This is a genomic window from Methylocystis sp. NC52PC, assembly GCF_055698645.1.
Genome location: NZ_CP170127.1, coordinates 2,114,828 through 2,172,498, shown reverse-complemented (window position 1 = coordinate 2,172,498; position 57,671 = coordinate 2,114,828). Strand labels below are relative to the sequence as shown.

Genomic DNA, 57,671 nt, shown 5'->3' with positions numbered 1-57,671 from the left:
ACGCCATTTTGGCCTACCACGTTGGGGGCTGGCGTAAGGGCGAGTCGCCGCTTGACGCCCTTGCCAGAGCGCTCGGCGTAGAATCGGAAAAAACTCTGTTGGAAGACGGCGTCGCTGAGCGGGACGAACTTGATCAGCTTTCAGCCTGTCTGGACGCAGACTGGTTTGACCGGCCCGGGCTGAACATAGAGGAAAGCGTCGCGCTCGCCATTTCGCTGCTCAGCGAAAAACTCGCGGAAGTGCCGCCAGAAGTTCGCGCTTTCTTTGACGCGCCGCGCAAGCTGGAAATTCTGCGTAGCGCCCGCTCCGCCGAGGCGCAGAACGATCCTCGCCACTTCAATTAGCGAGCGCGCCTTCGTCGCAGGCTTCGCGCCAAAGAATATTGCTCTGGTTGGATGGTTGGCTCGACGGGGCCGTAGTTGGCAGGCGGCTCGTCCACGCGTAAAAACGGGCCGCCCCGTTGATTTGGCGAATAAGCGGCTCCCCTATCCTCCAACTCCTAACGCCGCGCGTCTCAGGTCTAGGATCTGGATCGGATGGACGCTTCCTTGCCGGCCTCAGTAGTAACCGCGGCGGATGGCGCGGCGTTCGGCGCGATGAGCGTAACGCTCCGAGCGGCGCTCATAGCGGTGGACTTGCCTCTCAGCTCGACGCGCCGCACGACGTTCCATTCCGACCGTAGCGTGAACAGTGGCGGCGGAAAGTCCAACAGTTGGCGGCATCGCGGCAATAGGGGCTGCGTTTGCCTCTAAGCCCAAGATCATCACCGCTCCCAGGGCCAAGCCCAAAAATCCAGATTGGGTCATCGCAGTCTCTCCGGTTTGAGGAAGCCAGCTAACTAATTTTGCGCCTTCGTTTCGCAACCCTTCCGAGATCTGTTTCCGCCTATTCTGTCCACCGCGGCCATCGCTTCACCCAATTGATTCAATCGGGCGCGGAAGGTTGCCGCTGGTCGTTCGACAAGCCGGCGTTCGGCTTTCTGGATCGCTAGCTTCTTGTCGCTCGATCTGAGCCCGCAGCGCCTCTGCTTTCGCTCACACGACAGTCAAATCTGTAGCGACTTGACAACTTCGTAGTAGCGCTCCCTTCTGCCTCGCGCACTTGAGGCCACGAGTTTCCCGGAACGGATACGAGGCCGGCGCATTGTCTAAGCGCCAGCCCGAGAGGCGGATGCAAGGGGGCGTCAGGGAAAAGGAGGAAATGGTGCTGTTCGTGCTTGCGCTGTTGTGCATCGGCGCGATCTCGACTTTGTTGCCCATCTGAAGAGAAGCTGAACGTCCATAAGGCGAAGCTGATATTCAGGGCTGAGCGTGCTGGAGACGCGCTCGCCCCTTACCAGATGGGCGTAGTTGTGAAGGAGGGCGTGATGGTTAAGTTCGGAATTTTGGCGACGCTGGAAGCAAAGGTCGGCAAGGAGCATGAAGTCGCTGCATTTTTGAAATCTGCGCTGCCGCTCGTCGAAGCGGAGCCGGAAACGATGGCGTGGTTCGCGATCAGGCTATCGCCAACCACCTTCGGTATTTTCGACGTCTTCCGCGACGAAGCAGGCAGAGACGCCCATCTTGCCGGCGAAGTGGCGAAGGCTCTCATGGCGAAGGCTCCGGACCTTTTCTCTCTGCCGCCCAAGATTGAGAAGGTTGAGGTCCTGGCGTCCAAGTTCAGCTGACTTGCTGGAACAACCGTCTACTCGGGCGTCGGGGCCTTCTGCTACAGCGAAGGTAATGCCGCTTTTGCTGCGCCCGCCGCCGCGGCCTTGGTTTCCCAAGGGTCGAAATAGCGGAATGGAGGCATAGTTACTACCCTCTCTACTTTTGGAGGGGGCCATGAAACGCAAAGCTGCGGTTGTGATCATTGGCGTTGCTATCGCCACCGGTAGTTCGCTTGGCTCGATCGCTCGCTCAGAGACAGACACCCGAGCGATTATCTCGCCCAAGGATGTTAAATGGGCGCCAGCTCCAGCCTCACTCCCTGCAGGCGCCGAGGCGGCGCTCTTATATGGAGACCCCACGAAGGAGGGCTTGTTCGCGCTTCGGGTGAAGGTTCCAAAAGACTATTACATCCCGCCGCACACGCACCCGAAGGCTGAAGTCGTAACTGTTCTAACCGGCAAATTCAGCCTGGGAATGGGTCCGAAGGCGGATCGGGCCTCCGCTAAGCCCATTGACGCGGGCGGCTTCATGGCCATGCCGCCTCAGGCCGCGCATTATGTCTTTGCAGACGAAGAGACCGTCCTGCAAATAACCTCAGTCGGGCCCTGGAGCATTGATTATATCGACCCGAGGGACGATCCTCGTCTCAACATAGCGCCGGATGGAAGACGCGGCGCGGCGCAACGGGAAGATTAACTTCTCACAGGACAGCAAGTAGCGGTCTGCAGCGAGGCTGGCGGCCATCTCGAAGCTTGAGGGGCTGAAATGGCCGCCAGGCCCGCGCCTGTCGGCAGAGGCGCGCACGAGGAGCCCCGCCGGTCTCTCTCGCCATCAGAGCTTACCTCGCACAGCATCAGCGGATAGCTGTGGAAAATACTGGAGAGCCCCCTTCAGTATACGCCGCGACCCCGACCGCCGCGCCGAAGACTGATAAGTCTCCAACGCGAGGCCATCTTGTTTCGCTGCTTGTGCCTAGCGCGCTCAGTTAGCGAGACGCGCCCGAAGTCTGATCGGCAATTTCTGCCGGCGGCTGCCAAATCAAATCTGACAAGGCGCTCGGGCTCAATCCTTTAACCACCTTGCCCGTCTTACGATAAGCGTTAACAGCCGCGGTCGCGAGCCGCCATTCTTCTTCCGTCCAGTTCTTCGCTTCAGTCGGACCTGTCTTATCCGCCTGTTTCAGCGAAGGCGACACCGCGCTCGCGCCGCTCTGAGTGTTTCGCTGAATCGGCTCAGGCTGCGCGGATCCGTAGGCGTTCGGAGGCACTCGGCGCAACTCAGCCAGGAAGTTAGTATTGGAATCGGGGTTGGCTGCCTGTTGATCGGCAGGATTGACCCACGATTGTGTAGTCCGGGCGCTGTCGATCTCGGACAGGTTCCGCGCGGTACGCTCGAACCAAATATTTCCGGCAACCGCGACCCCAACGATCGCTAGCGCCAGAGACGGAATAGCAATCATGTGGCGGTTGAGTTCGGGGAACTTAAACATGCGCATACTCCTGGCTTGCACAGGTGGTAGCCTTTGACTTTTCCGAGGAAGTGGCGCGGGACACCGGGACGACTTACGCTTTGGGAAGAAGCCGCCCCGGATTGGCATGAGGCGACCACCCTCGGGCCGTATCCCATAATTCCCTGAGCGGACGTATGTTTCTGTAACGCACCGAAAATTCACATGGTGGAGACAAGGGCATATGCGCCCAGACTACCTTGAAGGCCTAAACGACCATACGAAAGCGAAGCTTTTCATCGCCAGATAGATCGCCTTCCGCGGACCTAACCCGTGGAATTGCGAGCGCCCATGAAGAGCCCAGATCAGTCGGCGACGGCGGCCCCCGAGAAAAAGGCCGGCTGATGTGACATCGCCATGATGAGAGGATCGCCCGGAAGGGGTGTTTCCAACGGATAAAAAATAAGCTTGAAATGCGATGACCGTTGTCTTCATCGAAGACAAGTCGTCTGCGCGGCGAAAGCGCTCTTTCGCGGATTGGCCACCGCTCGTTGCGAGGTCTAATGGGTTTGGTCTCAGGAATTGCGAACTTCTCGTTGCTTGGCGGCCCGCTGCACCGACTGAGCGCGCGGTGCGCTCTTGTGCGCGGCGACACGAATACGATCCCGCTGGGATTGACGCTGGGCTGGGTTTCCTGGCTCATTCTTGTCGCTCTCGCCTTGGCTCAGGGTACGACGAAAATTTTTGCTCTGCCCGTCATAGCGGTTCATGCGCGGCTCCTTCTGGCTCTGCCGCTGCTCTTTGTCGCGGAAACGGCGCTAGACGCCCAGTTCCGGAAGTTCATCGTGCTATTGGTGCGCTCGGGAGTTGTCGGCGAGCGCGCTTTGCCAGAACTGGAGACGGCCGCCGGCCGGCTCTTGCGTTGGACGAACTCATGGGCGCCGGACGCGACGAGCCTCGTCGCAGCCGCCGCTCTGTCCCTGCTTTGGGTGCGGATGCGGCTGACAGAGGAGAGCGCGCATGAATTCATCCAGGCGCTCGGCGCCACTCCTCTCGCCGCGGCCTGGTATTGGTTCGTCTGTCTACCGCTCTTTCGTTTCTTGATGTTCCGCTGGGCCTGGCGGCTCGCTTTCTGGTATGTGCTCCTGTGGCGGCTGAGCAGGATGGACCTCCAATTGGCGCCCGACCATCCTGATCGCGCCGGGGGGCTCGGCTATCTCGAGATCGTGCACACGCATTTCGCGACTCTCGTTCTCGTGATTTCAATCATCGTTTCAGCGACCTTCGCCGGGGACATTGCTTCCGGCACAACCAGTCTGAACGCTATCTTTCCCGCGTTGTTCATGACGCTGCTTATCGACGTGGCGTTATTCATCGCCCCTCTCTCCGTCTTCGCCTTCAAGCTGCGGGCGTGTCTGGAAAAAGGACTGCTCGACTATACTGCGCTTTCGTCTCGCTATGTCGGCGCGTTCGAACGGAAATGGATCAGGGGCGAGGGCCCGCAGGAGGAGCTGCTCGGAACGCCCGATCTTCAATCCCTTGCAGATCTTTCGAACAGCGTCACAGTGGTGCGCAACATGCGCCTTGCCCCAATGAGCCTGCGCCTTTTCGTGATTATTGGAGCGGCAGCTCTAGCGCCAATGGCGCCGCTTCTTCTTTTCGACTATCCTTTCGCGCAGTTGGTTCAGATGCTTCTGCGCAAGCTCGCCGGCATATAACCGACTAACTGAAATAGCCAATCCGCGACGGGAAGATCATTTTTCGGCTTGTTTTCACGGGCCTGCAAGAAAGGCGTGGCCGCGGCGAAGATCGAAACTATTGGAGTCCGGACGAGCTCGCGGCGGGCGCGAGGTCCACGCAACTGGCGCGGGCGTAACCTCGGGCGCCACCGTACGACGCGTGAACGGCGAGGGGGCGGCGGCAGAAGACGCTGAGGGCGAGCATTGGCAAGGTCGTAGATTCCGCAAGTAGAATTTATCGCCCGTCCTCGTATAGTGCTTCGTCGCCGCGCATGCATCGCCGGCCTTTCTTCCTAAGACCCACGAGCAACCTGGGAGAAAATCATGGATTTTCATCCTTCGCCCCATCGTGTCCTCGGTTTTTGCCGCGCTGGAGAAGGATCCTTGCGGCCTAGAGCGGCGCTTGTCGTGAGCGCCGATAGTTTCGCCTCTCAGCCACGGGTGCGCCGGTTGATAAACCTCGAGCGGCGAGCGTCGTTTGGGACGCTAGAGGCCTCTGTTGGCGACGTCCGCGCGCAGCGCCTCCCCGAGCTGCGCAAGTAACCTTCCTGCGAGCCAGCGCCGGTCGCAAATCCGTCTCCAGCATCTCCGGATAACAACGACGCCGTCGGAGCGGTTTCCGCAACGCGCGGCTTCTTTGGCGCCCCCTTAGACCAGCAAGATCCCGGCGGCGAAAATGACGCAGATAGCGGTGAGCGCTAAGCCGATCAGCGCCGCCGGCCAATCCCTGTCCTTCGCCGCCTTGTAAGTCGAAACGGCCAGGATGAGGCCTGATACCGAAAACGCCGCTACGCCCAGGATTGGCAATGCGGAGATCACGCGCGCCGAGACAGGGCGAGCGACTGGAGTAAGCGCTACGAAGGACATGGATTGGACTCACAGGAACGTGTGCACCCCTTTCACCGAAGCTGTCGCTGTCGGCTCCAGCGGTTGATCGCAGCAAAAAAGCGGAAGGGCCTGTCCGGGTCCGTATGGCGGCGCATCGCATAGGTCGCTCGGGCGCGGTAGAGTCCCGGGGGCGGTCCGTCCCCCTCTTCTGGCGCATGGAAACATCGCCGATAGCCGCCTGCATCCGCACGGCCCACACAGGTTTCCGCAACGCGCGGCCGAATAGCCCTCTTTCGCCGAGGGAACAACCCGACGGGCCTCGCGTTGCATGGGCTGGCCGAGGGGCTTTGTCAGGCAAGGACCCGGAGACGCGGCAATGAGAAACTCACACAAACTGCTCACGACGGCGCTCGCCGCAGTTACGCTGGTCGGAGCGTTCTCGATTTCCACTCCCGCTTCCGCATGGGGTCGATACGGTTGGGGCGGCGGATGGGGCCGCCACATTGGATATGGCGGCGGATGGGGCCGTCATTGGGGATATGGCGGCGGATGGGGGCGCCATTGGGGCTATGCGAGACCTGGCTGGGGTTACGCCCGCTGGGGGTATGCGAGGCCTGGCTGGGGCCGCTGGGGATACGGCGGTTTGGGGTTAGGAGCCGGCCTGGCGACCGGCTTGGCTCTCGGCGCCGCGCCGTTTGGTTACTGGGGCGCCGCAAGTCCGGGTTATTGGGGCTCGGCGGGCTGTGGCGCTTACGGCGCCGCTTACCCGGTCACCTACGGCTACGGCGGCGGTTGCACCTGCTTCTAGCCCACTTTGCTCGGCTCAGTTCCACATCTCCGCTGAGTTGAGTCAAAGGCATGCAACCGCTCCAAGGCGGTTGCATGCCGAGCTCTTGCAATCAGAAGCCGGGCCTTCGGGGTGGGAAAGCTGGGCCGCCTGGCCAGCCCAAACGCCCTTCTTCCTCGCCTCCGAGCTTCAGGGCTTGCGCGAGGGCTAGCTGTATAAGCAAGTTGGCAATCCGCTCCGGGAGCGGCTCCTCAACCACTGCCTCGAACGAGCGGCGAAGTTCCTGCCCAAGCCTCTCATGAATAGCGAATTCCTCTTGCGACGGCTTGGCCGCGCCCGCTTTGTCGTCTACCGCCATTGCGCGGCGCCCCCTCCCGCTTGGTCTCCGCTCCTATTTAGTTTTGCTCGCGGGATTTCCGGTCTTTGCCAGGCCAAGTCGTCTAATCGCGACGGCGACGGCCGCGGGCGCGCCGGAAGCGTCGATCGACCCGGACTCGGCGGGGAAGAGGCACGTTGTATTGCGGGGAGCCGGCTTAAACCCTAAGTGTAACGTCGCACGTTGCGAAACGCCTCGCATCGCAGCGGCTGTCCGCAGCCCAAACGCCACGCGAAAACCGGCGCAACGTGGGGCCCGCCTGAGGGCGCCCTCGGCGGGCCTTCTTACTGCCATCTCTGTTTACCACCGACCCGCGTACGTTCCGTAGCCTTGCAGGGTGATTGGCGCGCGACGGCCCCCCGTGGCTGAGGTCGTCGCCCTGATCAAGCAGATCGCGGCGGAAAAATAGAGCGTCGAAGTCGTGCGGAGCGCGTCAGCGGGGCGGACTCGTTGATCCGATAAAATCTCCTCGCGACCGCCTTGTGCACACGGGGAGCTATTGAAACGGCGGGAGTACGGCGCGGGGACCCCGACAAGCCTATCTGATCGCCATCTGTCAGGATCTTCGACGCCACCGGCTACGCCGTTTCGTGGACGACGTGGGTTGCGGCTTTCAGGGTTTTCTCGCGGCCGCTCAATCAAAAACGCCGGCCTCGCGACGAGGCCGGCTCTGCAAGCGACGATGGAAATTAACGGGCGCGCAATTGCCTCAATGAGGCGACGGACATTTTCTGCTGTGATCGCATCCTGGAGGCGGCGGAGGATGGTTGGGATGTTCAGGATGGACGGGATGCGATGGAGGTTTAGGCGGTTGAGCCGCTTGGGCGAGCGCCGGCGTCATCATCGATGCAACCAAAAAAGCTAACGTCAATTTTCTCATTCGTTACTCCAAGTATGTCCGCCGCTGTGCAGGTTTCATCTCGGCGGGGCAACCCTTAGAGCAAAAGCTGCGCAACTTCCAGCGCAGGGACGAGCGGCGAACGGCGCGGCATTTTTTACCTTTCCTAGGCGCTAAAGGCGGCGCGCGAGTCTGGCGCAGTCCAATGAACTTGTCGGAGGTTCTTTCTTCCTCATCAATGTTTGAAAGCCGGCGCCAGCGACACTGTTTTGCGATCAGTTCGAAGTGATGATGGCGACCACAGTTCGTCAATTGGCGCCGCAAGTTTTGAAAAGCGCGTGATGTCCAAAGGGCCCTGACAATTTTGTCGCCTGACCTCCCGCGGGTGTGTTTTATTAACAACGACCCAACGCCACCCTTTATTTATTCATAAGTAAGAGTGCGGTAAAGCGCCGAAACCGGCAAGGCTCCTGCGATGGATCGGCCGTTACAGGGAGAATACAGACGCGGCTTTCTGAATCGCCTCGCAATCGGCATCCAATAGCCGGCATGTCAATTCGTCGGCGCCATCGTGACGCCCTTGCGCCTTCTCGGCCTTCGTGGGGCTTGCTATCCCGACCGCACCCGTCCGATCGGACGATCCGGGCGACTTTCCTCGCTCGTCTAGGGTCATCAACCAGGCGCTCCCGTTCTAAGGAGCCAAGCAGTCATACTCGCGCGCGAGTAATCCAAGGTTAAGTGTCGGAGCAGGAAGACTTCGCACGGATTTTCCGCGGATAGAAAGCACACGTTCGTGGGCCGTTCTGCGCCGAGGCGCCCAAGTCCTGAAATCAGGATTTTTCAAGCCTGATGGTTTTCAAGAAGCTTAATGGTGGGCGGCACAGGGATTGAACCTGTGACCCCTCCCGTGTGAAGGGAGTGCTCTCCCGCTGAGCTAGCCGCCCGTCGCGATCGACGCGGAACGCTTCCCTGTAAGAGACGCGCCGCCCTCCCGTCAAGTGCGCCGGAAACAAGAGGGGTCGAGCAGGGCCGTCGCGGCCGTCCACAGATCGTCGAAATGCGAGATGACCCGGTCGGGCGCAAACGCCGCCACCGGCGTGTCCGTATAGCCGAAATCCACCGCCACGACCGGGGCGCCGGCGGCCCTGGCGGTGTCGATGTCGGTTTTCGAATCCCCCACCATCACCACGCGGCGAGGGTCGCCCTGCGCCGCCTCGATCGTCAGCGTCAGGGTGCGAGGGTCCGGCTTGTGCATGGGGAAGGTTCCCCGCCCGCAGATCGCCGCGAAACAGTCGGCGGCGTCGAGCTTTTCGAGCAGCAGCCGCGCCAGACGCTCCGGTTTGTTGGTGCAGACGGCCAGGCGGAAGCCGGCCTGCGAAAATCGCTCGAGCGCGGGGCGCGCGCCGGGAAAAAGCGCGCTTTCGTCCGCGATGTGCGCTTCATAATGGACCAGAAACTCCTCGACCAGCGGGTCGATTCGCTCTGGCGGAAGCGGGGCGCCGGTCAGGGCGAAGCCGCGCTCGATCAAGGCCCGCGCGCCGGCGCCGACGAGGCTGCGGGCCGCCGAAGGCGCAACCGTCGGCAGGCCCTCGCGGGCCAGCAGGACGTTGAGGGTCGCGATGAGGTCTTGGGCGGTGTCCGCCAAAGTGCCGTCGAGATCGAAAACAAGGATGGGCGGGCGCTGAATCATGTGACATCGGCGTAAAGGCCCGGGCCTTCGAGATCAAGCATGCGCGGCTGTATGTTTGGCGCGGCGCGCAGGCGCCGCGTATAAACGACGCAACCGATTCGCGGACGAGGAGGGACCAATGCGTCTTTCGCAGTATTGCCATGGCTGGCGACGCCTTGCGCTGGCGACGCCCCTGCTGGGGGCGGGCGTCGCCGCCACGGCCTCGGCGGCGGGCAACTACGAATTTCTGGCCGCGCCGCAGACCGACCTCAACCGCGTCTTCCGCCTGGATAAAGCGACGGGCGAGGTCGGCGCCTGCCAATATGGGCTGAAGGAGGGCTCGTCCATCGGCGTCACTCTGTGCTATCCGCCGGGCGAAGGCGCCAAGGCCGGGACCTTCAGCGAATACGCGCTCGTCGCCTCGCGCCACACGGGAGAGGGCGGCGTCTTCCGCGTCGATCTGCGCTCGGGCATGATGTCGATCTGCTTCGTTCTCAACGAAAGCTCCGTCGTCTGCACCCCCCAGGCCAAATAGGAATTCGCTCCGCCTTGACCGCAACTCTTTCCGCCGACGCCATGAAGCGGGCCGCCGCACAGGCCGCGCTCGAGTCTGTCGCCCCTGGCATGCGCCTCGGCCTCGGGACCGGCTCGACCGCAGCGCATTTCGTCGATCTTCTCGGGGCGCGGGTGCGGGACGGGCTGGACGTCGTCGGCGTGCCGACATCGGAGCGCACGCGGGTTCAGGCCGAAGGGCTCGGCATCCCGCTGTCGACCCTCGACGAGACGCCGGAGCTGGACCTGACCGTCGACGGGGCCGACGAGTTCGACGCCTCTTTGCGGCTCATCAAGGGCGGCGGCGGCGCGCTGTTGCGCGAGAAAATCGTCGCTGCGGCGTCCAAGCGCATGTTCGTGATCGCCGACGCGACCAAGGAAGTCGGCACGCTCGGGGCCTTTCCCCTGCCCGTTGAAGTCGACCGATTCGGCGCGCGCTCGACGCGGCTACATATCGAGCGCGCAGCGCGCGGGCTGGGGCTCATCGGCGCCATCTCTCAAAGAATGAGCGCGCCGGACGCACCCTATCTCACAGACGGCGGACATTATATCTTTGACTGCGCCTTCGGCGCCATCGACGCTCCGGAGGCGCTTGCCGAGCGCCTCTCGACGATACCGGGCGTTGTCGATCACGGTCTCTTCATCGGCCTCGCCACTGCGATCTTCATCGCCGGCGCGACGGGCGTGCGCATTCTCGGCGACGTAGCAGGCGGCGCGGCATGAGCGATTACGACTACGACCTCATCGTCATCGGCGCAGGCTCCGGCGGCGTCCGGGCCGCCCGCGTCGCGGCGAGCCATGGGGCCAAGGTCGCCGTCGCCGAGGGGTTTCGCGTCGGCGGCACCTGCGTGATCCGCGGCTGCGTGCCGAAGAAGCTTTACGTGCTGGCCAGCCGCTTCAAAGACGACTTCGAAGACGCGAAAGGCTTCGGCTGGCGCGTCGGCGAGACCGCCTTCGACTGGTCGGCGCTGGTTTCCGCCAAGGAGAAGGAGATCACCCGCCTCTCCGGGCTTTATGAGCAGACGCTCGGCAACGCCAATGTCGAACTGATCCGCGCCCGCGCCACGATCGCCGGCCCCAACGCCGTGCATTTCTCGGACGGCCGCACGGCGCGCGCCCGTTACATTCTCGTCGCGACCGGCGGCGCCCCGGTGCTCGCGCCGCATATTCCGGGCCTCGAATGGGGCGTCTCGTCCAATGAGATCTTCGACCTGCCGTCCTTCCCGCGGCGGCTCCTCGTCGTCGGCGCCGGCTATATCGCCGTCGAATTCGCGAGCATTTTCACGCGCCTGGGCGCAGAGGTCGCGCTCGCCTATCGCGCCGATCTGCCGCTGCGCGGCTTCGACGCGGACCTGCGCCAACGCGTCTCCGAGGCCCTGACGGCCGCGGGCGTCGTTCACCGCGCCGGCGCCCTGCCGACCCGCGTCGACAAGAGCGCTCACGGCTATAAAGTCGCCATGAGCGACGGCGAAACCCGCGAGGTGGACGCCGTGCTGGTGGCGACCGGCCGTCGCCCGCTCACCCAGAATCTCGGCTTGGAGCGCGCCGGCGTCGCCACCCGCGAGAATGGCGCGATCGTCGTCGACTCCCAGTCCCGGACCAATGTGCCGTCGATCTACGCGGTCGGCGACGTAACCGACCGGATCAATCTGACCCCGGTCGCGATACGGGAAGGCCACGCTTTCGCCGACACGGTCTTCGGCGGCGCGCCTACGACGGTCGACTACGATTGCGTGGCGAGCGCCGTCTTCACCACGCCGGAAGTCGGCACGGTGGGGCTCACCGAAGAAGCCGCGCAACAGAAGTTTGCGTCGGTCGACGTCTACGAAACTTCCTTCCGGCCGATGCGCGCGACTTTGTCTGGCCGCGCCGAGCGAATTTATATGAAGCTTCTGGTCGACGGCGACAGCCAGCGCGTGCTCGGCGCCCATATTTTCGGACCCGAAGCCGGCGAGATGGCGCAGCTCATCGCCATCCCGATGCGCATGGGGGCGACAAAACACGATTTCGACGCCACCATGGCCGTGCATCCGACGGCGGCTGAGGAGCTGGTGACGATGCGCACGCCGGCGCGCAGGCTCAGGCGCGAGGGCTAGCGCCTCCGGGCTGCGCCCGTCGCGCCCGGGCTCGTCGCGGGCGTCCCCGACGCGGCCTGGAGCAGCCAGGCGAAGGGGTCGCGCCCGCAGCAATTTTCCTCTATAAGCGCCTCTCGCGCCGAGCTGCGGCGTCGGGGCCCGTCCATCTGGGCTGCATTTTCGCGGAGTTTGAGAAGTGGAACGCTGGACGCCAGGCAGTTGGAGAACCTTGCCGATCGAGCAGACGCCGGTCTATCGCGACCAGAAGGCGCTCGCCGATGTGGAGGCCCAGCTCGCCGGCTTTCCGCCGCTGGTTTTCGCCGGCGAGGCGCGCAACCTGAAACGCCAGCTCGCCGATGTGGCCGCCGGCAAGGCTTTCCTGCTCCAGGGGGGCGACTGCGCGGAGAGCTTCAGCGAGCACTCGGCCGACAACATCCGCGATTTTTTCCGGGTATTCCTGCAAATGGCGGTGGTGCTGACCTATGCGGCGGGTTCGCCCGTGGTCAAGGTCGGCCGCATCGCCGGCCAGTTCGCCAAACCGCGCTCCTCGCCGGTCGAGAAGAAGGGCGACCAGGAGCTGCCGAGCTATCGCGGCGACATCATCAATGACATCGACTTCACCGAGAAGTCGCGCGAGCCGGACCCGCAGCGCCAGCTCCTGGCCTATCGGCAGTCGGCGGCGACGCTGAACCTGATCCGCGCCTTCGCGGCCGGCGGCTTCGCCAATCTCGAAAACGCGCATCGCTGGATGCTCGGCTTCGTCAAGAGCAGCCCGCAGTCGGAGCGCTATCAAAAGCTCGCCGACCAGATCACCCAGACGCTTTCCTTCATGCGCGCCATCGGGCTCGACCCCGAGCACCATCCCGAGCTGCGCCAGACGGATTTCTATACGTCGCACGAGGCGCTGCTCTTGTGCTACGAGCAGGCGCTCACCCGCGTCGACTCGACGACGGGCGACTATTACGCGACCTCCGGCCATATGTTGTGGATCGGCGACCGCACCCGCCAGGAGAACGGCGCGCATGTCGAGTTCATGCGCGGCATCCGCAACCCGATCGGCCTGAAATGCGGCCCGAGCCTGACGCCCGACGGGCTCATGCGCTTGATCGACGCGCTCGATCCCGAGAACGAGCCGGGCCGGCTCACGCTCATCTGCCGCTTCGGCGCCGACAAGATCGGCGATTCGCTGCCCGCGCTCGTGCGCGCCGTGGCGCGCGAGGGCCGCAATGTCGTCTGGTCCTGCGATCCGATGCATGGCAACACGATCAGCGCGGCGGGCTACAAGACCCGGCCCTTCGACCGCATCATGTCGGAGATTCGCGGCTTCTTCGGCGTGCATCAGGCGGAGGGGACCTATGCGGGCGGCATCCATCTCGAGATGACCGGCAAGGACGTCACCGAATGCACGGGCGGCGCCCGCGCCATCTCGGAAGACAATCTGCGCGACCGCTACCACACCTATTGCGATCCGCGCCTCAACGCCGAGCAGGCGATCGAAGTGGCCTTTTTGGTCGCGGAGCTGCTCAAGGCGGAACGCGTCGCTCGCGGCCTGCCGGAGCAGCACGCGGCGGAGTGAGCGGCTGAGGTCATGAGTTTCGAGAAGCGCGGCGCCGGAAATCGCCGCGCTTCTTGTTTGTTGGGGACCGAAGATGGGCGACGCTTGTGACCCGTTCAACCTCCAACGCTTCGTCGAGGCGCAGACGGCCAGCTACGCGCGAGCGCTCGCCGAACTGCGCGCCGGTCGCAAGACCAGCCATTGGATCTGGTATGTCTTTCCGCAACTGAAGGGGCTGGGCTTCAGTGAGGCCAGCCGGTTCTATGGCCTCTCCGGGCTCGACGAAGCCCGCGCCTATCTCGCGCATCCGGTTCTCGGCCCGCGCCTGCGCGAATGTGTCGAGGCGTTTCTGGACAGCGGCGCGGCTTCGGCGAGAGAGGGGCTGGGCGCCACCGACGCCTTGAAATTTCGCTCGTCGCTGACGCTCTTCTCCTGCGCGGCGCCCGACGATCCGCTGTTCGCGCGCGCGCTCGCACTTTACTTTCCGGAAGGAGCGGATGCGGACACGCTCGCGCGGCTGAGAAATGATTAGAGGTCGCGGGCGCCCCGCTGTTGCAGAAAGCGATCACGCCCCTCGTGCTTCGAGACGCCTGCTGCGCAGGCTCCTCAGCATGAGGGGCTTCTGCATTTCGCGTCGCTCACTGATGGCTTACGCCCGGCCTCAGCCCGCCGTATCCTCGACTTCGCGCACCGTCATGGCGTTGCCGTGCCAGACGAAGTCGTCGAAGAGCAGCGCGTCGACGAACATCACCGGCAGCAGCAGGTCGCGCATCAGCAGCGCCAAGGGCTTGCGCCAGTCGAGCGGAAAGCCGCAGACTTTCGCGAGCCACAATTCGCCGCCATGCAGCGCGCCGACGATTGCCGCCGCCGTCAGGCCCGCGATCGTTGGGTCGCCGCCGAATTCCAGCGCGGCATAGGCGCCGAGCACGACGGCGACGAAGCTGCCGTTCATGAATTCCGGCGCATAATGGGCGGGGAAAGTCACGCGACGCAGCCGCGCCCAGCGCACATGACGCGAATAGACCTCATGCGCCGTGCGTTTGCCGAGCGGCTGCTCGAAGGGCATGTCGACGAGCCGAACCTTCATGTTCTGGGCGCGGATGATTTTGGTCGAGGCGGCGTCCTCCGCGATCTCCGCGCCGAGCGCGCGAATGCCGCCGGCGCGATCGAGCACCTCGCGCCGCCACATCATATTCTTGCCCTGCGCGAAGCCGACGCCGATCGCCTCGGCGCCATACTGCCAGCGCGCCTGGAACGTATTGAGGATGGCGCATTCGACCATCGCCCAGAAGCCGGTGGGGCGCGATCCGATCGGCATGGAGACGGTCATCGCCGTATCGGGCCCGAAGGCGGCGAGCATGGTCTGCACGTAATCGCGCGGCGGCAGGGCGTTGGAGTCGGCGAGAATGACGTAGTCGTAACGCGCCGCCTCCCAGCCCTTGACGCAATTATTGAGCTTGGGATTGGCGCTGACGTAATCGTCGCCGACCAGCAGCCGCGCCTCGCGCGCCGGATGTGTCGCGATCAGCCGCTCGACGAGCGGAATGATCGGATCGCTCGGGGACTGGACGCAGAAGATGATCTCGTAATGCGGATAGTCGAGATCGAAAGTGGCGCCGAGGGTTTCTTCCGAGAAAGGTTCGAGACCGCGCAGCGGTCGGACGATGCTCACGGGCGGCGTGTCCGCCGGCGCCGGCAGGGTCCGCGGCCGGGCGCGGCATTTGCGTCCCATCAGCCACATGCTGGCGAAGTTCATGACGAGGATGAAGGCGCACCAGCCGGCGCAGATATAGGCAAGGATCATGGAAGCCTTTAGGTCAGGCGCCGTGGGAGAGCGAGTCGCGGCGCAGCCGGAGGCTCGCCGCGACGTGCCGGTCGCGGCGGCGCGCGAGGCCCGGACGCGGCCAATTCGATATTCCACCTGACAAGCACGCCGACACTTGGCAAAAGGGCTGCGGCGCGAGAATCTTTTCGCGACGTTCGTTTTGCGAAAACTCCTGACGAAGCTTCCTCATGACCTCTCCGATCGTTCGTTTCGCGCCATCGCCCACGGGCCGCATCCATATCGGCAACGCGCGCGTGGCGCTCTTCAACTATCTCTTCGCCGCAACGCACCATGGACGATTCATACTGCGGTTCGATGACACTGATTTCGCCCGCTCCAGCGAGGAGTTTGCGGCTGCGATCGAGGTGGACCTCGCCTGGCTCGGGATCACGCCGGACGCGACCTTCCGGCAATCCCAGCGCGTGGCGCTCTATGAGGCGGCGGCGGCGAAACTGCGCGGCGCCGAACGCCTCTACCCCTGCTACGAGACGCCCGAAGAGCTCGAAAAGCGCCGCAAGATGCAGCAGGCGCGGGGGCTCCCGCCCGTCTACGACCGCGCCGCGTTGCGCCTGACCGAGGCCGACCGCTCGAGGTTCGAAGCCGAAGGCCGGCGCCCGCACTGGCGTTTCAGGCTCGACCCTGGCGTTGTGGAATGGAACGACCTCATTCGCGGCCCGGCGCATATCGATTGCGCCGCCCTGTCCGATCCGGTGCTCATCCGCGAGGACGGGAGCTTCCTCTACACCTTGCCCTCCGTCGCCGACGACATCGACATGAGCGTCACCCATGTGATTCGGGGCGAGGATCATGTGACGAATACGGCGGTGCAACTGCAGCTCTACGCTGCGCTCGCGCCACAGGCCGCGCCGCCGCTCTTTGCGCACCACAATCTGCTGATCGGCGCGGGCGGCGAAGGCCTCTCCAAGCGCACCGGCTCGCTCTCCATCGCCTCCTTGCGCGAGGAAGGTTACGAAGCCATGGCCGTCGCCGCGCTGGCGACGCTCACCGGCTCCTCCGACAACGTCCACGCCGTTCGCTCGCTCGCCGAATTGGCGCAAAGCTTTGACATTGCGCATGTGTCCCGCAATCCGGCGCGTTTCGATCCGGACGATCTCGAGACGCTTACGCATCGCACTCTGGCGCTCTTCGACTTCGAGGACGTGCGCGACCGGCTCGCGGCCCTCGACGTCGTCGGCCACAAGGCCGAACCGCTGTGGCGCGCGGCGCGCGGCAATCTCGCGCGCTTCGACGATATTCTGGAGTGGTGGCGCGTCGTCGAAGCCGAGATCGAGCCGACCCGCGAAGATCCGGCCTTCCTGAAGGAAGCCGCCGAGCTTCTCCCCGCCGAACCCTGGGACGAAGCGAGCTGGGCCGCCTGGACAGCCGACGTGAAGACTGCGACCGGGCGCAAGGGCAAGGCGCTGTTTCACCCGCTCCGTTTGGCGCTGACCGCGAAGGAAAGCGGGCCGGAGCTCGCGGCGCTGCTGCCGCTCATCGGGCGCTTCAGGGCCTTGTCTCGGTTGACCGGCGAGAGCCGGATCGCTTGACGCGCCTGCGCGATGGCGGCGCCAAGCCTTGCGCGCGGAGGACGCATCGTGTCGTCTGTCTCCATGCCTGATGAGTTTCAGACGACGCCGACGATGACGCTCGCGGCGGCGAGCCGGGTCTGGGCGCGCGTCGCGCTATTGAGCTTCGGCGGACCCGCCGGGCAGATCGCGCTGATGCACCGTGTGCTCGTCGACGAGGAGAAGTGGATTTCTGAGCGCCGCTTTCTGCATGCGCTCAATTTCTGCATGCTGCTGCCCGGCCCCGAGGCGCAGCAACTCGCGACCTATATCGGCTGGTTGATGCATGGCGTTCCCGGCGGCTTGATCGCGGGCGGGCTCTTCATCCTGCCCGGCGTCGTCGCCATCATGGCGTTGAGCGTCATCTACGCCGCCTATGGCGAGACGCCGGCGCTCGACGGGGCCTTCTTCGGACTGAAGGCCGCCGTTCTGGCGCTTGTGTTTTCGGCAGTCTGGCGGCTCGGCAAGAGAGCCCTGCAGACTCGCGCGCAAAAAATCATCGCCGCAGGCGCCTTCCTTGCGCTCTTCTTCCTCGACGCCCCCTTCCCGCTCATTGTCCTTGGCGCTGGGATCGTCGGCTTCCTTGGGAGACGCTTAGGCCTCCCCACGGCCGCCGCTGCGATGTCGACGTCCGAAGGCGAAGCGCGCGCAGAGCCGGACTCGCGCTCGGCGTTCTTCGCCGCAGCAGTCCTTGCGGCGCTCTGGCTCGTGCCGGTCGCCGGGCTCGTGGCGGCCTTTGGACGCGATGACGTCTATGCGCGGATCGCGGTGTTTTTTTCCAAAATGTCGGTTGTCACCTTCGGCGGCGCCTATGCGGCGCTCTCCTATGTCGCGCAAGAGGCGGAGCGTTTTCACTGGCTGACGCCGCCGGAAATGCTCGATGGCCTCGGCATGGCGGAGACGACGCCGGGCCCGCTGATCATGGTGCTGCAATTCGTGGGCTTCATGGCCGCCTTCCGCGAACCCGGCGCAACGGCGCCGCTGGCGGCCGGCGCGCTCGGCGGCTTGTTGGCCACCTATGTGACCTTCGTTCCCTGCTTCTTATGGATTTTCGCCGGCGCGCCTTTCGTCGAGCGGCTGCGCGGCGACAGGGCGCTGGCCGAGGCCCTGGCCGCCATCGCCGCGGCGGTGGTCGGCGTCATCGCCAATCTGGCGCTGTGGTTTGCAACGCACTTTCTGTTCCGGGGGCAATGGACGCTCGCGCCCCTGCCCGCGCAATTGCCGGATATCGCCACGCTCGACGCGACGTCGCTGGCGCTCTCCCTTGCCGCCGGCGGGCTTCTCCGCTTTGGCCTCGCGCCGGCGCTCGGCGCGAGCGTCGGCGCCGGACTGCTGCTCAAACTGCTGTAAATTACCCGCCGAGCGCCGGCACGCCGAAGAGATAAGGGTGCAGCACGAGGAAGAGCGCATAGAGCGCCGTGCCGGCGCCAAGCGCAATGGCGTCGCCCCTGGTGAAGGCGCCGAGCCGGGGCGCGCCGAGATCGCCCCGCCGCTTGACCGCGATACGGTCATAAACTCCAAAACCCAGCAAGGAGCCGAAGAGCAGCATCCCGCCGAGGTCGCCATTGACCAGGAGATGCCCGAGGGCCCAGCTCTTGAGCGCGACGAGCGTCGGATGGCGCAGCCATCCCCTGATGCGCGACGCGGGCGCGCGGCGGCTCGCCAGCGCGACGAAGGCGACCCAAACGAGCGGCATGGTGAGATGGCGCGTCCAATGCGGCGGCTCCCAGACCGGGATCAGGCCCTCCGCCCGATAGCGGGAAAAGCCCCAGATGATGAAAACCAGCCCCAGCAGCGCCACTGCTGAATAGGCGCCCTTATAGGCGTTGGCGCCATATTTCTCGACGAGCGCGGCGCGCGGGCCGCGCAGGGTCGAAAAGACATGGACGCCGACGAAAAGCACAATCCCAAGAATAAGAATAAGCATGCCTGCCTCGCCGCCGGTCGAATCGTCCTCGAAGGGACGCTTGCTGACCTATAGCACAGGCATGACGCGAGGCCGCGCTCGCCAAGCAAGGCTAGAAGCAGCGGACCTGCGCTTCCGCCTGGGCGCGGCGAAGCGTCTCCAGCATGTCGCGCGCGGCGCCGGTGTTGCGCATCAGCGAGCCGACCTGCCCCGCCTGCTGATTGAGGCTCGCCACCGTCTCCGCGGAAACGTAGCTTTCATAGGGCAGGATGCTCGCGATCACGTCGACGGAGCAGGAACATTGCTCGAGCGACAAACGCGTGTCGCCGTTGGCCTTCATGCAACCGAAGACATAATCGGCGCGGGCCGAGGTCGGATAGTCGTTGACGTCGGCCGCGGCCGCGGGCGCAGCGGCCAGCAGCAGGGCGACGAGCATGAGGCGCATGGCGCTCCCCTTGTTGAAAAATCGGCGACTTGAGCCACTCTACCCTCTCGCGGCGCAGGCGTGAACCATCCCTCCCGCCCCGCTTGATCTTTGACGAGCAGGCCGCAATTTCAATCGGGACGCCGCGCGACGGCGGTCCGCTCGGCGTCCACCGGAGAGTTGAGCGTGCGCCCTCTGTTCGTCGCCCTGTCCGCATTTCTCATCGTCATGGCGACCGTGGTCGGCGCCCCGGCGGCGCGGGCCCACGGCGCGATGCAGCGAACCCAGAGCGCGTGCATTTTGAAGATCGGCCCCGACCTTATGTATTTTTCCGGCTACCAGCCGGCCGCCTCGCATCGCAAATTCTGCGAAGACGCGCCGGTGACCGGCAAGACGATCTTCGTGCTGGACTACGCCCAACCAGAAATGCGCGAGATGACGGCGGATTTCCGCATCGTTCGCGACACGGGGCGCGAAGAGGACCCGGCGCAGCTCGCGGATATCACGGTCGCCTATCTGCCGCCGAAGGTCTATCCGCACGGCACGCTGAGTTTCGAGCATAATTTTCGCGAAGCCGGCTATTTCGTCGGCATTATCACCCTCGACGGTCCGCGCGGCGAGCGCTGGGTGTCGCGCTTTCCTTTTGGCGTGGGGCGACTCTTTCCGGCGCGGGCCCCCTATTACCTCCTTGCCGCGGCCGCGGCGCTCGCCCTGCTCGTGCTTCTGTGGGGCAAGGAAGAAAATGTCACGACGCCGCGCTGACCGAGCGCGACGCCGCCCGAAATGGGCGACGCACAACCAACCTGGGCGGCGAGATTCTCGCGTGGCGCGAAGTCCAAAAGATTTGTCATTCTAAGGGCTTGCGCAGGGGAAAAGGAAACATCATTGTGCGCTCATGAACGATCTCGGCTGGCGCTTTGCAGGATTCGAATACTCGCCTCATACCGGGTTGCGGCGCGGTGGAGTCCAAATCCCAGTTGGCCCTCAGGCCCGACAACTCTTGGAGCTGCTGCTCGAGGCCAAGGGCGGCGTCGTTTCGAAAGCTGAGATCGGCGCGAGACTTTGGCCCGGTCGTCCGCCTTCGGATGATTCGATCGACCGCTGCGCCTATCTGCTGCGCAAGCCCCTCAGAGAAGCCGGTTACGGCGATCTCATCGCCACGGCTTACGGACGCGGCCTCTCCCTGCGGGCCAAAGTCGAGGTCGTCGATTCCGACCTCGAGACGGCGCGACCGCCGGAAGAATGCCTCAGCAGCCGCACGCTGGATCTGTGGCAAGCAACCTATGAGCTCGCCGGCAACTGCACGCGGGACGGTTTCGAACGCGCGCAGGAAGCCGTGGCCGCCGCTGCGCAGCGCGACGAAACCTCGCCGGCGGTCTGGTCGCTGTCCGCCATCATCGCCGCGAGCCGCGTCTCCGCCGGCTATCTGAGGCCGGCCGAGGCCGCGGAGATCATCGAGAAGGACGCGGGCCGCGCGCTCGTCCTGGCGCCGGGCTTCCCGGCGGCCCTGGCGGTTCTCGGCTGGGCGCGGGCGACATTGCTGGCTCGGCCCGCGGACGGTCTCGCGATGCTGGACCGGGCGGTGGCGCGGGACCCTCGCTATGGCAGGGCGCGCGCCTTTCGCAGTTGGGCCTTCGTCAGCCTCGACCGTCTCACCGACGCCATCGACGAAATCGAGGCGGGTCTTCACGTCTCCCCGCACGACCGCGCCCATCTGAACATGCGCGCTTGGCTCGAGCTTTGTAATGGCAATCTCGACGGCAGCGCGACGCTCGCGGACCAGGGGCTTCGGACGCGGCCCGACGCAACCTATCTGACGAGCGTGCTGGCGATTGTGGCGAGCCTTTCCGGTCGTCACCAAGAGGCCGAGAGAACGGCGCGCGACGCCCTCATGCTTTCTCCAGGCCACCCCATCTTGATGGCGGTTCTCGCCTATGTCCTGGCCGTGGCGGGAGATAGGAGCGCCGCCGAGGCGACGCTCGCCGCCGCGCATGACGGCGAGCAGGTGGCCCCGCCGCATCTCTTCACGGCGGCAGCGCAGTTGGCGCTCGGCAAGCCTGACGACGCGGCGCAGACGTTGCGCCGCGGCCGCGACGAGGGCTGTCCCTGGTTCGCCTTCGCTCCTTACGATCCGCGCCTCGCCGCCCTGCAGGAGGACATCGGTCGGCTGCGGGCGGAGCGGAACAGCTTTGCCGGTTGAAATTGCCGGCGGCATGGCCTTAATGCCCCATTGAATCGCGGATCGCCGCATGCACATGGGGAAAGCCTAAAATGATCGGTCGTCTCAACCACGTCGCCATCGCCGTCGACAGCGTCGAAAAAGCGTCGCAGGTCTATCGCGGCGCCTTGGGCGCGAAGGTGTCCGCCCCCGAGACCGTCGCCGAGCATGGGGTCACCGTGGTTTTTGTCGAGCTGCCGAACACCAAGATCGAGCTTCTCGAGCCCTATGGCGAGAATTCGCCGATCGCCGCCTTCGTCGCGAAAAATCCGTCGGGCGGCATCCACCATGTCTGCTACGAGGTGGACGACATCCTTGCCGCCCGCGACAGGCTGAAAGCCTCCGGCGCGCGCGTGCTGGGCGACGGCGAGCCCAAGATCGGCGCACATGGCAAGCCCGTGCTCTTCCTGCACCCAAAGGATTTCTGCGGGACCCTCGTCGAACTCGAGCAGGCCTGAGCCGATGCCCTTCCCCCTCCCCCTCGCCCTGGCGATCTATGTGACGATCTGGTGGATTGTCCTGTTCGCGGTCCTGCCGCTCGGGGTCCGCTCGGCGGAGGAGGCGGGCGAGGAGCGTCCGGAGGGAACCGATCCCGGCGCCCCGGTCGCCCCGCAGCTGGGCAAGAAGGCGGCGCTCACGACGGTGATCGCGGCGATTGTCTTCGCCCTCGTGGCGGTCGCCGCCAAATACCTCATCCCATAGGAAAGCGGCTCCGCTCCGCGATCGGGGTTGACCAGGGGGACGAGGGCCGGTAGTTGATCGAAGCCCGCGCGAGCGAAGAAGCGAGCGGACCGACCCGCCCGATTCTTCGCCTCGCCAAGCGGCGGGCATGGAACGAGCGCGTAGCTCAGTCGGTAGAGCATCTGACTTTTAATCAGGGGGTCCTGGGTTCGAGTCCCAGCGCGCTCACCAACAAAATCAAAGGCTTGTGTAATCCAAGCGCAGCCTTCGCTCTCTTCCACGTAACCATTCACGTAACGGGCGGCGTTGCCTATGCCCCTCAAGGTTCGCGGCGGACCCAGTGGCTTCCCGTCAAGCGTAATGGGCATCGCGCAGGGACGTCGGCGATCAAGTAGCCAGCCGGACGGGCGATACTCTCTATAGGCCTCCGTAGGCCCCCTAGAAGCGATACATCCCTTGTGCTCGCTTGGACCCAACCGACGGACCTCCATTGGGGGGTGCCGCATTGAAGATAATCTGACGGCCAGCGTGGACGAATCGGGCAGGGGGAGCAAGACTGATGCGACCCCGCGACTAATGCGGCTGGATGAACAAAATGATTTCACTGACGTGGGACTTAATGTGACGGGACAGAAAGACTTACCGGAGATGTTGGCAGGACGGTACGTTCTGACCAACGACGTACGGAAAGGGGCGCAGGCTACGGTCACCCGGGCTTACGACACACACACAGCGCGAATTGTAGCGGTCAAACGGGTTAAGTTTGGTCCTGACGACCAGAGAGCGCGTGAAGGGTTTCAGCGCGAGGCCGGGATATTGCAAACGCTGACCCACGAAAACATCGTGGAGCTGATCGAGGTCGAGCGAGACGGCGACGGTAACTGGTTCCTAGTTCTGGAATGGATCCCCGATAATCTTGAAGACATCATTGCTCGCGATGGTCCAATGCCGTGGGCGATCTTCTGGGATAGGTTCGGGAGTCCGCTTCTGAACGGCATTGCTTTTGCCCAGAAGAAACGCATTGCACACCGGGACATCAAGCCAAAGAACGTGCTCGTTACCGAGGCTGGAGTCGCCAAGCTTGCTGACTACGGCATTGCTAAGCTGCTGGATAACGGGGGGGCCTGGAAGGCAGTGTCAGGCGTGACATTCCGCTTCGACTATACCCCAGGCTATACGCCCGCGAAGCCGGAGGATGAGCAGTTTGTCTTCAGCCGCGATTGCTTCGCTTTCGCTGCCTTAGCCATCTCCTGCGTCGCCGGTAGGGCGATTGAAAACGAGGTTGACCAGAAGGTTGCCTTCCAAGAGGCCCCACTACCCCCACCCATAAGGGCCATACTAGAGCGGTGCCTAAGCGATGATCCCAGTGCTCGGCCCCAGCTGGCCTCGCTTCTTAGGGAACAACTCGGACAGGCAGAGGCGGAAGCCCAACAAGGTCTTGTCGCTTCGATTTTAATTCATCTTCAACTCAGTGGTGGCGTGTGCGGCGTACTGGAACGGCGCCTGGAGGTCGATGGGCAGGTTGCGGTCGAGCGGTTCATCATTGCTGAGCTTACGGAAATCTGCGGCGTGTTAGCCAGAGCGGGCCAGTCGGAGAGCGATCCTGATCACCTTGAACTTGTAGGAGCAACTTGGAAGTTCGAGTGCATCATCACTGGTCGTTGGCAAGAAACATTGCACATGATGCGTGCCAGCGAGATTGGAGCTGGACTAGCGGCCAGCCTGCGGGAGACGGGAGCTTCACACCCAATCAAGTTCGCGTTCGTCAGGCCGAAGGATCCCGAGAGGGCCGGCCGCGAACTTCAGCTTCTATTCAGCGAGGCGCTAGCGGCCCAACATGAATATAACGCGGAGCGCCTGGCGCGAGCTACGCAACGTATCTTCCGTATCTGGCGAGGCTACCTTCGTGATCGCGCCGATCTAGAAGCGAAGCGAGGCAGCGCGATTCGCTACCTAAATCGGAGTGTCATCGGCGAGCGTGTGGTCTTCACTACTGAGATCGCAGAAAGCGACGAGATCATAGGTCAGGAGCGAGTTATCCAGTTCAAAGGGGGACGAGTAGGCGGCAAAATCACGCTTGTCTCGTTCAACAAGCTAATGATGGAAATCAACTTCGGAGACCCCCGTTCGCTGCCGCTCCGAGGCGAGATCGCGATAAATACCATTGCCGCACAGAAGGCGCTTACGCATCAAACACAAGCGCTCGATGCGATTTTATTCGACCGCGCCGTGAGCCCGCGACTCAAACAAATTGTGTTGGATCCCTGTAGCGCTACACCGCCTGTGCCAGTCTATGGACTGACGCCAACAGATCGTGACTTTGACGATGAAAAAGCGGAGATCCTAGCGCGGGCAATGGGGGTACAAGACATCTTAGCGATCGAGGGGCCGCCGGGTACAGGCAAGACCAAGCTCATTACTGAAATTGTCGTCCAGTGGTTGAGGAGCAACCCTGAAGACCGCATCCTCTTGTCCTCCCAAACGCACATCGCATTAGACAATGTCCTCGAGGGGGTCGCAGAGCTCGATCCTTCGATTGAGTTGGTCCGGATCGGCCGCTCGGACGAGCCAAAGATATCTGAGCAAAGCAAAAGGCTGCTGTTGGAACGTCGTGTCGAGGCATGGATCGCTGAGGTTCGGAAAGCCTCAGAAGCGGAGATGGTTCGGTGGGCCGCGGCAAACGGCGTCGATCGCGAGACTGTTGCCACTGGAATGAAGGTCGAGCAACTGCTTCAAGTCCTCAAGCGCCAGTTAGATGTGCGCGAGGCCATCGCCCAAATGAGAAGTGAACGAAGAGAGGTGGAGAATGCATCGCAGTCGAGCTCTCAGGATATCATCGACGAGGAGGAGCTTGACGAGGAAACGACTCAGCTGGATAGCGAGATAGGTTCGCTGCAGCACGAGTTGCATACGCTCCGGGACATGGAGAAAAAGATACGGGATGCGATGAGTGCAATGGGGGGCTACGCTGCCGAGTTAGCCAGTTCGGAAGACACGAGAGACCTCGCAGACTGGGCCGCCCATTTCCTCAAATCAGACCCGGGCGCCGAGGCCTGCCGTGAACGTCTTGCTCTGCTAGAAGACTGGCAGCTGCGGGTCGGAAGGTCGCCGGACTTTAACGCAGCCCTGCTCTCATCCGCACAGGTCATTGCCGGCACCTGCGTGGGCATTGCGAGTGTGAGGGGGATGGAGGAGGTAAGTTACGACCTTTGCATAGTTGATGAGGCGTCTAAGGCGACGCCAACGGAAATATTGATCCCAATGGTTCGTAGCCGACGCTGGATCATCGTGGGGGACCCTAAGCAGCTTCCGCCCTTCTTCGAGGAACTCGGGGACGCGCTTTTGTCAGAGTTTGACGACAAGGAGGTTAAGGCAACTATACTTGACCGCCTCCTTAACCAACATGACGGCCTACCGCCAGGATGCCGCGCGGAGCTGCGTAATCAGTACCGTATGATTAGGCCAATCGGGGACCTGGTGAGCGAGTGTTTTTACGATAAACGACTGGAAAGCCCCATCGCCACGCATGGTCTAAAATTGGGGATGGTATTCTCAAAGCCAGTCACTTGGTTCTCGACTCATGCACTTACCAATCGAACTGAGCGGAGCGAGGGTCAAACTTTCCATAACCCGGCCGAGGTCCGCATTGTGCGGCAACTGCTACAACGACTTCAGTTTGTTGCTAAAGCGCAGAAGCGGCGCATCACTGTCGCGGTGATTGCTGGTTATACAGCCCAGGTCGCACTTCTTCGTGAAATGGCCTCACAAGGTGTAGCCGAGTGGCCGGATCTCGAAGTGGTTTGCAACAGCGTAGACGCGTTTCAGGGTAGGCAGGCTGACGTATGCATCTACTCAGTAGTACGATCTAACTCGCGCGGACAGCTCGGCTTTCTCCGAGAGCAGCCTAGGCTGAATGTGGCCCTCTCGCGAGGCAAGAGCGCACTCGCTATCGTCGGGGACCAGATGTTCTGTCGCATGGCAGGTGGACGCAATCCATTCAAGCCAGTAATTGATTACATAGACCGCAACCCAGACTCTTGCGGACTGGAGACGGTAGAATGACGCCAGAAGAGGTAGCAAGGGCCAACCAGTTCCGTGAAGGCTTTAGCCTGGTTGACTACGCCGAGGTCGGCTTGCCAATTTTTAGGCTAACGATTGAGGCCGTTACCACTTCTAGCCGATCGCTTCCCACAATCCACGAGTTCGTGATGCGATGTCTTTCACTGGGTGAGGCCCGAGAAGACAAAATTGCGTGCATGCTCGGATTGAAATGCGACATTGTCGTAGCCGCGGTCAACATCCTTGTATCCGATGGCTACGTCGCTCGCCAGTCGGAAAATGGAGACCTTCAGTCGTTCCGACTGACGGAGGCTGGAGAAGCACGCCTTAAATTAGAGCGACTTGAGGTGCCGCAAGAGGAGATGTTGGTTATTGACTATGATGGAATCAGGCGTACCCCAATCCGAATAGCTGGAACGAGCGTAATGCGGGCAGCGGACCTCAGGGCCGCAGGCGCCATCGAGGTAAGACCCTACCCAGCTGAGCCTCCCCGCGTCTCCGAGTTACAGATTCCAGACGTAACCCGTGTTATTAGGCGGCAGGGCGGCGAAGACTTCCGCCGCACAGTGCTGGCGCTCAAGCGCATCGTTCGCCGCAGCAACGTTTTTAGAGAAGCCGTGGCTCTTGTCTTTGCTGCAGATCGAGGGAACGAAATTCAAGTTGCCTTCGCTATTGACGGAAAGATTTCCGAGACCCACGAGCGCGCCTTCGCGGAAAACGGTGGCCCAAGGAAGATGGGCTTTGTGAAGTCACTCAGCGAGAATGACGCCCGAAGGCGGCTCGAGAGAATAGCCGGCAGCGAGATGCTGCGCGCGCTACCGCAGAGCAAGGATCTCACCTCTCTACGCCAAGAAGAAGCGCAGGCAGAAGCAGAAGTGCGCTCGCTTCGCCCAGCGGCCGATGGCGCGGCCAGGGGCAGCCCAGTGATTTTGGCGCTTTCCACGGCCAAAGAGCGACTCAAACTAGCCCAGCACGCCTTGGAGTCACTACCGATACGCCAGCTCGCGTGCTACGAGCAGGCGGACCTGCTCCATGAGGCGCTTGAAAATACTCGGACGCAATTGCTGATAACAAGCGCCGGCTTGCAAGCCAGCATCGTCAATGCACATATTATTCGACAGCTAGATCAGATCGCTGCAAACCGCGTCCAGGTGACCATCGAAACGCTGCTGAAGCCCCAGCTCAAGCCACGGGGTGGCGATTTTTTCGATCCTCTCTCGGAACTTACGCAGCGAAGTGAAAAGGGAATCTTGAAGTTAATAAAAGGAGCACCGCGCGAGCTGTATTTCCTCGTACAAGATGATGATTTGGCTGTTATTTCTAGCCGGCCTTTCCTAGGCGAAGTCACGCGACGTAGCGGCTTCATTAGGCTCTCAGGATTAGTGACCCGTCGCGCCGAGCAAGTGAGGCGCATTCGCGAAAAATTATTCACGGCGGGAAGAGAGGCAAAGCGCATTGGCTAATTCACGGCAAGTCTGGGCGGCGACACACGTGGGTCATGTAAGGCCAGTGAATGAGGACCGCTGCTGCGTTGGAGACTGGATCAGTAATGGCCACAACACTTCCTGGCGAGGGATAGTGGATGGCTCCTCTGGCTCGGCGGTTATTGCGGACGGTATGGGTGGCCATGATGCCGGCGAACTGGCGAGTGAATCGACAGTACGGACAATCATGAGTCTTGTGAAAAGCACGCAATCGGAACTTGATATTTTGCAGATGCTTGAGGTAGCGAATGAACGCATTTACGAGGAAATGTTTGGCGGCAGGGGTCGCCCTGGCATGGGCAGCACAGTAGTTGGCGTCGTGTTTCGCGGCGTAGATACGTTCATATATAACGTCGGCGACAGCCGCCTTTATGTGACTCGAGGCAAAAGTTTGAGCCAAGAAAGCGTAGATGACACGCTGCCACGAGTGTTTCCAAACCGGGCAGTCCGTAGCCACGCTCTAACCCAGTCCCTTGGCGGAAGCTACAGCCGTATGCCTCTCATCCCGCATATCAAGCACAGGGTCTTATCGAGGTGCGAAGGGCTGCTCCTGTGCTCCGACGGACTAACCGACATGCTTTCGGACGATGAGATCGCGAGCATCCTATCACGTAAATTGAGCCACCCCGCACAGGCGCTAGTCTCGGCGGCGCTCGATGCTGGAGGTTCTGACAACGTCACCGTTGTCGTCGTAGGAAATCAAGCCTAGTCGGCGCGAAGCTGTTCGTCCCCTAGCTTTTCCCGGACCTCGGCCCATTCCGGTTCGCGCCTGTTGGACTCGAACAACCCAGTTGCCAAGAGCTGATCCTCGAAGGCAAGTTGGCGCTCACGCTCCGTCTCGTCCAGCGCCATAAACCGTGACTTGAAGTAAATTGGCGTAGATTCCGGCTCGCGGCGGTCCGTAGAAACCTTCAATCTCCCGAGGTCAACAAACGTCCTTTCCACAACGAAAGGCACACGCCTTTTGATGTCATCGCAAGTGATCATGATGAGGCGTGGACCCTCCAGATCGATATCCACAAAATCACACGACTCGACGCCACCCTGGAGTACCTCCGCCGATCCAACAAGCACCCTGAGTCGGGGCGGCAATCTCGAGAGAACGGCAGAACGAAATCGGAAATAATGCGTTCCACGTAATCCCCCGAGACCTTCGAGGACCGCCTCCCCCACATCAGCGCGGACGCCCTCTCGATCGCCGGCGTCAAAGAGAAGCCGCCTGCCTTCATCCATCGCCGCCGAGTGGCTTCTGAAAAACGCCCTTAAGTCCGACTGGATTGACTTCGGCAAATTCCGGTGTTTGAGCGCGCCTGGGAATTGCATGAGCGCGAGATGCACAAGAAGATCCTCCCGCCGAAACCGTTCGGCGGCCGCGAACACCTCATCCGCGGCGAGATCCTCACGCAACATATTGAGCGCCCGCTGCCATGAAACCCTATTGTCCGAGATGCACAGCAACGCCTCTGCTGGCGCTTCCTCCTGAGTCGGAAAGCGCCCTAGGTGTATGGCGCGACCCCGGAGCGCTTCGATTGCCGCGCTAATGCGTTCTCTGAGTGCGGGTTGTACATCGACTCCGCGCTCGCGCAGCGGCGGCTTTGGGAGGGCACCTTCAACAAAGGATCTCGAACGGCGCCGAAACAAGACCTCCTGCTCAAGGTCCTTGTCGCGGTAGACAGTGACGATGCCCGGCGCGAAGGCGAGTGGCTTCTCCCCAGTCACATCTGTAATGAAGGACTGTAGTTCCTGCTGCTCATAATACTTTTGGAAGGTACCGCGCGAAGTGAGGTAGCCATCGCCATAGGGCCTGTGTCCGGCCGTAGACGTCTTGCCGTGCAGCATCACTGAGACGCAGAGAGCCCGTCGCGTGAAGGACCAAGCAGCCTTCAGTGTTTCGACCCTCTCATGCGGGTCTTCGATTACGTTAATTACAAATCCTAGATTGACGATGTCCGCAGCTGCACGTGGCCCCTCTGGGGCGTGGTGGGGATCCCAGCCAAAGGCGCTGAAGCCCTGCGACGCTAGGGCTGCCACATCCTCGCCCTGCCCGCAGCCATAATCGAAGATCGATCGATCCTTCTGGACGACCCCGAACCGCATCATCAATTGCATTGGTTGTGAAAGGTCGCGACGCACGATTGCTGTCCTATGCCGAACAACATTCACATGTTCCTCGCCACTCTCGAGAAGACGGTGGCCACGAAGGACCAGGCCAGCTTCCGCGATCCGGGACTCCCATGCTTTACGCGTTCCAATCCTGTTCGACTCCCGGAACAGACCGCGCTTCTCTGCCGCAGCGGTAAGCGCGTGAAAAGTGGGCAATCGTGGGTCATCTGGTGGGAGGAGTAATTCCTTACGATGTAGAATCGGCGGATTGGCGCGTTTTCGATAGTCCGTCGCGGTTACCTTGCCTGATACAAGGTCGATTTTGGTTGATCTAAGAAGAGCAGGAAATGGAGCCTCATCGAAGGACTCGTAAAGCAGGAGGGAAACCGACTTCCTCTCGATCTTGGCGACGTTCCATTCCAAGTCACCAACAACGGATAGGACGTGAGAAATGGAGTTCGCATCGCTTTCGTCCAGCAGCGCGACGGCGACCCGATGCACATAAAGCGCCTTGCCTATTCGTTTACCCATCGCCCGCATGACTGCTACTTCAAGGGAACCGCCCAAGTGAGATAGGATGTTAAGGCCGATCCAAACTCCAAGCCAAGCAGCAAATCAATAGAGTACTTTCCCCGTCCGAAATACCTCCGTCTTGGCTTCCCGGCGATAACGGTCTGGAAAGAAGTACATCAGCCAAGCTCTAAGAATTTCCCACATCTCGGAGACAGCGTAGGGCATCGTGGCGGCGTCTCCTTTAGCCTCTAGCATCGCGATAGCCGCATCGTCTGATAATCCGAGAGACGCGCCTAGTTCAATGTCTTTGATTAGCGGCATTGCCTCCAGAATACCGCCTATCCTGCTTCTGAACTGATCCAATGTTAGCCCAGGTTCCAACGAAAGGGCCTTGAGGTCACTTTCAGCTGCCTCGAAGGCTGATTGGATAATACGGCTCCTCATGCCTTCTCCTTTTGAATATACCTGCCAAACTCTATCAGGCTCTCGGCAGGAAGGGAGCCAGCTGCTTGGCAAAGCACCCACGTCTTCATCAAAAATGAGCTCATCTCCAAGGCTTGGCGTAGCCTCCTTTAGTTTATTCACGTGATTGCGGATCGCGTCTCGGAAGGCTTCGTCTGGCGAAAATGAGGTTTTCAGTACTTTTTGCTCGAAAGCTATAAGCATTTCATCGAGCCCGGGCACACTTGGAAGCAGTTCAATGTTTGAAGGGAACGCCCAGCCCAATGCACGTGAGGTGAGGTTTGCCGAGCCGAAAAGAAACCTGTCATCAAACCTGTAAAGCTTCGAGTGATTCAACTGATTGAGATACAACCTCGAATTCTTTCGCTTTTGAAGTAAGTCATATATTTCTAAATCACACACACCGGCGGCTACTTCTTTAGGGATCCATCTAGCGACGACCCGCACGATTACCGTGGGGGGCGTCTCTTCCAACACTCTTGCCAAGACCGCACATTTTATGAAGGGCGCTATAAGGGTCATCTCCCGCTGGCATGCCTTGGCTGCCGTTAGAATGTTTTCGCCGGGCGTGCTCATTAGGCATCCTCGTCATCGTCCGTCAGAAAATCCCTCGCCATTCGACCCCAGTCCTGTCTCATACGACGGAGCCTCTCGCGATTCGGGACATCCTCTATCTCCAGTCGCGCCCATGCAGCGAGGAGCATTTCAAGTGTTTCGGCGGCGTTTTCAATTCGCACGACCAGCTCACGTTCCGTCGCCCCTGTCGTTTCAGCATTCAGAGTATCTATAAGATGCTTAAAGGTCGGATGAGTCCTATTGAAGATGATTTCCGTAAGTCCACCGGCCTTTCCGAGCTCTACTCCAAAGAAGGCTTCCATTTCGCTATCAGCCTCAATGAAAATAACTTTTCTCTTTCTCTTTAATGTTGCATTTGCGATCTCGGTCGCTGCCGGCTCAGTGTAATTCTTGTTTTTGACGAGATCCTCAACGAGGCTATCCTTCGCCTTCTCGTCGAAAACTTCTTCATCTGATGGAGCCCCCTTTCCGGCTTTTGCGCGCTCTTTAAATTTAGTCGTAGCCCGGTCTTCAGCGGACGTATCCTCGTGTCGCTTGCCTCCTCCCGAACGCCGTCCTTTTGTCTGGTTGCCCAAAGATTCACGGAGACGCGGGAGGATTGTTCTTATGTGATTGACGATATCGATCAGCTGCGCGCGATGATCGCCATCATCCGTGATCCGTCGCTTGTAGTCTAAATATTCTTCGCCCGGCTCGGCCTCTAGCTTCCAGTCGAAATTTGCCAAATGGGAAAATACCGTCGCCGCTTGCTTATTGTTTGTGACCCCAAAAACCTCGTCGAGCGCGGGAGGAAAATCCACTTCGATTCCCCACCAACGTTCTCTCGGGTCGTTGATCGTCCAAGTGGTATCAAGCTCAAGTTCGCGGTCGGCTCTGACGATGGAGACTCCAATATTTTTTGCAGCATGCTTCCCATAGAGCTTATTACCGCGATCGGTTCCATCGTCAGGCAGTGTTTCCAGTCGTGCCCATGCAGCTCTTACGGTCACGTAATGTGTGGTTCCTTGAAACGTTACCGGGAAACGAGCGTCTTTTTCGCCCCACATTTGAAACATCGGTTCCTTGCCAAATGGTTCGGGCGTCGAAGAAGGCGTCATCAAATATAGCGGGTCGTTCACCCTTGCGTTCTGATCGAAGAGGATATTTTCTCCGTCAATAGCCCGCAGTTGAATACGCAGTTCTCCCCTATGGATGAATTTGCGATACATCCTACCTACTAACGTCTCCGTATTTTCGAGCGTCGCCTTTCCGCCTTTCCAAGACAGCCTTTCCTCGTCGAGTTTGCTCCAAACGACCAACGTACCCGTTGTGCCGAAGGATGTCCCACGTTTCCTCCAGTCGAGGGGCACAGGATCGGGCTTTGGAGTAGGGACGACCCTCATCTTGCCCGCTTCGATTTCGTCTATGTCTAAATAGCTATGGAGCGCATTGTCTGGTCCGCTTTGCCACGTCCAGACATCAACCCGCTTTCCCTGTGAGATGGAGGCGTTTGGCAGTCCCATGCCAAAACGGCCGATCCCCGAGCGATCATGCAAATGAGTGCCGTTGCCAAATTGCAGCGCCACTCGAAGAACGTCCGCTGACATTCCTGAACCATCGTCAAGAACGGCTATAGATTTCACTCGGCGCCGACTACGTAGGCTGACGAGTACAGCCTCCTCCAAACAAAACACTTCGACGTGCTTCGCTCCGGCTTGCGCCGCGTTATCGATCAGCTCCGCCAGCGCGTAGGCCGTGTTTCTGTAGCCACTATCTCGCATTGCACGAATAGCAAGTTCAGTCGGAATAATATCGTTTTCGACTCGGCCCTCAACGGTCTCAACGCTTGACATCTGCATTTTCTCCTACCTGAATTGTGTGCTTAGAAAGAGGATCCTCTGAGCGATCAGAAATTGTTCCAAACGTCTTCCCAATTAGTGAAAGCCTGTGCCAGGTCTCCGAAGCCAGGAAGCTGCGGATCGACCACTGTGACGATTTCAGCTGACACATTACCGCCGGCTTTTACACCCCGAATCGAGCGCCCGACCATCTGACTATAAAGGACTAAGGAGCGTGTCGGGCGCGCAATAACGGCGGCGCTAGTTTTGGGCGCGTCAAACCCGGTTGTGAGCACCCCAAAGTTCGTCATAACGATCGGCTCTGGATCAGCGCTTTTAAACTTAAACAAAGCCCGATCCCTATTGTGTTTTTCCGTTTTTCCAGTTACCACAAGCGCCTTTATCCCCCGAAGGTTTAGTATAGAGGTTATCAGGTGCGCATGCCAAACAGTCGCTGCAAACAGGATTATGCGGTCGTGACGGCTTGATAGATCCTCAACACATTTAATTATTTGAATATTTCTTTGCTCGTCAACGGCGAGCCGTGAAATTAGATCTTCGGAAATATCATAGTGGCTGGAAAGATCATTTAAGTCTTCCTTCGAAGGATTAATGCCACCTGATATGTTCAGCGTCCTAAAAGTTGGTCTCGCGATATATCCCTCATCTATAAGATATTCGACCGGATTAGAATAGCCGTCAATTTTCAGCATTATTTTCTTATTGCAAAACATCTCAGATAGCTCGGCGTCCTCACTGATGTTTGCCCAGGTTCTGCCCGGGGTTGCTGTCAAACCTAAGAGGGCATTCGATGGCTGCTTGTCGCAAATTAAATCGATCAACCTCCGGTAAGTCGGAGCCACGGCTTGATGAGCCTCGTCAACTATGAGTAATGCGATCCGATCTCCAAATCGCATGATCATGTTGGCGTCACGCTTCCACAGCCCATGAAGCTTGCCAAACCCTGCGACAAAAAATCCGCTACGGGCCTCTTCGAGATTTGGTTCATGATCGCCCCAGAAGCGATAAATTTTTGTTGGGTGCGAGCCTAATGATGACCAAGCCCTTTCGAACTCCTCTGCCGCTTGTTCGAGTAGTTCCGCCGTTTGGGCGAGCCAAATCACCAACCGGTTGGGGTGGCGGTTAAGAATTCGTGCCACTATGTGCATGGCGGTCCGGGTTTTTCCGGCTCCGGTAGGCATGTGGATAATGGCTGTGTGCGGCTCTTGTTGAAGAACGTCGAGGGCACGGTCTGCGACGTTCAACTGATGAGGAAAAAGACTGTACTTCGGCGTTAAATTTTTCTCAGAAGAGGAGTCAAGCTCCAGAGCCCGCTCCTGCTCAACTACCCCGAAGAAACTGAGGAGGTCTGAATCCAGACCACGTGCTTCTATTTCAAATTTCAGGCGGCGGTAAATATTTGACCCTTGGCTTTCGATGCCTAAGCGGCCAGCCAACTCCTCGGCTTTTGTCAACGGGAGAAGATCGATGATGCGAGAACGAAGCTCTTTGCTTCGCAATACCTCCATCGGAGAATAAGCTTGCTCTGCAAGCTTGACGAGATTGGCATGGGTTAAAAGGCTGGGAGAAAGGGCCGAGACAATATTCGTTGTCGCGGTGCCGATATAAGATTTTAAAGCAGTATCCGGAGCTCCGCTTAGTATGCTGCTCAACGATATTCCAGGCGCTGTCGTCATCTTCGTAATTCTTATTTGTGACAAGCTAGGCAAGCCTTCGCTTGCCCGTAAATGTCGTCGATATCCATCATCTCGGGCACTGTGCGCAACGGGTTAGGCTTAACCCTGCTTTTGAGGCGATCGATCCGTCGTTGATGCTCAGCCCGAATCTGGGCCACGCGTTCAGGCCGTGACATCTCCTCCAGGGACTCGCCTTGCGACCAGGTAAATGGTGAGCCGTGCTCCACTGCATTCTTCTCGTAAGTCTTGGCGTCCTCGAAAGCGTCCGGATGCTCCTCCATCAGTCGCACCCACTCAATCTTCTGCTGATAAAAGCAAAATGTGCAGCCGCTTCGCGAACGCCATCGATAGTAATCCGGCAAGCCGACACCCGAAGACTCTAGAATCTCGACGACACCGGACTTATCGACTCCTGATTCCCGAAAAGGTAAACGAACTCGGAGGTTCGCGTGTGTTGAAGAATACCCCTCGCGGTAATCCTCGTCCGCACGGATTGCGACGTAGCTTGTCACGCTATCACCGGCGTTCAAAGATGGCCGAAGCCATTCCTCGAACGGCCGGATCTTGAGCTGCCTTGTGCACCACCGAGTCTTTGGGGAGGGAAGGAAGCTCTTGTACTGCGTCAACCAAAAGTCGAAGTCTCGGTCCGGGTTTAAGCGGATCACCGGCTTGCCCAGAAACCCCTCAAGTCGCCCCAGGAACTCATAGACCTCCGGTAATTCCTTCCCGGTGTCGGTGAAGAAATATTCAATGTCAATTTCAGGATGATGCTGTCGCATGAAAATCGCAAGCGCGGCGCTATCGCGCCCACCGGACAAGCCCAATACGTGCCGATCTGTCATGCGGTCTTCCTCTTCGCCTTCCCCTGCTGCGCAACGTCATAAGAGCTTGCTAACTTAGTGCCCACCTCAGCGATGACGCCGAGCTTCGCATCGCGGCTAATCCCTTTCTTCTCTAAAAGAGCAAGGATCTCTTCGGCCAACGCCATGACCTCGGGACCTTCCTCTGTCGTGATGTCGGCTTCGGCGGTCACTGGAGAGTTCTTACTTGGGTCGGAGGAGTAAATGGCGAGACTTAGCCGGCGGTCCGTTCGGCCCTTAACGTGCGCAAAGCCCTCGCTCTTAACGAACTCCTGCGCTAACGCCGCTAGTTCAATACGGGCGTGATCGACGTCGCGATCGTGCCAGTCTCGGGTAGGCTTATTGGCCGCAAGCGTAGCAACGCCTTCGATAGATTCGAGATTGCTTGCTGATGGCTCGTAGCTAATCAGTCGAGTGGCGAAAGCGTCTAGACGCAAATTTCCTGTAAGCCCGAGAACTGTCTTGGCCCGGCTTCGAATGTCAGCGACCGCATCCGGCGTCAGCTCCTTTACACGCAGTTCTTTTAGCATGTCTTTTTCCAGACCACCCATCAAAGACGGGTAGGCGGTCACGAGCGCCTTGATGCCGTCCTTCACGAAGGTAGTTAGCTTTGTGGGGTCGTCGCGGCCCTCTCCCATCACCGACGGAAGGTCATCTAAGAGAAACTTATTGGGGTCGTTCGCCGTCTTGCCTAGGTTCCGGATCCGTGTTGCGGCATGTGGGAGGGTAGCAGTCCTTAGGACCCATGGGGGCAAGTCGTTCACAATACGCACTAGCCCCTTTGCAATATCCAAGGGCGTTGGTGCACGACAGCCCGGCTCCAGATCAAAACCGTTGTTCTTGGCCACGACATCAGCCAAACGATCCAGGGCGGAACGCTGTGCGTCTGAAAGTTCGCTCCAGCGGATCTTGACCGCATCCCAGTCCTGTATGAGTCGGTCCGTGACCATTGTAGTCACACGGACCTGGTAAACGCCGTCGAGATAGACCGATAAATGTTCAAGTCTGGACATCAGGAAGGCGACGCCGAGCACCGGTAAGAGACCGTCACGCACTCCGAAGGGGCGCGCCTTCCACTTCGAGAAAATGTCGGCCATGGACACTTGCCCGCCGGCGGCGCCACGTACTAGCTTTTCCGCGCATTTCCATAATCCGGAGAGCCTACCTGGGTTGTTCACGGGCGGCGGGAGGAACCGAAATGCGGTTGGATCAAGGGGATCTTTACGGTGCAATCCTGGGCGTTCGAGCAGAGCTGCGTAGAGGCCGCCTTCGGCGGGGTAGCCGTCGATGCCGAGCCGAGCCTCGGCAGGGTGTTCTATCATCGCCCGCAGTAGAGCCTTTTGCGCTGCGTTAGCGTTGCTCGAAGGCTTTAAACGGTTGAGGAGCTCATTGTGGATAACAGGACTTTGATCAAACCAAGCGTCTGCCAGCAGGGAGGCCAGGATGTTCAAGCTTGCCGCGCCGGCGACCGGCGGTTCGACGGCGGCTACGTTGGACTTCCATCGAGCCGAGACGAAAGCTTCGCGAAGCCTGTCTTCGAGCTCGGCGGCAATACGGGCTATCCGGGCACCGACCTCGCGGCGCGCAACCGCGTCGCCATTCAACTCGGAGCGCCCCGCGCGAACCATTTCCAAGGCTAATAGTTCGGCCGCAGTTTCCCTAATAGAGTAATTATCACGGGACCAGCCGACCGCAAAAGGGAAGTCCCGCTCTACTTCAGATGCAGCATTCAGAACGCGCCTCGCCTTCGCGTCGCTTTCGGATTCACTCCCAATAAGAAGCAGGAACAGCCCGGTCGAGCCGTTCATCGGTTTATAGTCTCGGATTGTTTCGACCGCTGATGCGAGCGGCGCAATGTCTACGTCGAACCAGAGCAGCGAACCCATGCGGTGATAAAATCGCTTTGCCAGGATAGGCTGGAGCATCGCGATCGAGCGTAGACGACCGAAGTCCAACCCAGCCATCTTGGCGCGCGCTTCCAGCACCGCACCCTCAATGTCGAAGTCACTCCCGGCGTAGATCGCATAGGCGCCGAGATGTTTCTTGAAGATGACTATTGACCACTCTGCGAGTGCGTCTAAAACCTCACCCAACCGCTTCGCTTTGATCCATGGCAGGCTCGCCTCCAAGAGTGCGGGCGACGCGGTCAAGCCGGATCGCTCTTTAAACAAGTCGATAAGGGCTATGCTTTTAGCGACAGCGATGTGCTCGGCATCTCCTCCACGCGCCTCACATCGTTCCAAGGCATCCACCGCCAAGGCCCACCTGTGGCCATCCGGCGAGGCCAGGATGGACGGCTCAAGATTAACCCTGAGGTAGTCCCACAAGCGAGGTAGCTCAAAGGAGCCACCCCTCTCTGGGGTATCTTGCAAAAACGACTGGAAGCCGAAAGGCTCCCCTGAGTTCAGGAAACCAAAGATGCTGCGCTGGCTTTGACCAAACCGCCGGCGGGAAAGCGGTCCGAGCAGGCTCGCCACTGCGGGACTAAGCGGCCAGCATTTGTTAATCCGGTTCGCTAGGGCTTGGGAACTCTCCCCCTGAGAACGCCGCATGGCGGAGGCGAACACTTGCGCCAGCTTGGCGTCAGGCCTCTTCCTCTCAGGCACCTCGATCGCTCGGGAAATCAGCTCGATTTGTTCTTCGATGTCGATGCTCAGCGGGATGTCAGCGAAGCGCCCCTGCACCTTCGCCCATTCATCCCTGGTTTCCCGAGCCAGTTTGTTTGCATAGTCGTCAAACGCCTGATGCAGGATCCCCACGACTAGGAGACGACCTCTAGAACGTGAGGCTTCTTCGGCAAGCTGTTGGAAGAAGTGGACGTCCCCCTCCCCCTTGGCTGCATATTCGAGGAACTTGCCCATTTCATCGATAAGGAGGAGCACACCCCCCGACTGGCACGCGAGTTCCTTAAGAACATCTATGGCGCCCTTACCGCGCCCGCGCTTCAAAGACGGAGCAACTTGGGCGACGGCCTCCAGGATCGAGGTCTCTACATCAGCCCTTCGCCCTGTCACAGCCACGACGGCGCGGCCCTTCCCTCCAACCTGGAGGTTCGTTGCGACCCGCGCCGCAGTATCGGCATCGACGATGGCGCGTGCTGCCTTCCGGTTCCTGGCGTCCTGGCCAATGAGAGCCGCAAGCAAGAGAGCAAGGCTGGATTTACCTCCACCGTATGGGCCCGTCCAAGTAAAGGCGCCTTGACCCGTCTCCGCGATTTGCGCCGCCATGTGCTTCAAAATCTGTGCTGCTGACGGAGAGAAGACGTAACCTTCAAGGGCCCCGTTGCTGGCGTCGTCGGCGTCAACGCGAACGGCCTTCTGGAAGCGGCGGCCAACGCGGACGAAATCTGAAAGGGTCTGCATCAGGCGGCTTTCTCAAGGCTGGCAGTTCGGTACATGCTACGGATAGCGTCTAGCGGATCGATTGCGGAAGGCTCGGCAGCATACGCCTGCCTGAGGCCCGTGCTTTCGTCCCAGCGAATTCCTCCGTCCGTCAGGTCAGACATCTCCGCGAGCCGCTCAGCTACAGACTCCTCGTCGAGCAGGAAGACACGCCCGGGCGAGCCGGGTTCGTGGGTCAGGGACTCAACAGAGAACTCGCGGCGGGTCCTATAGAGTTCGTTCCAGAAACGGGCTAAGCCGTAGAGGAAGACCTCACTGGGCAATGTCGGCTTGGGACCGCGACGGAATTGAAATCCACCGCCGACGCCCATCGGCTGGACAAGGGCAAGTTCGGATAGAGGCGACTCGAAGTTCTCTTCGTGCAATCCCTTCCCCGCTGGGGACTTGACTAGGTAAGTCCTCACAAAACACTCCACGTCTCGCCGCACAGTCATTTCGGTAAGCCTGGACTCTTTCATTCGCCCAGCCTCCCGCAGCAAAACAATTCTGGTCATAAGCCTCGAGACGAGCAGGTCGCGATCGAAGGTTGGTTCGTTGAATTCATTGAACGCCCAATGCCAGGTTGTGGAGCGTCCGGGGAGAGCGGCAAGATGCCAATGCAGGATCCACAGTGATCCAGGGTGCTCAAGGTAGGGGTCCCCATCTGAGCCAAATACGATTCGTCCGAGGGCAGACGGGAACAGCTTCTCTTCGTCGATGACGCCAGTAGAAATTGCCCAGTGGCGCATCGATTGCACCATGTTCTTGCCGACTCCGAAATCGGCGATGCTCTTGCTGTCGCTGAACACTGAAGACGCGTCAGCAGATCCAGCGTCTTCTACTTTCATGGAGGCATCAAATACTTTCTTCAGCCATCCATACCTTAGCGTGAATGTTTCGTGTCCGGCGAATTGAAGCCGGTAATCCTTTATATCTAAAAGGCTCCTCACGGTGCCAACCTCACTGGTGATTTGCTCCAGTTGAGCCTAATTTGGGGTCAGGGAAGAATCAAGGACTGGCGGAGGCCGCCAGTGGGAACGAACACAAATGGCCGATTGGAACTCCGGGAGAGCGATCTACCTCGACTATCAGGCCACGACGCCGGTGGATCCGCGAGTGGTGGAGGCTATGTCTCCCTTTTGGGAGATCGAGTTTGGGAACCCGCACTCGGTAAGGCACGCCTTCGGGTGGCGTGCAGATGAGGCTGTTCAAGAGGCCCGGCAATCTGTCGCGGACTTTGTCGGCGCGGACGTGAATGAAATCATTTTCACGTCCGGTGCTACCGAAGCCAACAATCTTGCTATCCTTGGGCTGTTAGGCCACGCCGAGGGCCGCGGAAGGAGGGTAATCGTCAGCACGATCGAGCATAAATGCGTATTACAGTCAGCGCGGCAGCTTGCGCGCCTCGGATACGAGATCGTCCATGTCCCGGTGGAGCGGACCGGTGCAGTCGATCTCCGTGCACTCGCGAATCTGATCGACGAAAGAACTGCGTTGGTCTCGATTATGACAGTGAATAATGAGATCGGTACAATCCAGCCAATATATGAGATCTCGGCGCTGTGCAAACAAGCCGACGTAATATTCCATAGTGATGCTGCGCAGGCGGGCGTGGCAATGAACCTTGATGTCGACCTTTTCGGCGTACACATGATGAGCCTTTCGGCCCACAAGCTCTATGGCCCCAAAGGCATCGGCGCCCTCTATGTCTCCCATACACTGCGCAATCTTTTGCGCCCTATTATTCACGGCGGCGGCCAAGAAGATGGTTTGCGTTCGGGGACACTTCCTACCCCGCTGTGCGTTGGATTCGGCGTGGCGGCCGCAATTGCAAAAGAGCAGCTCCCTCAGGACCTATTGTCCTATCAAACAAGCCGCAGGGCGTTCCTGCAAACGCTTAACTCCTTTCCTCTTAACTTTAGCATCAACGGCTCGGAGACCGGCCATCCCGGCAATCTGAACCTAAGCCTGCCTGGAGTCGATGCGGAGATTCTCACGACAAATTTGCAGCCTCGCCTTGCCATCTCGACGGGGGCTGCGTGCTCCTCTGGGATTCCTGAACCCTCGCATGTGCTTCGCGCGATTGGGCTGACTGCGGAGGAGGCTAATGAGTGCGTGCGCGTCAGCTTTGGACGGTACACCACCAAGGAGCAGGTACGCGACGCCGCGAAGCTTCTTGCGGAGATGGCGCTGTCCTCGAATTCTGCAACCTAGCGCGTCACTAAGACTTTCAGAGCCCATGTCTTTTGCCAGGCGCGATAGCAGGAAGTACCGACAAAGCGTGGAGTTAGCTGTTAATAACCACTGCTCGGCGCCATTCCTTCGACGCCCCCCTTGATACGTCCGCGTTACGCTGAGACGCTCCAAACAAACTTTACCCTTATTTTCGTACGGATGCGCTCGCAAGAGCGACTGATTGAGGATCAGGAGGCCGCTAACAATCCACGAAGACAGCTAATTGGCACGGATGGGGCCGTTGACACATAACTGTTTAGGGAGACGGGAGGCGCGACACTAAAGGAGGCGCGGGCTGTGTGTGGGATTTGTGGCGGGTTTGGATCGCTTCACTTGGACCTCCACCCGAGGGGAATCGACACCTTAAACTTAGTAGCAACCGCTTAACAGACCGCTTCTGACCCAGAGCGGATAGTCCCCCCGGGGACATGCGTTTCCCTAGAAGCAATTGAGGCGCGCCGGCGGTCGAGTTGTTTCAATTCCGAACCTGCATTATCCCTCGCATTCACATCCGTCTGAGACCGATGGAGCTATGACGAGAGCGCCCCGACCACCAAAAGTAAGCGCCGCGAAGGTTGCGTATCACACGAATCAACTAGGCAAGATGCTCGCGCGCGCTGACGACATCCCCTTCCTTCAGCTCATCTGGGCTACCGACGCACTCCAGTCGGGGCGGGATGAAGTGGCGCGTGCGTTCCTCACCTATCCGACAAAGGCCGCAGATTCAAGCATTGCCTCGCCATTTGCGATTCATCGCTGGGAACTAGAGACGCTGATTATACAGTTGTTTCTGATGCCAAAGCAGGAATCGAGGAGCGAGGGAGCCATCGTCCTCGATTGCTCCAAATTTGATACTATCCGTGACGCGGTTAACCGCCTTCGCTCACTGGAGAACGTCGAGGCCGCGCTCTATTTAGCGGGCGAAACTTTCGACATTTTCAGCGAGATGCACCGCATCGCGCAGCGCACGTTCCACTGGCAGCGTGGCTACCTGAATATGCCGCAGTTTTACCGGTATCTCTTTATTTACGGGCAAGGCCAATGCGCGGAGTACTTCCTGCAACAAAATGGTCTCACAATATCTGATTTCGTTCTCACCGCCTTTGCATATTTTGGGTATTTTCAGCGCACAGCGTGGTTCGGCCGAATTGAAGCCCCAGAGGTAGGGCTCACGCACGCGATCCTTCAACGCGCCCTCCCGATGATGTCCATAGAGCTCGCAGATGCACGTACGCGTACAGCTGACGACGTAGCACGTATCAACGACCAACACGGTCGTCTGGTACCGACGGCCTATCTCCCGAGCGTGCTGCGGCGTTCGCCACTCATATTTCAGGAGGGGAATCCGAATCTTTTCATCGCCCCCATACCCGAGATTATTCTTATGCGTGCAACTTCTGGTCTCTACTACGACCTCATCAATGAGGGACAGGCGCTGCTGAACGAGGCTAATGACCGCTTCGAGCAGTATTGCGTGCAATACATTTCGACTATGATGCCACGCTTCGACGTTTGCCGCGCTTTCCGCTATGGCCCGCACGGTGCGCAAATCGACAGTCCGGACGTGCTGGTGAAGGATGATGGTCGGGTAGTAATTGTGGCGGAGTGCAAGGCAACAAAACTGACGTATTTCGCCCAATTCGCTGAAGATCCTTTCCAGGCCCAGAAAAAACAGTATCAACAGATTTCCCGAGGCATCTTTCAGCTGTGGCGTTTCTTCTCGCACATCCGCCGAGGTATCATTGACCTCCCGCTCGCGCCGAGCGCGTACGCAATGATCCTTACCCTCGACACATTTGCGGTATTGAGCCGCTCGCTTCGTGCCACCATCCTTAAGGAAGCGCACCGCCTTGCCAACGAAGAGAAAAACATAGTCGCAGAAGACCGGCGGCACGTAATCATATGCCCCATTGCAGAATTGGAGCTGGTATTGCACACCTCGAACGAGGAGATTTTCCTCGAGTCTCTCCAAGCCGCTCAACAGGAGCAATATCTTGAATGGCAGTTCCGTGAAATCCATCGCGAAAAGGAGGGGCAACGTAGTTTTGGACCACAGCGCCGGTTTCCTTTCGATCTAGGCGAACTTCTTCCATGGTGGAGTGCAACGCACCAGCTTGCAAACGAATGAAGGGCACAACAAGCAATGGTCTAGGCGCCGAGATGCTTCCTGCACACCCCTTATGCCCAAGCGGCTGTCAGCTGCGATCCAGCGAACGAACGCTCTTCGCGCAAGGCGGACCTCGCCAGTTTTTCCCTTTAAGCTTGAGAATTTGGCTCCGCGCCAGACTTCGTAGCACAACGCAGAAGTATCTTGCCGCCTTCTGCGCACCTGGCTGCTTGTTCCGCCACCATCCTAGCCCATTCTATTCGCGCAGCCTGCCAGCTTTGCTGAGTTTTTTTCGCGGCATGATCGCGGACGCGCGTCCGCGTTGCGTTTGACCGCTGAGTAATTCTGCACTTTTGGAACGCGTTGGAGTTGGTAGGACGGGCTCTCTGGGGCTTGCGGATGCGGTCTCTGCCCCGTTTGTTCACGGTCCTGCCGGTTGCAATGCGCCGGCCAGACATCGGAATAGCCCGGCTTGTGGGCAAGCGCTGGCCAGCGCAAGCCGAATGCGGCTTGCGGTCTCGACGATACGCGCGCCAATTTTGAGCAGCTTCTCGCGCAAGGTGGCAAATTCGGCGACGGCGAGCGGATGGAGTTTGGGAATGGCGTCGCGTAGTTCGAGCATCAGCCAATAGGCGGCTGTATGCAGGAAGAGGCGCATCTGATTGGCGAGCGGCGCCCGGCAAGAGGTGCGATCCGACGCCAGCTGGCTCTTGTGCAATTTAATCAGATTTTCCATCTGGCCACGCGCGCAATAGAGCGTGTCGTAGATATGTTCGGCTGAGTGCGTCGTAATGTTGGTGACGACGTAGCGAATATCGAGCCCCAGTTCCGTCGCTTCGATGCGGGCGCAGACGCGGCGCTCGGTCCGCCAGGATTTGGCCGCGTAGTTCGTTTGCGCGTAGCCACGCAGGACGAGCATCTGTTCTAATGCGCGACGGGTGCGGACGTCGTCAGCCTTGTCTTCGACGGCGGCGGCGAGAAGCTTGTTGCCAGACAGGCCGAAAACATAATCGAGTCCATTGTCGTCGCACCAATCCATCACCTCGCGGCGGCCATAATGGCTGTCGCCCCGGATGGTGATCCTGGTCGTCGGCCAATGCGCGCGGATGCGGCGGACAACCCGGCGCAAATGACCGCGCACTTCCTTGCCGGTCGGCGTCTTTCCCGGGCGTAGAATGATCGCGACAGGGCGTCCGGTCGCGGTGTCGTAGATATGGATCGGCAGGAAGCAGCGCTCGTCATAATGCGCATTGAACAGCGACAACTGCTGATGCCCATGCACGACGTCACAGGTGTCGTCGATATCGAGCGTGACAGCTCGCGGAGGCGCAGCGTAGCTAGCGCAATAATGATCGATCAGCACGCCGCCGAGTTTCACGATTTCGCGCAAAGACGGCGCATTCTCCCAACGCGACATGGTCGGCTGCGAGCACAAATCGTTCCCCGTATCGGGCAAGCGCCCGCAGGCGATCTTGAAGGCCGGGTCCTTGCGGAGATGATCGAGATCATCCGCATCCTCGTAACCGCAGGCGATAGCGAGAATGCGCGCACGAAAAATGCTGGCGAGCGAATGGGTGATCAACAAAGGATTGCGCGGATCGGCGATGACGGCGGCGAGCTTGTCCGCTAGGCCCAGACGACGTTCAGCTTGCCCCAACAGCATCACGCCGGCGTCCGACGTGATGCGTCCGCCGTCGAAGGCGGCGGTGATCTTCTTGCGGCCAACGGCTGGAAACGAGAACGGGAGGGGAGTATCTTCGGTGTACTGCGGCCCGGTTTTGAGACAACCGACTGCGCTTATTCAGGCGGCCAAGGGTAGCTCTGCGATGTTTGCCTTGGCAACCGAAAGCTGTTCGGCTCTCACCTGATCGGGCGTTTTGTAGCCGTGCCTGGCGACGAGCCAAGTTTTGTTGTAACGCGCGGCGAATTCGATGAGCGCCACCCTGAGGTCCTCGATCGTGCGGAAGGCCCTGACCCACAACAGGTTCTCCTTCAGCGTCCGGATGAAGCGCTCGGCGACGCCATTGCCCTCGGGCTCTCGCACGAAAGAGGGCGAGGCTTCAATTCCCAGGCATTTGACCTCGGACTGAAAATCTTCCGACATGTAATTGGACCCGTGATCGTGACGCAGTCTCAATCCGCAGGCGATTTCTGGAGCGATCGCGCCGAAGCAGCGTTTCACGCCCTGTCGAACAGGCTCCAGCGCCTCGAACCGATTGGCTGATTTTGCGGCGTGAACGCCGACGACCTCCGAGTTGGCGTGTTCGACGGCGACGAACACATAAGCCTTGCCTTCATCGGTCGTAACCGTTTGTGTCATGTCGGTTCCCCACATTTCGTTGACACGATCGGTGACGATCGTGCCGTCATGCGTCTTGGCCGACGCCGACACCACTCGATGCGGCGCAAGCAATCCATGTTCGCGCATCACGCGCCGCACCCGTCGGGGACTGGCGCGCACGCTGGAGACTCGTAGCCGCGCCCATATCTTCCGGTAGCCTTCGCCATGGAATTCAGAGGCCTCGATTTCGCGACGGATGTGATCCGCCAGTTCGGCATCCGAACATGCCCCAATGGGGCCGGGTCGACGTCGGGGAGTGTCTTCAGGCGTCTCCACGCGAGATCGATACACGGTTGCCCGCGACAGGCCCCACACCCGCGTCACGCGCGACAATCCATAGATGCGACCGAAAGACAGAGAACGAGCCCGGCTCATTTCCTCGGCCTCCGGCGGGCCAAAGGGCGTTTGTTTTCCAGGACGTCAATCTTGGCGTAGAGAAGCTCGTTATCCATGGTGATCTCGCCCACCTTGGCCTTCAGCCGGGCGATCTCATCGTCGCGGTCATCCCGCTCGCGCTCTTTCAGAGCCGAGGCGGCCCCCGCCAGAGCCCGATCCCGCCATTCGGTCAGCTTCTGGATGGTGACATTGGTCTCGCGAGCCACCAGTTCCAACGGCTCTCCGCGTAGGAGGCGGGCCACGACCGCCATCTTGCGCTGAACGGAAAAACGCCGGCCCCTGGCGCTAACCTTCTCTTCCTTGGTCACTTTCAAATCTCCGGTTGCGGTTCAAATTACCGCAGCCGGCTGTCTCACCTAACCGTGCCGCACCCCAGGGAGTATCTTCGGTCATGGCGCGCGTGGCGTCGATGGGATGGCGTGAAGGATCGGCATAGACAACCAATCCATACACTAAATCAACATTTTGCGCTACGCTCGCCAACCAATAATCACCCCATCGCTGAATAAGGCGGGCTAGTAGTTTCTCAATCGTGTGTTGGGACGTTTCGATGACGAGAAGGAAAACCCGCTTGAACAAGGCAAGGTTGCAGTTAGTTTCGCCGATCGAGATAACGGACGGCGTGCCCTTGTACATTCCCCTCCGCTCTCTCAATTCGTGCAACGAGACGACCGAAAGTTCGCCAATGCATGCATTTGGGCTTGACGATATAGCTGCCGATCCCCCCATCGTTGCCGAGCCTCTGGCGTAGCGCGAAGGCGCGGGACAAAGCGCGATCGCGTCGCGTTTGACGCTGCGATAGATAGCCCAGCTGGTAGGCCATGCGACAAGCGAAGTTATGCGCCCCATCCGGCAAATGCAGCCGACAGGCCAGTCGCCCGGTGCGCGGGCGCGGGCTGTTGTCGCAGACAAGGGCTATGACGCCCGGGCGAACCGTGAAGTCGCGAGAGCACGCGGAATTGCGCCTGCTATTCCCTTTCGAAAGACAACGAAGTCGCAGCCGGCGTTCTTTCCGAAGATCCTCTACAACGCGAGAGCTCGCATCGAAATATTGATCGGCAAGCTAAAGCGCTTCAAGCACATCGCTTTACGTTGCGAAAAGACCTTGCCCAGTAGAGGAGTCGTTTCGCCGAGGCCCGCCTGAACGAGCAATAGGGTGGGAGGCGAGTCATGTAGCCGCTCGACAGCAAACTTGACAGTACAATCATTTGCAATCGTCAGGGTATAGCTTGCCTCCAGCGCGAGCGTGATGCGGCGGGCAAGGGCAAGGCACCCGCCCCCACCGCCCGCCCGAGCTTCGAGGCCACCCACCGGCGCTAAAATCGCTTTGCAGGGCATACTCAAAGCCGAAGGCACGTAGCAAATGAACCAACCGTTACACTGACATTAAGCCATGCCCAACGTCGTCGGCCGCGGCTTTATATTTTACCCAGCGCTGTCACGGTCGCCAAACCTGCAACGTAGTTCGCGATTTCGTCCACCGGTAATGGCAGTTCACATAAGATAACGGGACCTTCCCCTGCCGTATCCGGAGTCGGGCCCACCAACTTAGTGAAGACAAGCCAAACATAGATCGATGAATCGGGCGCGCATACATCAGCTCGAAATACTCTATGGTGCGTAGCAACGACCGTCCGATGCTCGATTTGCACCTTTGGTAAGACTGAGTCCTTGAGTGTTCGCTCGAAATCAGCCGGATTAACGCCGGGGAGCAGTGTCAATTGCAGAATCTGAGCGCTCATCGTGACCTTCCTCCGGTTGCCGCTTACCCTTACGGCTTCGCATTGTTTGAACCAATTTTTTTCGAAAATTCGATCAGGCATGCACCTTGTCGTGGACAGCATCAGAACATAGTAGCCGCTCGCCTCATCTCTTCAAGGTACTGCCTGTAAGCCCGCTCGCCAAGCCCTTCACTTGACCGTGTCTGTGAATACTGGATCGTTGTAATCTGCCGGTTAGGTCACCGCCCGTTCGAGAGATTATCAATGGCTGAAGGCGAGGTGGAGGGAGCGAAAATGCGACTAGAGGTCGATTTGCCGCAGTGACTTTTCGTCAAAATCGGCTTTCGCTCCTAAGTGAGGCGATGCCTCTCTTATAGCCCCTTGGTAAAGATGAGTTGCCATGTTAACGCGCCCACTTTCGCTCCATTTGGAGGTCACCGAGGTTTGTAACAATGCCTGTCCTCATTGTTACGCCGGCAATTGGATTGACATGCCGGGCAAGAAACGCCGGCCTCGAAGCAACAGAGCAAAGCCGAGCATCCTAGAAGTTACGGAACGAGTGGCAGAATGCGATCCGTTCGACGTCACCATCACAGGAGGCGAACCGCTTGTTATTAGGCCTGATCGATTAAAGGACGTGTTTTCCTGTTTTAGCAGGCGTAACATTGACTATTCTCTCAATACCAACGGACGCTTGTTACACGAAAGTGCTTGTAAGGAACTGAAAAAAGCGGGCCTAGAATCTGTTCTGGTTAGCCTACATTCCTGGGACGATGCTTTGCACAACGAAATCGTGGGCACTAAGAAGGCCGCCTGCGAAACAAAAATTGGGATTCGGAATGCATTGGAGGCAGGCCTACGCGTGGCCGTGAATCAAGTTATCGACAGCAGAAATATATCGACGATGTACAGCTCAGCTATTGAGCTCGAACGGATGGGCGTACATCAAATATGTCTCACACGGGCTCTTTCACCATTGGAGGTTGGTTACGAGGTAGAGCCAATTTCTGCTGGGCAATTCCTTGATGAATTCATAAGGTGCCGAGAGAGTTTATCTATTCCCGTTAAAAGCCTACTGCCGATTCCGTTCTGTGCCGATGATCGTGTCAGAGATCTTGGTTTAGAAATGAGCTGCAGCGGTGGATTGTCCTCGGCAGTAGTTTCATGTTTTGGAGACGTTCGCTTCTGTCCCCACGATTCACGCGTGTGGGGCAATATCTTTGAAGATGACATTGCGGACATTTGGAAGAATATTACGCAGTGGCGTTCCGAAACCTCTGTTCCTGGCAAATGTAAAGATTGCTCCTTCATAACGGACTGTGGAGGGGGGTGTCGTGTGGCATCGAAACTACAATGTGAAAACGACGATTATTCTGCTATGGATCCATGGTCGCGCGGTCCATCCAACAATTTTAGCCGAAAAGTTATTGAAAAAAGTTTTGATCCGAATCTTGAATATAAACTTCGGTCAAACATGCGCTGGCGAAAGGAAGGCGAATCTTATTTGTTATTTTACGAGGGCCGTCATTCACTATTAAATTGGGATGGTGTCGAGTTCATACAAAATCTACCGAGCGAGTTCGTGCCTTCTGCGCTCTTGCAGTCAGAGGCTGATAACGTGACCCGCTCCTTTTTTGAACTACTGTATCATAATGGAATAATGCTAAAGAGTCCCGATAAGCGCTCAGACGTTGCGGCAATGACTCTGGAGACGACCGATGGTTGAAAAAGTTCAACAGACCGGAAAACTCAACATATCGGCTCTCACGCCAGAGCTGATAAGGCTTCTAAATGCGTTGCAGGCGGGAACGGAGTGCCAGCGTTGTGAGGCATGTCAGTCCTGCCAACGCTGCCAGGCCTGTCAGCGCGCTGCGGCTACTGCAAGCGAAGAAACCGCAAGGACTGTCATTTATGAAATGATTCAGGATGCTCTCACCCTCAAGTCGGAAGGGATGTAGGTTCAAGTATAGAGACGGCTAATCTTTCCATCGAGTATTAGCGCAGTCTTTGATCCCGAACCGCCCCCCTTCAGTGTGGCCATCCAGACACTATGCACACAACCTACCTTGTGATCGCCGATCTGGTTCTCGACGGAGACAATTAATGGTGGAGAAAGTTCGACCAACTGGAAAACTCAACACATCTGCTCTCACGCCAGAGTTGGTAAGACTCTTAAGCGCGCTGGAAGTTGCGGGGAGTTGTCATCGTTGTGAGGCCTGCCAGTCCTGCCAGTCTTGCCAATCCTGCCAGCGTGCTGTGGTCAGTGCAGGCGAAGAAACTGCGAGGTCTGTCGTTTATGAAATGATTCAGGGTGCTCTTACGCCCGAGGCAGGAGAGGGTTAGCGCCAGTCATACGTCCTCGCTTTTGTCAGACGTTAAAGCGAGGGCGTAACCTTAGTAGGTAGCACGGCCGCGCACATGGCCAACTGCGAAGGTCCACCGCGCACGACCTCATCGGGCCCTTTGTCTTGGTGCCCAACGAGTGGCGCATGGAAAAATCACAGTCCAGCCAAGGGAATGAGCGTGTTACGCCGACCCATTACAGTTGAGTACACCCCGTTTGACGGGACGGCTGGTGGGGCTGGTTAAGTACTGAGGCGGATGAACTCCCGAGGGGATTGGAACTTCAGGCCCGAGTGCGGTTGAAACTCGCAATAATCCTTGATCCAGCCGGGCAGCTTGGCAAGGATGGTTTCAGCGTCCGGCAATGAGCTGCTGGTTTCGTGGGCGCCGAGTTAAGTTACTCCCACCTTCTTTTCGAACTCAACCGGGCTGACGTAGCCGATCGTCGAGTGCCTGCGGACGGGGTTGTAGAACCGCTCGACGTAATCGAAGACGTCCGCCCGGGCGTCGTCACGCGTGCGGTAGAGTTTCTTCCCTATCCACTCCGTCTTCAGTGAAGAGAAGAAGCTTTCCATCGCCGCATTGTCCCAGACATTGTCGGATCGGCTCATCGAGCAAACGACGCCATTGTCGGCCATGAGGTGCTGGAACTGCTCGCTCCGTTCCGGAAAGACTGACGCCGACGCTCTCGCGACCGCCTTCAATTATCCTTTCATATTTTGCTCGCGGGTTCTGCTGCCGCCCTTCCTGCGCGGCTCTTTTGGGCGGGCCGGGACTAAGGACCTGCCCATGATCCGTCGATATGCTTCATCGCGCATCTGATCTAATCCCTTTAGCCGTCGTAAGGCCCCCCACAGAAAGTAAGCAGAAGTCTTCAGGAATTGCACATCGATGGAATCGCTTTCTTGCAATCATGGAGCGCAACGAGTGGGCACCACCATGCAGATTACGCAGACGCAGCCAGGCGGTCAAAAATTTCCATGATCGCCGGAACTGAACACGTTCATGGCAGTTCGGTGGAGACACAGGCGTCTTGGCGGGAGGATTACATGGAGCCTTCCATAGACGAGCAGCAACCTTCAAGCGCAATGGATATTGTCCTTAGTGAGCTAGGTTCATCCGTAAAGTTTTCACTCCGATCCACGACCACCGAACCGCTCCCTTCGGAAATGGGGCTGCTTCTTTTGCGCTTAGCTTTGGCGGATGTTCTCAAAAAGGCTGCTGAGGACCAAGGGCGCGAGAGCGGGTTTGAGACCCTATCTGGTGAGTTGATTAGGGCCTTGCGGCAATCCATAGGAGTCGGCTTCGCTTCCGTCACAGGGTGACGTAGTGTGATTTTTCGTAGTTTCCACAGCTATTCCAAAGCGTGAGGGGCCGTAATCTACCGGCGCGCGATGGAAACTGGGTGGGTCCCTTGCGTGCGCCTATGCCGACCGGCGCGGGCTGGCGGCCGTTTCAGCCCCTCAAGCTTTGAGATGGCCGCCAGCCTCGATATCGAAGGGTTTCGCGCAAAAAGCCTCGCGTCGGCCGGTGAGCCCAAGCGCCTTGCGAAGCGTTCGCGCATTCCGTCCAGAAATTAGCAGCTTCCCATTCTCGTGAACGTGGATAATGAGGCCGCCGTCCGCGCGAATGCGCCATCCAGGCCATGTTTCTTCCCGGCTCAATTCAACATTTGAAAGCCCCAGGCTTTGGAGCTGTTCGAGGACAGCAGTAACGCTGAGCGGCTCATGCATTAAGTCTCATCCGATTGACTTGGCCAACTCGACGCAACTTGCCATCTTCGTCACAGAACTCCAAACTGGCCGCGCATGTCGCCTTCTCCGCCAGTGTTTTCACGTCGGTAAACATCCTTTGATCAGGTTTCGCTGGAATGCTGCTTTGCAGCAAGCGTTTCGACAGTTCCTACTCGCCGATGTTCGTTCTCAGCCCAGAAGACGCAATCGGCCTGGAACGCGCTCAAGCCGCCCTGCGTTATCAGCATGGCAGCACGGCGCGGCCTTGGACTAGTCACACTCACCCCTGTAGTGGAAGCCAAGCAGCCCCCGTGCTGCTTCCTCAGATGAGATCGTCCGCCGCTTCCAGGGCGGCGCGCCTGTCGGCGCAGATGGGCGGTCCGTCGCTCTGGTCGGACGGGGCCGCCCCTGTCTTTTTGCTCCCTGCTATTGTGGGGTTGACGCCACGACCACCCAGACGCCTGCCACCGCTAGAATCATCGCTGCCGATAGCAATAGACGAACGCGCCCATTCGCGACGATGTGGCTCCTAGGGTAATCAGCATAGCAACAGCGCCGATCCCTAAGAACCCGAGAAGCGTGAGCAAGAAGGAATACTTTTCCATCGGAACCTCCCTCAAAGCCGCCGCTTAGCGCGGGCGGACAGCAGGTAAATGTATCGAACACGGTTTGGTTCCGTCTCAGCTATTTCCTCATTGTTGCTAGTTTTCAACCACTTATGAACGCTTTGGCTTCTTTGCGAGCCTCGGTTGCACCCGCGACTTACTCGGGCATACTCGCTGCTGCGGGGCAGTACAGACAAATAGGCGCTTGTTAATCGGCTCCTTATGCTGAGATTCCCTGGCCCAACCAGACGAAAATGCCCGCCAAGCAGACCGGCAGTTTTAGTGCTTATGCATCTTTTGATGGGCCCAGCGAGCCGCGTCGTTGAACGAGGCCTGACGTCCGCGCTTTGCGAGCTGCCCGCACGCGCGGTCATTGAGGGGGCTATGCGTGCGTGCGAAAAAGGAGTTTAGTTCGCCCCGCTCCACCTTCGAGGTCGAGGGTCCTTCGGAAGGAGAAACAGACTTCGCCTTATAACTCTTGGAAGGCAAGTCTCTCTTCGCGCGGCGGCTTACACTGCAATTCTTCCGTATGTGCGCGGCTCCAAACACAAGGCCCAGCCGGCTTTTTCGCGACGGCCGCGAAATCAGCCACATTCTGCATGAGACTTGGCGCAGACGCGGGCGCTGGCGCTGGCGTCAAAAGGCCTCGCAGCAGAGCGTAGCCGTGCGCTTCTAAAGGATGGATGCATGAACGCAAACGACAGCGAAGATGAGCGCCGCCGCATCATCGCCCAGCTGCAGGAAGTGGTGCGCCGCCGACACGTCGCCAGCGAATCTGGCAAAGATCCCGGAGCCGAGTTCGCCCTCCGCGCAAAGCGCGCCGATGCTCCCGCAGGGCCGGCCGATCTGGCGAGGAGGCAGAGGAACTTGCACGAGGCTGTTCCCGACAGACGGGTCGCAAGGCCGACTGCTCCGCTGCAGGGGCGGCCGGACCCTGAAATCACGCATTTTCGGTCACCAGGGCGCGGTCGGGAGATTGCTTCAGCGGAGATCCTCACGGAGAGAGCGGAGATGGCGCCATCGCCTGGAGCTGCTCGATCGGACGCTTTGCGCGATCGTCGCAATTATGTCGGCCATCCGGGAGATTTCCCTCAACACGTGGAAGAGGTTTCGACTCCTGCAGCCGCCTCCGCCGACGTCGGATCGCGTCGTTATCTTTTGGGAGCAGCGGCGATCATCCTTGGACTTGCGGGGCTCGCCGCAAGCTTCATTTTTCAGAGCTCGGAGCCTAACGAGGGCGAGACGGCTAGGGTCGCTGAGCTAGAGATGCCAAAGCTAGAGCAGGAGGAAATGCAAACCGAGGCGGCGCCCCAGGACGCAGCCGCCGAGGCGCAACAATCTTCGGCGCTCAGGGACAAAGTCGAAGACACAAGCGAGGCGCCGCGCCCCAGCGAGAGTGGCCCGGCGGCGAGCGAGGACAGCGGATCCGCGACGGAAGCGCACAACCTTCCAATAGCTTCGCCGAGGATGCAAGTGCAGGATCCGCTCGCGCAGCGGATCGAGAGCTTTAACGCGCCAGCTCTACCGACGGGGGCTTTCTCGACGCAGGAGCCGCCGCAAGCTCCTGCAGCGGAGCCGACAAAAGAGACGCCCGGAGGACCAGGCAAGATCGCTCACGCTCGCGACGAGACGCCGGTCGAACCTCTCACTGTTTCCCCACAATCGGTGCCCAAGACAGCGCCTCTGCCGCCGCGCCGCGCGGTCAACGCGTCAGCGGAGCGCCTGCGTTCGAAGGCTGCAGAGGGAAAGCAGGAAGGAGGCCCCCCTCCCCATGAAGCGCTAGGCGCCAGAGGCGGCGCGGAAACCACCCCGCCGAGCGAGGACATCGTGCAACGCGCGCTCGACTCGCTTTTCAATGGCTGGGAACGGGCCCCTTGATTGCGGCGCCATATTACAAAGCGGGGGCGCGATAACGGGGCTAGCGGCGGCCCATGGCGCTGGCGAGTTATGGCCGCGAATGGCTCGTCTCACGGAGTAGGCAAGGGATGGAGACGCCAAGCAGATTTGCGAGCGGCGGCATAGTTGACATAGTCAATGGACTATGTATTATTATCTGGACAACTCGCCGCCCTTCCTCTGCAGGCGACTTGCCGGCTGACCCCAACTTGGCCAATGACGGCCCGTCCGCCCCTATCTCAGGCGAACTTCCTCAAAGGCGGGTCGTCATCCCCTTGTTGGTCTTTGTCGCCTCAAGTCAGGGGATGGGCAGTCTAAGGCCCCTAAAGGATCCATCTCGCGGAGCAAATATGACCAATCTTGAAAGTAAAATTGTCCCGGTCGCCTTTTGGATTGGCTTCTTCGCGCTCGGCGTCATCACCCATGTCGGCAATCACCCGTTCTAGCCAGGCCTCAACAAAGTGAAAAAGCCGCCCGCATCATGCAGGCGGCCTTCCCGATGCGAAGAAATCTGCATCACATTGCAAGCGGCGCAACCAGCATAATCCAGCAAAGCGCCGCCATCGCCACCGCCATCACCGAAGCGATCTTCGCTTCATAATCGAATTCGCTGGTCATCGTCGGCTCCCTCCCCCCGGGCGTCTCTATGGTTTGGACGATAGCCCGAAGCGACGGGTTTGGATGTGCGCTGGCGCACTTGCGGCGCATCGGCAATCCATCGAGAGGCTGCAAAGCCAATAGCAAAAGGCCGCCCGCATCATGCAGGCGGCCCTACCCTTGGGCATAGTAGCTTGAGAAGCTAATCACGGATCGACGCAGTAGCAGGCCGCGCTGCCATCAAAATTATTGAAGCCCTCAGGAGCCGCAGAGGCCGTGGTAGCGAAGCTGATGCTTAGGGTCAGAGCAAAGGCGGCGATGATGGTGGTCAGCTTGGTCATGGTCGGCTCCCACTTGGTTTTCTTTACTTTCGATGGTCCAACGGTAGCGGAAGGCGCTCCGGTTGTAGGTGCGACGGCGCACGTCTGGTGCGCGCGCCCAGGAGGTGGGTATCAAGCCTGCCGCTTGAGCCGCTCTTTCTTGGCAATCGTTTTCTCGACCTGATTCTGAAGGTCAGTCAGGCTCTCTGGCTGATTTTGGAGGGCGTCAAGGCTCAGCAAGGTCTTTTCGAGCATCAAAACCGGAAGGTTTGCGAAGTCTTCTTTGTGGGTCGCCAGATAGAAGCACAGGGCCTCGCGCAGAACGTGCTGCATCCTCGCCGTTGAGTTTTGCCCAGCGGCTTTTAACGCCTCCCATTCGTCGGAAGTGAAGGCGACCGGGAATTCAGCCATCTCCTGCCGCCAGGGCGCTAATTTCTTGGGCCTACCCACGTTACTCTCCCTTGCATCGCGGTTCTTAGCTTGCTGATAGAACTCTCCAACTCTGGCAATAGCAGCGTGACCCGGTCGTTTTGTGGCCTCGGCTTATCGAATGAATGGGCTTTTCGTGGTTCCTGACCGCCTTTCGGCGGCCTCTGCAATGCGCTCATACCACCGCGGTCGTCTCCTCCTACCTCAGCCCGGCCCCTGGCCATTCCGGCCGGGCTTCTTTAGGGACGAGTCGAATGGACCGGCCCGAAACGCTCCTTTAAGAAATTGAGCGTCGCATGGTCCTGCAACGTCAGGCGCGCTGCTCCTTCCTATGCCGCCGCATTCGTAGAGGGTGTTTCCACGCTTGGCGTTGCACCGACACCCAACGCCGCCACCAATCGCTCGGACCGGCAGCTAGTGTTGCGGCACCCATGTTGAGCTTAGGGAGGGCGCGCGATGCCCGAACAGCCACGCGAAAAACTGCAGAAGTTGCTCGCGGCCCTCTACAGCGCCATTGCTCGCAAGAGGGTGACGCCAGAGGAGATCGCGGAAATAAGGGCGAGGTTGTCAGTCAAGCCGCACGGGCCGCGCCGCAGGCGTTCCTTTTAAGAATCACTAGAAAGGCGCGACGACCTCTTACCGTTAACCGATTGTTAACCATTCGAGCCTTGCATGCCCGTGCAGCGTCGGGCGCACGCCCCAAGCACGCTGGGGCTCCGAAAATTCCGGTGGCGAGACAACCCGTCGCTGCACCAAGCTTTACATTCCTCGGATCGAAGCGCCTTTCGCGCGGCGCGCTGGCCACAATAGTTTCAGCGATGACCAACTGGAACGCTGAAAGCGCTGGGGGTGTTCTTTGGGGAGATTGCTCAGTTCGTGCGGGTTGTCCGCGAGCGGTCCGTCAAATGACCTTTACCCTGGCTTGCGGGTCTTGGCGCCTTAAGGGGCAGCTTAGGATCGAAACTGTCTTGCGCCGTTGGTCTCGATTGGCGCACAACTCAACGGTTTTTGCACTACTCTGGAGCGACATCCAGTTCGCTACGAAGCCAGTCTCGGCGAGCGACGTGCTCCGCTCGAATCTGCTCAAACAGCCCCAGCAAAGCTCTTACTCAGCGGAGTCATGACCGTACCACTCCAGCTTCAGTATGAGGGTTTTTTGCTGCTCAACATGGCGCGCGCCGAGAGCAAGGCGCTTCGGACTCGGCCAAATGCTGCTCAAGCATCGCCCGCGCCAATTGCTGCGAGGGGCCCCCGCGACCGGACGTTCACTCTCGTCGATCGCGGCCGTGCCGCTTTGAAACCGACGCCGGTTATCGATGGGGGCGAGTGAGAAGCCCTGGAGTAAGTCGGACAGCAGAGGCACGCACTCCCTCGGTGAAGTGAGTCCAGACGAAGGCGACGCCGAAAGGCAAGCCTTCATGACGAAGCTTTCCCAACTAGCGGCCCCTGAAAAGCGAGCAAATGGTCGATGACCGCATCCGGCCTGTCGAGCGGCAGGAAGTGCCCACCGTCCTCGACGGTCGCCATTTTTGCGCCGGGCGCGATCTGACGATCATGTTCGCGTTCGTCTGGCCTCGACCAGTCGCGACCACCCCAGAGCAGCAGCACGGGAATCTTGATGTTCGAATAGGCCTTCGTCGCCGTCTCCCAACTCTCAGCGTTGCGGAGCAGACTGAGGAAGGCGCGATAATGACCGGGTCGGTTGCCGACCAGGTACATCTCCTTCAACAGCTCCGGCCGAATATGCCGCGGGTCGGCAACGCCGCCGTCGAGCACCGATTTCATGATGAAGAACTGGCGCAGGCGCATCACTGTGTCGCCGAGGATCGGCAAATCCGCCAAGGTAACGAAAAGGCGCGCGAG

General features: G+C 59.6%; 45 protein-coding genes, 2 tRNA genes and 3 pseudogenes (1 of these 50 cut by a window edge). 25 read left to right on the top strand and 25 right to left on the bottom strand.

The window, feature by feature from the left end:
• Positions 1–98: 98 nt before the first annotated feature.
• The 3 genes from ACETII_RS12410 to ACETII_RS12400 all read left to right on the top strand — a co-directional run bounded on the left by ACETII_RS12410 (position 99) and on the right by ACETII_RS12400 (position 2,345).
• The gene (locus ACETII_RS12410; protein WP_472785680.1) at positions 99–344 is read left to right on the top strand and encodes a hypothetical protein; all 246 of its coding nucleotides are present in this window, start codon (positions 99–101) and stop codon (positions 342–344) included.
• Between the two features lie 1,022 nt (positions 345–1,366).
• The gene (locus ACETII_RS12405) at positions 1,367–1,666 is read left to right on the top strand and encodes a putative quinol monooxygenase (protein WP_363351308.1); all 300 of its coding nucleotides are present in this window, start codon (positions 1,367–1,369) and stop codon (positions 1,664–1,666) included.
• A gap of 157 nt (positions 1,667–1,823) precedes the next feature.
• Entirely contained in the window at positions 1,824–2,345 is a 522-nt protein-coding gene (locus tag ACETII_RS12400; protein WP_472785679.1) for a cupin domain-containing protein, read from the top strand.
• 289 nt (positions 2,346–2,634) lie between these two features.
• Here ACETII_RS12400 and ACETII_RS12395 read toward each other — a convergent pair whose 3' ends face one another.
• Positions 2,635–3,138 (bottom strand): hypothetical protein, encoded by a 504-nt coding sequence (locus ACETII_RS12395; protein WP_472785678.1) that lies wholly within the window; start codon positions 3,136–3,138, stop codon positions 2,635–2,637.
• A 599-nt stretch (positions 3,139–3,737) separates the two neighbouring features.
• Between ACETII_RS12395 and ACETII_RS12390 the strand changes: the two genes are divergently transcribed.
• Complete coding sequence (locus tag ACETII_RS12390) at positions 3,738–4,814, top strand: hypothetical protein (protein ID WP_472785677.1); 1,077 nt, start codon at positions 3,738–3,740, stop codon at positions 4,812–4,814.
• Positions 4,815–5,483: 669 nt separating this feature from the next.
• Here ACETII_RS12390 and ACETII_RS12385 read toward each other — a convergent pair.
• Positions 5,484–5,702 (bottom strand): hypothetical protein, encoded by a 219-nt coding sequence (locus ACETII_RS12385; RefSeq protein WP_363346353.1) that lies wholly within the window; start codon positions 5,700–5,702, stop codon positions 5,484–5,486.
• 337 nt (positions 5,703–6,039) lie between these two features.
• Between ACETII_RS12385 and ACETII_RS12380 the strand changes: the two genes are divergently transcribed.
• Positions 6,040–6,471: a hypothetical protein gene (locus ACETII_RS12380; RefSeq protein WP_363346351.1), complete on the top strand. Its 432-nt coding sequence runs from the start codon at positions 6,040–6,042 to the stop codon at positions 6,469–6,471.
• A 91-nt stretch (positions 6,472–6,562) separates the two neighbouring features.
• On the opposite strand, the gene ACETII_RS12375 is transcribed toward ACETII_RS12380, so the two are convergent.
• The 3 genes from ACETII_RS12375 to ACETII_RS12365 all read right to left on the bottom strand — a co-directional run bounded on the left by ACETII_RS12375 (position 6,563) and on the right by ACETII_RS12365 (position 9,354).
• Entirely contained in the window at positions 6,563–6,808 is a 246-nt protein-coding gene (locus tag ACETII_RS12375; RefSeq protein ID WP_363346349.1) for a NepR family anti-sigma factor, read from the bottom strand.
• Between the two features lie 1,725 nt (positions 6,809–8,533).
• Positions 8,534–8,608 (bottom strand) — tRNA-Val (locus ACETII_RS12370).
• A 50-nt stretch (positions 8,609–8,658) separates the two neighbouring features.
• Positions 8,659–9,354: an HAD family hydrolase gene (locus tag ACETII_RS12365; RefSeq protein ID WP_363346251.1), complete on the bottom strand. Its 696-nt coding sequence runs from the start codon at positions 9,352–9,354 to the stop codon at positions 8,659–8,661.
• Between the two features lie 118 nt (positions 9,355–9,472).
• Between ACETII_RS12365 and ACETII_RS12360 the strand changes: the two genes are divergently transcribed.
• The 5 genes from ACETII_RS12360 to ACETII_RS12340 all read left to right on the top strand — a co-directional run bounded on the left by ACETII_RS12360 (position 9,473) and on the right by ACETII_RS12340 (position 14,047).
• Positions 9,473–9,868 carry a hypothetical protein gene (locus ACETII_RS12360; protein WP_472785676.1) on the top strand — a complete coding sequence of 132 codons (396 nt, stop codon included), beginning with the start codon at positions 9,473–9,475 and terminating at the stop codon, positions 9,866–9,868.
• 41 nt (positions 9,869–9,909) lie between these two features.
• Positions 9,910–10,608, top strand: a complete 699-nt coding sequence (rpiA, locus tag ACETII_RS12355) for a ribose-5-phosphate isomerase RpiA (RefSeq protein WP_472788160.1) — start codon at positions 9,910–9,912, stop codon at positions 10,606–10,608.
• Positions 10,605–11,981: a glutathione-disulfide reductase gene (gene gor, locus ACETII_RS12350; RefSeq protein WP_472785675.1), complete on the top strand. Its 1,377-nt coding sequence runs from the start codon at positions 10,605–10,607 to the stop codon at positions 11,979–11,981. Before rpiA ends, gor begins: the two co-directional genes overlap by 4 nt.
• 175 nt (positions 11,982–12,156) lie before the next feature.
• Positions 12,157–13,536, top strand: a complete 1,380-nt coding sequence (locus tag ACETII_RS12345; protein WP_472785674.1) for a class II 3-deoxy-7-phosphoheptulonate synthase — start codon at positions 12,157–12,159, stop codon at positions 13,534–13,536.
• Between the two features lie 73 nt (positions 13,537–13,609).
• Positions 13,610–14,047 (top strand): DUF1810 domain-containing protein, encoded by a 438-nt coding sequence (locus tag ACETII_RS12340; protein WP_472785673.1) that lies wholly within the window; start codon positions 13,610–13,612, stop codon positions 14,045–14,047.
• Between the two features lie 129 nt (positions 14,048–14,176).
• Here the strand turns inward: ACETII_RS12340 and ACETII_RS12335 are convergent, their stop codons facing one another.
• Positions 14,177–15,319, bottom strand: a complete 1,143-nt coding sequence (locus ACETII_RS12335; protein ID WP_472785672.1) for a ceramide glucosyltransferase — start codon at positions 15,317–15,319, stop codon at positions 14,177–14,179.
• Between the two features lie 209 nt (positions 15,320–15,528).
• Between ACETII_RS12335 and gltX the strand changes: the two genes are divergently transcribed.
• The gene (gene gltX, locus ACETII_RS12330; protein WP_472785671.1) at positions 15,529–16,887 is read left to right on the top strand and encodes a glutamate--tRNA ligase; all 1,359 of its coding nucleotides are present in this window, start codon (positions 15,529–15,531) and stop codon (positions 16,885–16,887) included.
• A 63-nt stretch (positions 16,888–16,950) separates the two neighbouring features.
• The gene (gene chrA, locus ACETII_RS12325) at positions 16,951–18,255 is read left to right on the top strand and encodes a chromate efflux transporter (RefSeq protein WP_472788159.1); all 1,305 of its coding nucleotides are present in this window, start codon (positions 16,951–16,953) and stop codon (positions 18,253–18,255) included.
• Position 18,256: 1 nt separating this feature from the next.
• Here chrA and ACETII_RS12320 read toward each other — a convergent pair whose 3' ends face one another.
• Complete coding sequence (locus tag ACETII_RS12320; RefSeq protein WP_472785670.1) at positions 18,257–18,832, bottom strand: NnrU family protein; 576 nt, start codon at positions 18,830–18,832, stop codon at positions 18,257–18,259.
• Positions 18,833–18,923: 91 nt separating this feature from the next.
• On the bottom strand, positions 18,924–19,256 hold the full coding sequence (locus ACETII_RS12315; protein ID WP_363346236.1) for a hypothetical protein: 333 nt from the start codon (positions 19,254–19,256) through the stop codon (positions 18,924–18,926).
• Positions 19,257–19,421: 165 nt separating this feature from the next.
• Here ACETII_RS12315 and ACETII_RS12310 point away from each other — a divergent pair, with 165 nt between their 5' ends.
• From ACETII_RS12310 to ACETII_RS12275, 8 genes are all read left to right on the top strand, one after another.
• Positions 19,422–19,997, top strand: coding sequence for a hypothetical protein (locus ACETII_RS12310; protein WP_472785669.1), 576 nt, complete (start codon positions 19,422–19,424; stop codon positions 19,995–19,997).
• A 133-nt stretch (positions 19,998–20,130) separates the two neighbouring features.
• Positions 20,131–21,435, top strand: a complete 1,305-nt coding sequence (locus ACETII_RS12305) for a winged helix-turn-helix domain-containing protein (protein ID WP_363346232.1) — start codon at positions 20,131–20,133, stop codon at positions 21,433–21,435.
• A 71-nt stretch (positions 21,436–21,506) separates the two neighbouring features.
• Positions 21,507–21,911 (top strand): methylmalonyl-CoA epimerase, encoded by a 405-nt coding sequence (gene mce, locus ACETII_RS12300; protein ID WP_363346231.1) that lies wholly within the window; start codon positions 21,507–21,509, stop codon positions 21,909–21,911.
• A 4-nt stretch (positions 21,912–21,915) separates the two neighbouring features.
• Complete coding sequence (locus ACETII_RS12295) at positions 21,916–22,155, top strand: DUF1467 family protein (RefSeq protein WP_363346229.1); 240 nt, start codon at positions 21,916–21,918, stop codon at positions 22,153–22,155.
• A gap of 134 nt (positions 22,156–22,289) precedes the next feature.
• Positions 22,290–22,365 (top strand) — tRNA-Lys (locus ACETII_RS12290).
• A gap of 297 nt (positions 22,366–22,662) precedes the next feature.
• A complete protein-coding gene (locus tag ACETII_RS12285) occupies positions 22,663–26,196 on the top strand; it encodes an AAA domain-containing protein (protein ID WP_472785668.1) in 3,534 nt (1,177 codons plus the stop codon).
• On the top strand, positions 26,193–27,656 hold the full coding sequence (locus ACETII_RS12280; RefSeq protein ID WP_472785667.1) for a hypothetical protein: 1,464 nt from the start codon (positions 26,193–26,195) through the stop codon (positions 27,654–27,656). The genes ACETII_RS12285 and ACETII_RS12280 overlap by 4 nt, the downstream gene beginning before the upstream one ends.
• 115 nt (positions 27,657–27,771) lie before the next feature.
• Positions 27,772–28,386, top strand: coding sequence for a PP2C family protein-serine/threonine phosphatase (locus tag ACETII_RS12275; protein ID WP_472785666.1), 615 nt, complete (start codon positions 27,772–27,774; stop codon positions 28,384–28,386).
• Here ACETII_RS12275 and ACETII_RS12270 read toward each other — a convergent pair.
• The 7 genes from ACETII_RS12270 to ACETII_RS12240 form a co-directional block, all read right to left on the bottom strand.
• On the bottom strand, positions 28,383–30,320 hold the full coding sequence (locus ACETII_RS12270; RefSeq protein ID WP_472785665.1) for a DNA phosphorothioation-associated putative methyltransferase: 1,938 nt from the start codon (positions 30,318–30,320) through the stop codon (positions 28,383–28,385). The genes ACETII_RS12275 and ACETII_RS12270 overlap by 4 nt on opposite strands.
• A 75-nt stretch (positions 30,321–30,395) precedes the next feature.
• Positions 30,396–31,331, bottom strand: coding sequence for a phospholipase D-like domain-containing protein (locus tag ACETII_RS12265; protein WP_472785664.1), 936 nt, complete (start codon positions 31,329–31,331; stop codon positions 30,396–30,398).
• A complete protein-coding gene (locus ACETII_RS12260) occupies positions 31,331–33,169 on the bottom strand; it encodes an ATP-binding protein (RefSeq protein ID WP_472785663.1) in 1,839 nt (612 codons plus the stop codon). Before ACETII_RS12260 ends, ACETII_RS12265 begins: the two co-directional genes overlap by 1 nt.
• A gap of 47 nt (positions 33,170–33,216) precedes the next feature.
• On the bottom strand, positions 33,217–34,821 hold the full coding sequence (locus ACETII_RS12255) for a DEAD/DEAH box helicase (RefSeq protein WP_472785662.1): 1,605 nt from the start codon (positions 34,819–34,821) through the stop codon (positions 33,217–33,219).
• A gap of 35 nt (positions 34,822–34,856) precedes the next feature.
• The gene (locus ACETII_RS12250) at positions 34,857–35,687 is read right to left on the bottom strand and encodes a phosphoadenosine phosphosulfate reductase domain-containing protein (protein ID WP_472785661.1); all 831 of its coding nucleotides are present in this window, start codon (positions 35,685–35,687) and stop codon (positions 34,857–34,859) included.
• Complete coding sequence (locus ACETII_RS12245) at positions 35,684–39,067, bottom strand: ATP-binding protein (RefSeq protein WP_472785660.1); 3,384 nt, start codon at positions 39,065–39,067, stop codon at positions 35,684–35,686. Before ACETII_RS12245 ends, ACETII_RS12250 begins: the two co-directional genes overlap by 4 nt.
• Positions 39,067–40,035, bottom strand: coding sequence for a DUF4007 family protein (locus ACETII_RS12240; RefSeq protein WP_472785659.1), 969 nt, complete (start codon positions 40,033–40,035; stop codon positions 39,067–39,069). The genes ACETII_RS12245 and ACETII_RS12240 overlap by 1 nt, the downstream gene beginning before the upstream one ends.
• A 97-nt stretch (positions 40,036–40,132) precedes the next feature.
• On the opposite strand from ACETII_RS12240, the gene ACETII_RS12235 reads away from it, so the two are divergent.
• On the top strand, positions 40,133–41,299 hold the full coding sequence (locus ACETII_RS12235) for a cysteine desulfurase family protein (protein ID WP_472785658.1): 1,167 nt from the start codon (positions 40,133–40,135) through the stop codon (positions 41,297–41,299).
• A gap of 553 nt (positions 41,300–41,852) precedes the next feature.
• On the top strand, positions 41,853–43,448 hold the full coding sequence (locus ACETII_RS12230; protein ID WP_472785657.1) for a hypothetical protein: 1,596 nt from the start codon (positions 41,853–41,855) through the stop codon (positions 43,446–43,448).
• A gap of 400 nt (positions 43,449–43,848) precedes the next feature.
• Here the strand turns inward: ACETII_RS12230 and ACETII_RS12225 are convergent, their stop codons facing one another.
• The 3 genes and pseudogenes from ACETII_RS12225 to ACETII_RS12215 form a co-directional block, all read right to left on the bottom strand.
• On the bottom strand, positions 43,849–45,228 hold the full coding sequence (locus tag ACETII_RS12225) for an IS1380 family transposase (RefSeq protein ID WP_472788158.1): 1,380 nt from the start codon (positions 45,226–45,228) through the stop codon (positions 43,849–43,851).
• Positions 45,229–46,478, bottom strand: a pseudogene (locus tag ACETII_RS12220) (IS3 family transposase).
• Positions 46,450–46,800 (bottom strand): hypothetical protein, encoded by a 351-nt coding sequence (locus tag ACETII_RS12215; RefSeq protein WP_472785656.1) that lies wholly within the window; start codon positions 46,798–46,800, stop codon positions 46,450–46,452. The pseudogene ACETII_RS12220 and the gene ACETII_RS12215 overlap by 29 nt, the downstream one beginning before the upstream one ends.
• 202 nt (positions 46,801–47,002) lie before the next feature.
• On the opposite strand from ACETII_RS12215, the gene ACETII_RS12210 reads away from it, so the two are divergent.
• Positions 47,003–47,308 carry a transposase gene (locus tag ACETII_RS12210; RefSeq protein WP_472785655.1) on the top strand — a complete coding sequence of 102 codons (306 nt, stop codon included), beginning with the start codon at positions 47,003–47,005 and terminating at the stop codon, positions 47,306–47,308.
• Between the two features lie 274 nt (positions 47,309–47,582).
• Here ACETII_RS12210 and ACETII_RS12205 read toward each other — a convergent pair whose 3' ends face one another.
• Positions 47,583–47,906 carry a hypothetical protein gene (locus tag ACETII_RS12205; protein WP_472785654.1) on the bottom strand — a complete coding sequence of 108 codons (324 nt, stop codon included), beginning with the start codon at positions 47,904–47,906 and terminating at the stop codon, positions 47,583–47,585.
• 379 nt (positions 47,907–48,285) lie between these two features.
• Here ACETII_RS12205 and ACETII_RS12200 point away from each other — a divergent pair, with 379 nt between their 5' ends.
• Both ACETII_RS12200 and ACETII_RS12195 read left to right on the top strand, forming a co-directional pair.
• Positions 48,286–49,611, top strand: coding sequence for a radical SAM protein (locus ACETII_RS12200; protein WP_472785653.1), 1,326 nt, complete (start codon positions 48,286–48,288; stop codon positions 49,609–49,611).
• On the top strand, positions 49,604–49,843 hold the full coding sequence (locus ACETII_RS12195; protein ID WP_472785652.1) for a hypothetical protein: 240 nt from the start codon (positions 49,604–49,606) through the stop codon (positions 49,841–49,843). Before ACETII_RS12200 ends, ACETII_RS12195 begins: the two co-directional genes overlap by 8 nt.
• Positions 49,844–50,470: 627 nt before the next feature.
• Here ACETII_RS12195 and ACETII_RS12190 read toward each other — a convergent pair.
• The 6 genes and pseudogenes from ACETII_RS12190 to ACETII_RS12165 all read right to left on the bottom strand — a co-directional run.
• Positions 50,471–50,599: pseudogene (locus ACETII_RS12190) on the bottom strand (integrase core domain-containing protein); the annotation flags it as partial.
• Between the two features lie 21 nt (positions 50,600–50,620).
• Positions 50,621–50,887: pseudogene (locus tag ACETII_RS12185) on the bottom strand (integrase core domain-containing protein); the annotation flags it as partial.
• A gap of 804 nt (positions 50,888–51,691) precedes the next feature.
• Positions 51,692–51,961 (bottom strand): hypothetical protein, encoded by a 270-nt coding sequence (locus ACETII_RS12180; RefSeq protein ID WP_472785651.1) that lies wholly within the window; start codon positions 51,959–51,961, stop codon positions 51,692–51,694.
• A 3,304-nt stretch (positions 51,962–55,265) separates the two neighbouring features.
• Positions 55,266–55,400, bottom strand: a complete 135-nt coding sequence (locus tag ACETII_RS12175) for a hypothetical protein (RefSeq protein ID WP_472785650.1) — start codon at positions 55,398–55,400, stop codon at positions 55,266–55,268.
• A gap of 111 nt (positions 55,401–55,511) precedes the next feature.
• Positions 55,512–55,790 (bottom strand): hypothetical protein, encoded by a 279-nt coding sequence (locus ACETII_RS12170; RefSeq protein WP_472785649.1) that lies wholly within the window; start codon positions 55,788–55,790, stop codon positions 55,512–55,514.
• A gap of 1,434 nt (positions 55,791–57,224) precedes the next feature.
• Positions 57,225–57,671: the 3' portion of an alpha/beta fold hydrolase gene (locus tag ACETII_RS12165; protein ID WP_472785648.1), read on the bottom strand. 534 nt of this gene lie beyond the right edge of the window; 447 of the gene's 981 nt are visible here — the last part of the coding sequence; its start codon lies off the right edge, out of view; the stop codon is at positions 57,225–57,227.

What these genes read in the sequence shown, in the direction of transcription:
- ACETII_RS12405 (WP_363351308.1), top strand. Translation starts at nt 1,367, where the DNA reads ATGGTTAAGTTCGGAATTTTGGCGACGCTGGAAGCAAAGGTCGGCAAG.
- ACETII_RS12400 (WP_472785679.1), top strand. Translation starts at nt 1,824, where the DNA reads ATGAAACGCAAAGCTGCGGTTGTGATCATTGGCGTTGCTATCGCCACC.
- ACETII_RS12395 (WP_472785678.1), bottom strand. Translation starts at nt 3,138, where the DNA reads ATGTTTAAGTTCCCCGAACTCAACCGCCACATGATTGCTATTCCGTCT.
- ACETII_RS12385 (WP_363346353.1), bottom strand. Translation starts at nt 5,702, where the DNA reads ATGTCCTTCGTAGCGCTTACTCCAGTCGCTCGCCCTGTCTCGGCGCGC.
- ACETII_RS12380 (WP_363346351.1), top strand. Translation starts at nt 6,040, where the DNA reads ATGAGAAACTCACACAAACTGCTCACGACGGCGCTCGCCGCAGTTACG.
- ACETII_RS12375 (WP_363346349.1), bottom strand. Translation starts at nt 6,808, where the DNA reads ATGGCGGTAGACGACAAAGCGGGCGCGGCCAAGCCGTCGCAAGAGGAA.
- ACETII_RS12365 (WP_363346251.1), bottom strand. Translation starts at nt 9,354, where the DNA reads ATGATTCAGCGCCCGCCCATCCTTGTTTTCGATCTCGACGGCACTTTG.
- ACETII_RS12360 (WP_472785676.1), top strand. Translation starts at nt 9,473, where the DNA reads ATGCGTCTTTCGCAGTATTGCCATGGCTGGCGACGCCTTGCGCTGGCG.
- rpiA (WP_472788160.1), top strand. Translation starts at nt 9,910, where the DNA reads ATGAAGCGGGCCGCCGCACAGGCCGCGCTCGAGTCTGTCGCCCCTGGC.
- gor (WP_472785675.1), top strand. Translation starts at nt 10,605, where the DNA reads ATGAGCGATTACGACTACGACCTCATCGTCATCGGCGCAGGCTCCGGC.
- ACETII_RS12340 (WP_472785673.1), top strand. Translation starts at nt 13,610, where the DNA reads ATGGGCGACGCTTGTGACCCGTTCAACCTCCAACGCTTCGTCGAGGCG.
- ACETII_RS12335 (WP_472785672.1), bottom strand. Translation starts at nt 15,319, where the DNA reads ATGATCCTTGCCTATATCTGCGCCGGCTGGTGCGCCTTCATCCTCGTC.
- gltX (WP_472785671.1), top strand. Translation starts at nt 15,529, where the DNA reads ATGACCTCTCCGATCGTTCGTTTCGCGCCATCGCCCACGGGCCGCATC.
- chrA (WP_472788159.1), top strand. Translation starts at nt 16,951, where the DNA reads ATGCCTGATGAGTTTCAGACGACGCCGACGATGACGCTCGCGGCGGCG.
- ACETII_RS12320 (WP_472785670.1), bottom strand. Translation starts at nt 18,832, where the DNA reads ATGCTTATTCTTATTCTTGGGATTGTGCTTTTCGTCGGCGTCCATGTC.
- ACETII_RS12315 (WP_363346236.1), bottom strand. Translation starts at nt 19,256, where the DNA reads ATGCGCCTCATGCTCGTCGCCCTGCTGCTGGCCGCTGCGCCCGCGGCC.
- ACETII_RS12305 (WP_363346232.1), top strand. Translation starts at nt 20,131, where the DNA reads ATGAACGATCTCGGCTGGCGCTTTGCAGGATTCGAATACTCGCCTCAT.
- mce (WP_363346231.1), top strand. Translation starts at nt 21,507, where the DNA reads ATGATCGGTCGTCTCAACCACGTCGCCATCGCCGTCGACAGCGTCGAA.
- ACETII_RS12295 (WP_363346229.1), top strand. Translation starts at nt 21,916, where the DNA reads ATGCCCTTCCCCCTCCCCCTCGCCCTGGCGATCTATGTGACGATCTGG.
- ACETII_RS12280 (WP_472785667.1), top strand. Translation starts at nt 26,193, where the DNA reads ATGACGCCAGAAGAGGTAGCAAGGGCCAACCAGTTCCGTGAAGGCTTT.
- ACETII_RS12270 (WP_472785665.1), bottom strand. Translation starts at nt 30,320, where the DNA reads ATGCGGGCGATGGGTAAACGAATAGGCAAGGCGCTTTATGTGCATCGG.
- ACETII_RS12265 (WP_472785664.1), bottom strand. Translation starts at nt 31,331, where the DNA reads ATGAGCACGCCCGGCGAAAACATTCTAACGGCAGCCAAGGCATGCCAG.
- ACETII_RS12260 (WP_472785663.1), bottom strand. Translation starts at nt 33,169, where the DNA reads ATGCAGATGTCAAGCGTTGAGACCGTTGAGGGCCGAGTCGAAAACGAT.
- ACETII_RS12250 (WP_472785661.1), bottom strand. Translation starts at nt 35,687, where the DNA reads ATGACAGATCGGCACGTATTGGGCTTGTCCGGTGGGCGCGATAGCGCC.
- ACETII_RS12245 (WP_472785660.1), bottom strand. Translation starts at nt 39,067, where the DNA reads ATGCAGACCCTTTCAGATTTCGTCCGCGTTGGCCGCCGCTTCCAGAAG.
- ACETII_RS12235 (WP_472785658.1), top strand. Translation starts at nt 40,133, where the DNA reads ATGGCCGATTGGAACTCCGGGAGAGCGATCTACCTCGACTATCAGGCC.
- ACETII_RS12230 (WP_472785657.1), top strand. Translation starts at nt 41,853, where the DNA reads ATGACGAGAGCGCCCCGACCACCAAAAGTAAGCGCCGCGAAGGTTGCG.
- ACETII_RS12215 (WP_472785656.1), bottom strand. Translation starts at nt 46,800, where the DNA reads ATGTACAAGGGCACGCCGTCCGTTATCTCGATCGGCGAAACTAACTGC.
- ACETII_RS12210 (WP_472785655.1), top strand. Translation starts at nt 47,003, where the DNA reads ATGCGCCCCATCCGGCAAATGCAGCCGACAGGCCAGTCGCCCGGTGCG.
- ACETII_RS12205 (WP_472785654.1), bottom strand. Translation starts at nt 47,906, where the DNA reads ATGAGCGCTCAGATTCTGCAATTGACACTGCTCCCCGGCGTTAATCCG.
- ACETII_RS12200 (WP_472785653.1), top strand. Translation starts at nt 48,286, where the DNA reads ATGTTAACGCGCCCACTTTCGCTCCATTTGGAGGTCACCGAGGTTTGT.
- ACETII_RS12195 (WP_472785652.1), top strand. Translation starts at nt 49,604, where the DNA reads ATGGTTGAAAAAGTTCAACAGACCGGAAAACTCAACATATCGGCTCTC.
- ACETII_RS12180 (WP_472785651.1), bottom strand. Translation starts at nt 51,961, where the DNA reads ATGCATGAGCCGCTCAGCGTTACTGCTGTCCTCGAACAGCTCCAAAGC.
- ACETII_RS12175 (WP_472785650.1), bottom strand. Translation starts at nt 55,400, where the DNA reads ATGACCAAGCTGACCACCATCATCGCCGCCTTTGCTCTGACCCTAAGC.
- ACETII_RS12170 (WP_472785649.1), bottom strand. Translation starts at nt 55,790, where the DNA reads ATGGCTGAATTCCCGGTCGCCTTCACTTCCGACGAATGGGAGGCGTTA.